At 52.5% G+C, this 56350-nt stretch carries 61 protein-coding genes and 1 other annotated feature (2 of these 62 running past the window's edge); of the genes, 20 read left to right on the top strand and 41 right to left on the bottom strand.

The window, feature by feature from the left end; translation table 11 throughout:
* A protein-coding gene (locus CGZ75_RS24380) for a hypothetical protein (RefSeq protein ID WP_141136657.1) crosses the window boundary here: on the top strand, positions 1-389 show its 3' portion. 97 nt of this gene lie to the left of the window's left edge; 389 of the gene's 486 nt are visible here — the last part of the coding sequence; its start codon lies off the left edge, out of view; its stop codon occupies positions 387-389.
* Positions 390-535: 146 nt separating this feature from the next.
* Here the strand turns inward: CGZ75_RS24380 and CGZ75_RS25055 are convergent, their stop codons facing one another.
* From CGZ75_RS25055 to CGZ75_RS03680, 11 genes are all read right to left on the bottom strand, one after another.
* On the bottom strand, positions 536-712 hold the full coding sequence (locus tag CGZ75_RS25055) for a glycine zipper family protein (RefSeq protein WP_176444665.1): 177 nt from the start codon (positions 710-712) through the stop codon (positions 536-538).
* 79 nt (positions 713-791) lie between these two features.
* Positions 792-1643, bottom strand: coding sequence for a PHP domain-containing protein (locus tag CGZ75_RS03725; protein WP_089522931.1), 852 nt, complete (start codon positions 1641-1643; stop codon positions 792-794).
* Entirely contained in the window at positions 1634-2545 is a 912-nt protein-coding gene (locus CGZ75_RS03720) for a selenium metabolism-associated LysR family transcriptional regulator (protein WP_089522930.1), read from the bottom strand. The genes CGZ75_RS03725 and CGZ75_RS03720 overlap by 10 nt, the downstream gene beginning before the upstream one ends.
* 166 nt (positions 2546-2711) lie before the next feature.
* Positions 2712-3149 (bottom strand): hypothetical protein, encoded by a 438-nt coding sequence (locus CGZ75_RS03715; RefSeq protein WP_089522929.1) that lies wholly within the window; start codon positions 3147-3149, stop codon positions 2712-2714.
* A gap of 199 nt (positions 3150-3348) precedes the next feature.
* Positions 3349-3615 (bottom strand): YlbG family protein, encoded by a 267-nt coding sequence (locus CGZ75_RS03710; protein ID WP_089522928.1) that lies wholly within the window; start codon positions 3613-3615, stop codon positions 3349-3351.
* Positions 3616-3668: 53 nt separating this feature from the next.
* Positions 3669-4130: a YlbF/YmcA family competence regulator gene (locus CGZ75_RS03705; RefSeq protein WP_089522927.1), complete on the bottom strand. Its 462-nt coding sequence runs from the start codon at positions 4128-4130 to the stop codon at positions 3669-3671.
* A gap of 109 nt (positions 4131-4239) precedes the next feature.
* Positions 4240-6339, bottom strand: coding sequence for a hypothetical protein (locus tag CGZ75_RS03700; protein WP_089522926.1), 2100 nt, complete (start codon positions 6337-6339; stop codon positions 4240-4242).
* Positions 6336-8036 carry a DNA repair helicase XPB gene (locus tag CGZ75_RS03695; protein ID WP_089522925.1) on the bottom strand — a complete coding sequence of 567 codons (1701 nt, stop codon included), beginning with the start codon at positions 8034-8036 and terminating at the stop codon, positions 6336-6338. The genes CGZ75_RS03700 and CGZ75_RS03695 overlap by 4 nt, the downstream gene beginning before the upstream one ends.
* 256 nt (positions 8037-8292) lie before the next feature.
* On the bottom strand, positions 8293-8889 hold the full coding sequence (locus CGZ75_RS03690) for a TetR/AcrR family transcriptional regulator (protein ID WP_089522924.1): 597 nt from the start codon (positions 8887-8889) through the stop codon (positions 8293-8295).
* Positions 8890-9163: 274 nt separating this feature from the next.
* Positions 9164-9607 carry a CBS domain-containing protein gene (locus CGZ75_RS03685; RefSeq protein ID WP_245850688.1) on the bottom strand — a complete coding sequence of 148 codons (444 nt, stop codon included), beginning with the start codon at positions 9605-9607 and terminating at the stop codon, positions 9164-9166.
* Positions 9608-9714: 107 nt separating this feature from the next.
* Positions 9715-10914, bottom strand: coding sequence for an amidohydrolase (locus CGZ75_RS03680; RefSeq protein WP_342745641.1), 1200 nt, complete (start codon positions 10912-10914; stop codon positions 9715-9717).
* 221 nt (positions 10915-11135) lie between these two features.
* Here CGZ75_RS03680 and CGZ75_RS03675 point away from each other — a divergent pair, with 221 nt between their 5' ends.
* Together CGZ75_RS03675 and ftsW are read left to right on the top strand one after the other, a co-directional pair.
* Entirely contained in the window at positions 11136-11483 is a 348-nt protein-coding gene (locus CGZ75_RS03675; protein ID WP_089522922.1) for a YugN family protein, read from the top strand.
* Positions 11484-11497: 14 nt separating this feature from the next.
* Positions 11498-12700 (top strand): putative lipid II flippase FtsW, encoded by a 1203-nt coding sequence (ftsW, locus tag CGZ75_RS03670; RefSeq protein ID WP_089522921.1) that lies wholly within the window; start codon positions 11498-11500, stop codon positions 12698-12700.
* A gap of 113 nt (positions 12701-12813) precedes the next feature.
* Here ftsW and CGZ75_RS03665 read toward each other — a convergent pair whose 3' ends face one another.
* Positions 12814-13206 carry an Asp23/Gls24 family envelope stress response protein gene (locus CGZ75_RS03665; protein ID WP_089522920.1) on the bottom strand — a complete coding sequence of 131 codons (393 nt, stop codon included), beginning with the start codon at positions 13204-13206 and terminating at the stop codon, positions 12814-12816.
* A gap of 261 nt (positions 13207-13467) precedes the next feature.
* On the opposite strand from CGZ75_RS03665, the gene cax reads away from it, so the two are divergent.
* Complete coding sequence (gene cax, locus CGZ75_RS03660) at positions 13468-14544, top strand: calcium/proton exchanger (protein WP_089522919.1); 1077 nt, start codon at positions 13468-13470, stop codon at positions 14542-14544.
* Positions 14545-14608: 64 nt separating this feature from the next.
* On the opposite strand, the gene CGZ75_RS03655 is transcribed toward cax, so the two are convergent.
* The 4 genes from CGZ75_RS03655 to CGZ75_RS03640 form a co-directional block, all read right to left on the bottom strand.
* Positions 14609-14905, bottom strand: a complete 297-nt coding sequence (locus CGZ75_RS03655; protein ID WP_089522918.1) for an Fpa/YlaN family protein — start codon at positions 14903-14905, stop codon at positions 14609-14611.
* A gap of 149 nt (positions 14906-15054) precedes the next feature.
* On the bottom strand, positions 15055-15297 hold the full coding sequence (locus CGZ75_RS03650; protein ID WP_089522917.1) for an HPr family phosphocarrier protein: 243 nt from the start codon (positions 15295-15297) through the stop codon (positions 15055-15057).
* Positions 15298-15424: 127 nt separating this feature from the next.
* Positions 15425-16540 (bottom strand): aminopeptidase, encoded by a 1116-nt coding sequence (locus tag CGZ75_RS03645; protein ID WP_089522916.1) that lies wholly within the window; start codon positions 16538-16540, stop codon positions 15425-15427.
* A gap of 88 nt (positions 16541-16628) precedes the next feature.
* Positions 16629-17378 carry a hypothetical protein gene (locus CGZ75_RS03640; RefSeq protein WP_089522915.1) on the bottom strand — a complete coding sequence of 250 codons (750 nt, stop codon included), beginning with the start codon at positions 17376-17378 and terminating at the stop codon, positions 16629-16631.
* 322 nt (positions 17379-17700) lie between these two features.
* Here CGZ75_RS03640 and rpsD point away from each other — a divergent pair, with 322 nt between their 5' ends.
* Complete coding sequence (gene rpsD, locus CGZ75_RS03635; protein ID WP_089522914.1) at positions 17701-18306, top strand: 30S ribosomal protein S4; 606 nt, start codon at positions 17701-17703, stop codon at positions 18304-18306.
* A 156-nt stretch (positions 18307-18462) separates the two neighbouring features.
* On the opposite strand, the gene CGZ75_RS03630 is transcribed toward rpsD, so the two are convergent.
* The 3 genes from CGZ75_RS03630 to tyrS form a co-directional block, all read right to left on the bottom strand.
* Positions 18463-20037, bottom strand: coding sequence for a flotillin lipid rafts scaffold protein FloT (locus tag CGZ75_RS03630; RefSeq protein WP_089522913.1), 1575 nt, complete (start codon positions 20035-20037; stop codon positions 18463-18465).
* Positions 20037-20576 (bottom strand): NfeD family membrane protein, encoded by a 540-nt coding sequence (locus CGZ75_RS03625; RefSeq protein WP_089522912.1) that lies wholly within the window; start codon positions 20574-20576, stop codon positions 20037-20039. The genes CGZ75_RS03630 and CGZ75_RS03625 overlap by 1 nt, the downstream gene beginning before the upstream one ends.
* Positions 20577-20665: 89 nt before the next feature.
* Positions 20666-21940 (bottom strand): tyrosine--tRNA ligase, encoded by a 1275-nt coding sequence (tyrS, locus tag CGZ75_RS03620; RefSeq protein WP_089522911.1) that lies wholly within the window; start codon positions 21938-21940, stop codon positions 20666-20668.
* Between the two features lie 52 nt (positions 21941-21992).
* Positions 21993-22251 (bottom strand) — a binding site (T-box leader).
* Between the two features lie 202 nt (positions 22252-22453).
* Between tyrS and CGZ75_RS03615 the strand changes: the two genes are divergently transcribed.
* Positions 22454-25507: a transglycosylase domain-containing protein gene (locus tag CGZ75_RS03615; RefSeq protein WP_089522910.1), complete on the top strand. Its 3054-nt coding sequence runs from the start codon at positions 22454-22456 to the stop codon at positions 25505-25507.
* 80 nt (positions 25508-25587) lie between these two features.
* Here the strand turns inward: CGZ75_RS03615 and acsA are convergent, their stop codons facing one another.
* Positions 25588-27309, bottom strand: coding sequence for an acetate--CoA ligase (gene acsA / locus CGZ75_RS03610; RefSeq protein WP_089522909.1), 1722 nt, complete (start codon positions 27307-27309; stop codon positions 25588-25590).
* Positions 27310-27586: 277 nt separating this feature from the next.
* Between acsA and CGZ75_RS03605 the strand changes: the two genes are divergently transcribed.
* Both CGZ75_RS03605 and CGZ75_RS03600 read left to right on the top strand, forming a co-directional pair.
* On the top strand, positions 27587-28219 hold the full coding sequence (locus CGZ75_RS03605; RefSeq protein WP_089522908.1) for a GNAT family N-acetyltransferase: 633 nt from the start codon (positions 27587-27589) through the stop codon (positions 28217-28219).
* A 19-nt stretch (positions 28220-28238) separates the two neighbouring features.
* Positions 28239-29420 carry an acetoin utilization protein AcuC gene (locus CGZ75_RS03600; RefSeq protein ID WP_089522907.1) on the top strand — a complete coding sequence of 394 codons (1182 nt, stop codon included), beginning with the start codon at positions 28239-28241 and terminating at the stop codon, positions 29418-29420.
* 105 nt (positions 29421-29525) lie between these two features.
* On the opposite strand, the gene CGZ75_RS03595 is transcribed toward CGZ75_RS03600, so the two are convergent.
* The 4 genes from CGZ75_RS03595 to CGZ75_RS03580 form a co-directional block, all read right to left on the bottom strand.
* Entirely contained in the window at positions 29526-30230 is a 705-nt protein-coding gene (locus CGZ75_RS03595; RefSeq protein ID WP_089522906.1) for a 5'-methylthioadenosine/adenosylhomocysteine nucleosidase, read from the bottom strand.
* Positions 30227-31237 carry a catabolite control protein A gene (gene ccpA / locus CGZ75_RS03590; RefSeq protein WP_089522905.1) on the bottom strand — a complete coding sequence of 337 codons (1011 nt, stop codon included), beginning with the start codon at positions 31235-31237 and terminating at the stop codon, positions 30227-30229. The genes CGZ75_RS03595 and ccpA overlap by 4 nt, the downstream gene beginning before the upstream one ends.
* 93 nt (positions 31238-31330) lie before the next feature.
* Positions 31331-31669 carry a bacillithiol system redox-active protein YtxJ gene (ytxJ, locus tag CGZ75_RS03585; protein ID WP_089522904.1) on the bottom strand — a complete coding sequence of 113 codons (339 nt, stop codon included), beginning with the start codon at positions 31667-31669 and terminating at the stop codon, positions 31331-31333.
* Between the two features lie 53 nt (positions 31670-31722).
* Positions 31723-32139: a hypothetical protein gene (locus CGZ75_RS03580; RefSeq protein WP_342745639.1), complete on the bottom strand. Its 417-nt coding sequence runs from the start codon at positions 32137-32139 to the stop codon at positions 31723-31725.
* A gap of 280 nt (positions 32140-32419) precedes the next feature.
* Here CGZ75_RS03580 and CGZ75_RS03575 point away from each other — a divergent pair, with 280 nt between their 5' ends.
* Positions 32420-32944: a type 1 glutamine amidotransferase domain-containing protein gene (locus tag CGZ75_RS03575; RefSeq protein WP_089522903.1), complete on the top strand. Its 525-nt coding sequence runs from the start codon at positions 32420-32422 to the stop codon at positions 32942-32944.
* Between the two features lie 150 nt (positions 32945-33094).
* Here CGZ75_RS03575 and ptsP read toward each other — a convergent pair whose 3' ends face one another.
* The 5 genes from ptsP to CGZ75_RS03550 all read right to left on the bottom strand — a co-directional run bounded on the left by ptsP (position 33095) and on the right by CGZ75_RS03550 (position 39343).
* On the bottom strand, positions 33095-34861 hold the full coding sequence (ptsP, locus tag CGZ75_RS03570) for a phosphoenolpyruvate--protein phosphotransferase (RefSeq protein WP_089522902.1): 1767 nt from the start codon (positions 34859-34861) through the stop codon (positions 33095-33097).
* Positions 34858-36753, bottom strand: a complete 1896-nt coding sequence (locus CGZ75_RS03565; RefSeq protein ID WP_089522901.1) for a glucose PTS transporter subunit IIA — start codon at positions 36751-36753, stop codon at positions 34858-34860. Before CGZ75_RS03565 ends, ptsP begins: the two co-directional genes overlap by 4 nt.
* Positions 36754-36885: 132 nt before the next feature.
* Positions 36886-37320, bottom strand: coding sequence for a CoA-binding protein (locus tag CGZ75_RS03560; RefSeq protein ID WP_089522900.1), 435 nt, complete (start codon positions 37318-37320; stop codon positions 36886-36888).
* A gap of 83 nt (positions 37321-37403) precedes the next feature.
* Positions 37404-38696 (bottom strand): 3-phosphoshikimate 1-carboxyvinyltransferase, encoded by a 1293-nt coding sequence (gene aroA, locus CGZ75_RS03555; protein ID WP_089522899.1) that lies wholly within the window; start codon positions 38694-38696, stop codon positions 37404-37406.
* A gap of 44 nt (positions 38697-38740) precedes the next feature.
* Positions 38741-39343, bottom strand: a complete 603-nt coding sequence (locus CGZ75_RS03550) for a shikimate kinase (RefSeq protein ID WP_245850687.1) — start codon at positions 39341-39343, stop codon at positions 38741-38743.
* A gap of 91 nt (positions 39344-39434) precedes the next feature.
* Between CGZ75_RS03550 and CGZ75_RS03545 the strand changes: the two genes are divergently transcribed.
* Positions 39435-39731, top strand: coding sequence for a hypothetical protein (locus CGZ75_RS03545; RefSeq protein WP_089522897.1), 297 nt, complete (start codon positions 39435-39437; stop codon positions 39729-39731).
* Here CGZ75_RS03545 and gndA read toward each other — a convergent pair.
* The 3 genes from gndA to CGZ75_RS03530 all read right to left on the bottom strand — a co-directional run bounded on the left by gndA (position 39728) and on the right by CGZ75_RS03530 (position 42420).
* Positions 39728-41149, bottom strand: coding sequence for an NADP-dependent phosphogluconate dehydrogenase (gene gndA, locus CGZ75_RS03540; protein WP_089522896.1), 1422 nt, complete (start codon positions 41147-41149; stop codon positions 39728-39730). The two genes, CGZ75_RS03545 and gndA, sit on opposite strands and share 4 nt — an antisense overlap.
* Before the next feature lie 44 nt (positions 41150-41193).
* Positions 41194-41550: a GNAT family N-acetyltransferase gene (locus CGZ75_RS03535; RefSeq protein WP_089522895.1), complete on the bottom strand. Its 357-nt coding sequence runs from the start codon at positions 41548-41550 to the stop codon at positions 41194-41196.
* A gap of 273 nt (positions 41551-41823) precedes the next feature.
* Positions 41824-42420: a hypothetical protein gene (locus CGZ75_RS03530; RefSeq protein ID WP_089522894.1), complete on the bottom strand. Its 597-nt coding sequence runs from the start codon at positions 42418-42420 to the stop codon at positions 41824-41826.
* 325 nt (positions 42421-42745) lie between these two features.
* On the opposite strand from CGZ75_RS03530, the gene CGZ75_RS03525 reads away from it, so the two are divergent.
* On the top strand, positions 42746-43438 hold the full coding sequence (locus CGZ75_RS03525; protein ID WP_089522893.1) for a YktB family protein: 693 nt from the start codon (positions 42746-42748) through the stop codon (positions 43436-43438).
* Between the two features lie 78 nt (positions 43439-43516).
* On the opposite strand, the gene CGZ75_RS03520 is transcribed toward CGZ75_RS03525, so the two are convergent.
* Complete coding sequence (locus CGZ75_RS03520; protein WP_245850686.1) at positions 43517-44767, bottom strand: MFS transporter; 1251 nt, start codon at positions 44765-44767, stop codon at positions 43517-43519.
* Between the two features lie 122 nt (positions 44768-44889).
* On the opposite strand from CGZ75_RS03520, the gene CGZ75_RS03515 reads away from it, so the two are divergent.
* A complete protein-coding gene (locus CGZ75_RS03515; protein WP_089524533.1) occupies positions 44890-46359 on the top strand; it encodes an aminotransferase class I/II-fold pyridoxal phosphate-dependent enzyme in 1470 nt (489 codons plus the stop codon).
* Positions 46360-46454: 95 nt separating this feature from the next.
* Here the strand turns inward: CGZ75_RS03515 and CGZ75_RS03510 are convergent, their stop codons facing one another.
* Complete coding sequence (locus CGZ75_RS03510) at positions 46455-47948, bottom strand: arylsulfatase (protein ID WP_089522892.1); 1494 nt, start codon at positions 47946-47948, stop codon at positions 46455-46457.
* Between the two features lie 254 nt (positions 47949-48202).
* On the opposite strand from CGZ75_RS03510, the gene CGZ75_RS03505 reads away from it, so the two are divergent.
* The 5 genes from CGZ75_RS03505 (at position 48203) to CGZ75_RS25050 (ending at position 52529) form a co-directional block, all read left to right on the top strand.
* Complete coding sequence (locus tag CGZ75_RS03505; protein WP_089522891.1) at positions 48203-48811, top strand: chromate transporter; 609 nt, start codon at positions 48203-48205, stop codon at positions 48809-48811.
* A 24-nt stretch (positions 48812-48835) separates the two neighbouring features.
* Positions 48836-49372: a chromate transporter gene (locus CGZ75_RS03500; protein ID WP_089522890.1), complete on the top strand. Its 537-nt coding sequence runs from the start codon at positions 48836-48838 to the stop codon at positions 49370-49372.
* Positions 49365-50588: an ROK family protein gene (locus CGZ75_RS03495; RefSeq protein ID WP_089522889.1), complete on the top strand. Its 1224-nt coding sequence runs from the start codon at positions 49365-49367 to the stop codon at positions 50586-50588. Before CGZ75_RS03500 ends, CGZ75_RS03495 begins: the two co-directional genes overlap by 8 nt.
* Positions 50589-50680: 92 nt before the next feature.
* On the top strand, positions 50681-51652 hold the full coding sequence (locus tag CGZ75_RS03490) for a formylglycine-generating enzyme family protein (RefSeq protein WP_089524532.1): 972 nt from the start codon (positions 50681-50683) through the stop codon (positions 51650-51652).
* A 718-nt stretch (positions 51653-52370) separates the two neighbouring features.
* A complete protein-coding gene (locus CGZ75_RS25050; RefSeq protein ID WP_176444664.1) occupies positions 52371-52529 on the top strand; it encodes a hypothetical protein in 159 nt (52 codons plus the stop codon).
* A gap of 106 nt (positions 52530-52635) precedes the next feature.
* Here the strand turns inward: CGZ75_RS25050 and CGZ75_RS03480 are convergent, their stop codons facing one another.
* The 4 genes from CGZ75_RS03480 to CGZ75_RS03465 all read right to left on the bottom strand — a co-directional run bounded on the left by CGZ75_RS03480 (position 52636) and on the right by CGZ75_RS03465 (position 54426).
* Positions 52636-52947 (bottom strand): DUF1292 domain-containing protein, encoded by a 312-nt coding sequence (locus CGZ75_RS03480; protein ID WP_089522887.1) that lies wholly within the window; start codon positions 52945-52947, stop codon positions 52636-52638.
* Between the two features lie 75 nt (positions 52948-53022).
* The gene (locus tag CGZ75_RS03475; protein ID WP_089522886.1) at positions 53023-53589 is read right to left on the bottom strand and encodes a stalk domain-containing protein; all 567 of its coding nucleotides are present in this window, start codon (positions 53587-53589) and stop codon (positions 53023-53025) included.
* 211 nt (positions 53590-53800) lie between these two features.
* Positions 53801-54016, bottom strand: coding sequence for a hypothetical protein (locus tag CGZ75_RS03470; RefSeq protein WP_089522885.1), 216 nt, complete (start codon positions 54014-54016; stop codon positions 53801-53803).
* Between the two features lie 158 nt (positions 54017-54174).
* Positions 54175-54426, bottom strand: coding sequence for a DUF3892 domain-containing protein (locus tag CGZ75_RS03465; RefSeq protein ID WP_089522884.1), 252 nt, complete (start codon positions 54424-54426; stop codon positions 54175-54177).
* 108 nt (positions 54427-54534) lie between these two features.
* Here CGZ75_RS03465 and CGZ75_RS25045 point away from each other — a divergent pair, with 108 nt between their 5' ends.
* Complete coding sequence (locus tag CGZ75_RS25045) at positions 54535-54714, top strand: hypothetical protein (RefSeq protein WP_176444622.1); 180 nt, start codon at positions 54535-54537, stop codon at positions 54712-54714.
* Positions 54715-54748: 34 nt separating this feature from the next.
* Here the strand turns inward: CGZ75_RS25045 and CGZ75_RS03460 are convergent, their stop codons facing one another.
* From CGZ75_RS03460 to CGZ75_RS03455, 3 genes are all read right to left on the bottom strand, one after another.
* Positions 54749-55015, bottom strand: a complete 267-nt coding sequence (locus CGZ75_RS03460; RefSeq protein ID WP_089522883.1) for a hypothetical protein — start codon at positions 55013-55015, stop codon at positions 54749-54751.
* Between the two features lie 68 nt (positions 55016-55083).
* Positions 55084-55260 (bottom strand): hypothetical protein, encoded by a 177-nt coding sequence (locus CGZ75_RS25040; protein WP_176444663.1) that lies wholly within the window; start codon positions 55258-55260, stop codon positions 55084-55086.
* Position 55261: 1 nt separating this feature from the next.
* Positions 55262-55552: a phage holin family protein gene (locus CGZ75_RS03455; RefSeq protein ID WP_342745638.1), complete on the bottom strand. Its 291-nt coding sequence runs from the start codon at positions 55550-55552 to the stop codon at positions 55262-55264.
* Between the two features lie 274 nt (positions 55553-55826).
* On the opposite strand from CGZ75_RS03455, the gene CGZ75_RS24375 reads away from it, so the two are divergent.
* Positions 55827-56120, top strand: coding sequence for a hypothetical protein (locus CGZ75_RS24375; RefSeq protein WP_141136655.1), 294 nt, complete (start codon positions 55827-55829; stop codon positions 56118-56120).
* 164 nt (positions 56121-56284) lie between these two features.
* Positions 56285-56350 carry the beginning of a hypothetical protein gene (locus CGZ75_RS03450; protein ID WP_089522881.1) on the top strand. 369 nt of this gene lie beyond the right edge of the window, so only the first 66 of its 435 coding nucleotides appear in the window; it begins with the start codon at positions 56285-56287; the stop codon falls past the right edge of the window.

The following is a 56350-nucleotide window of genomic DNA, read 5'->3' as shown; positions in this document are numbered from 1 at the left end:
ACTACTTGAACGCAACGTCGGAGCCGCTTCGGCCCGATTCAAGTAGCATTAACTACTTGAATGCAACGTCGGAGCCGCTTCGGCCCGATTCAAGTAACTATTACTACTTGAATGCAGCGTCGGAGCCGCTTCGGCCCGATTCAAGTAACTTTTACTACTTGAATGCAGCGTCGCAGTCACCTTGGCTCGATTCAAGTAACATTTACTACTTAAATGCAACGTCGGAGCAGCTTTGGCTCGATTCAAGTAGCTTTTACTACTTGAATGCAGCGTCGCTCTTTTCTCAGTTTGCTTGTAGGAATGCACTCATTCTTTCGACGGCATACATTTGCGGAGGCACAGCAAGTAGTTATCCAACTAGTTCATTCAATCTAGTCCATTCAATCTAGTCCATTCAATCTAGTCCATTCAATCTAGTCCCTTCAATCTAGTCAAAAAGGCCAGCTTCTTCACGCCTGTACAGGTGCATGAGAAGCTGGCTGTTTGTTTTTGTGTCCGGGGGATACCTGTTGGCCTGAACCTTATCTAGACACTACTAGTCCATTTCCACCAGTAATGCTCCTAGTACTGCTCCTAGTACTGCTCCCAGCAATGCTCCTAGTACTGCTCCTAGCACTGCTCCTAGCACTGCTCCCAGCACTGCTCCCAGCACTGCTCCCAGCACTGCTCCCAGCACTGCTCCCAGCACTGCTCCCAGCACTGCTCCTAGCATTGCTCCTAGCACTGCTCCTATTACTGCTCCTACTAATTCCCCTCCTACTTCCCCTACTCCCAGCAAGCTCTACACAAACTTACTTACTACCCCCGTTCATCCGCTCCAAAAGCAGAGCCGCATCCACAACTCTCGCCCCAACGTCTCCGTGCAGCAGTTCACTGCCCCTGCGGCCGTGATAGTCCGAGCCTCCGGTAACTAACAGTTCATAACGCTCCGCCAGAGCTGCATAACTACGCTCTTGCTCCTCACTATGATCGGGGTGCAGGGCTTCGATTCCCTTCAACAAACCTCCTGCAGCTAGCCTCTCCACCAGCTCGTCCCGGCCGTACAACCCGGGATGGGCGAGCACCGGCACGCCGCCAGCTTCGGTGATCCAGGCAATGCCTTCCTCCGGTGTAATGCGCGGCTGACTCACATAGGCCGGAGCTCCCTCGCCAAGATAGCGGTCAAAAGCATCCCTAATGCTCGAAGCGGCGCCACTCGCTACGAGCGCCGCTGCGAAATGCGGACGTCCCAGACTTACAGGCGAGCCGCCTGCCGCAGATGCTGCGGCTTCGACCTCCTGCAGCGTCAGGCCAATTCCGAGCTCGCTCAGCTTATCCAGCAGCGCCTCATTACGGCGCTGCCGGACACTGCCCTGCAGGCGCAACCTTTCCTGCCACTCGAGATCCGCTTGATTCATTCCATAACCGAGCACATGAATATCCCGTCCTTCACTAGCCGTGCTGAGCTCAATGCCAGGAATAACGATAAGACCGAACTTTTTTGCCTCCTGAACTGCCGCTTGAACTCCTTCCATCGTATCGTGGTCTGTAATTGCAATCGCCGCAAGACCTCGCTCGGCCGCAATCCGTACCACTCCGGAAGGTTCATCAACTCCGTCGGAGGCGGTGGTGTGAAGATGCAGATCTGCCGGAATCAAAGCCATTGGTTCAAATCCCTCCCACGGAGGAAATTCAAGAACGACACAGCGGGAAGCGGGAGCAGCGTTGACTTTAAAAAGATCGAGTAGAACTCCCGGCTGAAGTCCGCATCCGTAATGCGTACCGTTTCCAGCAAACCGAGCGACAATTCATGCTTGATGGAAGAAGCGGAAACAAAGGACATGCCGACCCCCGCTTCAACCGCCGACTTAATTGCCCCAGTACTGCCAAGCTCCATGACGATCTGCAAATCAGAAGGATTAATCGACTTTAAAATCATTTGATCCTCCATCACCTGACGGGTGCCGGAACCTTCCTCACGAAGGACGAGTGGATAACCGATCGCCTCCTGCAGCTGCACTTCCCCCCGTCCGGCTAGCGGATGCCGCCGTCCAACGATCAGTTGGAGCTCATCGCTCAGTACGGGCTCAGTTTGAAGATCCGGGTGAGTGACAGGTGCTTCCACGAGTCCAAAATCAAGCTGATGGTTTTGAATATGATCTATGATCTGAGTTGTATTCATAACCTTCATGCGAATCGAAATATCCGAATGCTCTTTATTGAAAGGACCGAGCAGCCTCGGAAGGATATATTCACCAATGGTCAGACTTGCTCCGAGCTGCAGCCTCCCCTTGAGACCGCTTGCATATCGGCTCATCGCGGCATCTGTATCCCGGATCAACTCTATGCTTCGCTTGGCGTAAGGCATCAGGATGCTTCCCGCATCCGTCAGTTCGATCCGTTTGGTCGAGCGGAGCAGCAGCTTCGTGCCAAGGTAATCCTCAAGCGATTGTACCTGCATCGTTACGGCAGGCTGCGTCATATGCAGTGCTTGAGCTGCGGCCGAGAAGCTGCCTTTTTCGGCAACGGTGTGAAATATATGCAGCTGATGAAAGTTAAGTGCCACCGCATTCGCCTCCTCTTTTGCGACCATTATACCGTAAATCCCAGCAATAAGGCATTCAGTATAAACAGGTCTTAAAAAACAATTAAACAAGCCTGGCGATGGGGGATCGCAGACTTGTTCTCCTATTTAAATCCATTATTTTGACAACAATTGCATTTGGCATCCATTATTTTCTCTTTCGACTGTTTTTTATGAGTGTCATCCTTCTAGAATGTCGAAGCCATGAATAGTAGGACTTTAAGTCCCTTAATTCGATCGTTTCCGACATACGTCCTAGAAAAGTGACGACAATCATCTTATGCAGCGGGATGCCGGATAGATCAAAATCCTTCTCCGAATCTGTGAATTCAGCCACAAATACCAAGTCGTCGTCGATGAGGTAAACGTCCTCCTCATTCCGATAGTACGACTCGATGCGCCCCTGCTTGAGGCATTGCCAAACATAGTCCGCAATATCCTCATAGCCGGTTTTCTGGCTCTCCACCCGGTCTGTCCAGCGCTCTCTGGCGTGGTTGGTGATGATAATATCAGCAACCCGTTTATCTCCCAGCTGCACATGAAACGTCTCGTAGGTACTCCAGCGCTCCGTCGTTCGATCCTTCACCTTGTCCACTCCTCCTTGGGAAGCAGGCCTTTATATCTATATATGAATTAGGTTTATTCTACCATGACTATTTCCAATTTCAAATATAAAATAAGGTCTCCCCATTATTGTAACATTTTGGATTATGATGAACGAAGAAAAAAGCCTTCTCTTTCCATATAGGAAAGTCGAAGGCTTGCGGAAGAATCGATAGACGGTCTTACATGCTGTAAAAGCGGGTCTTGTCCTCAGATTCCTTCGTGTACTCCGTCTTGATCTCGCTCCGAAGCGATCTCTCGATCTTCTTGACGTAAGGAAGTCGCTGAATGTTGCGGAGCGTTTCCTCCTCACGTTCAACATCTAGATAAATAACAGCGTAATGGAGTCGGCGGGAAACAAAATGCACATTCCCGTACTTCTCCAGGTTGCGTGCCGCCTTGATATCATTCACCCAAACAATATGTCCCTTGCGCTGTTCCGGAAACATGTTTACTCTCACCCGCCCTGAATAATGTAAAAAGGCCTGAGCTGCCGGCAATCTTAGCCGCAGCCACCGCTTCCGCAACCACAAGAACCACCGCTCCCGCAGCCACCAGTCGGTAACGGATTATTGCTCGGCACCTTGATTGTTTCGGACACCGACTCCGCAATCATCAAGGAAACTTCATAAAGGAGAGTGTCCAGCTCTGCCTCTGTCTCCTTGTAGCGCCGGATGCTCTCTACCTCAGACATCTCGTCCTCTACCTTCTTGATTGCATCCTTAGCGGCGTTATAGTCCGGATGGAAGCGCCCGAATCGCTGGCATTCATCGAATAGTTCCTTCGCCTTGGCGTAGACCACCTTCAGCCGAAGAGCCTCCGGATCATTTTCCGCGCGGTCCTTCCAATATAAGTAATCGGCTACGAGCGCCGACTGATTGATCGAGTCGCCAAGTTCATAGGCGCAGAGCACCAATGGCGCCATGTCTAGCGGGGCGGGCTCCAACGTTTGAAGCTCCTGCATCCGCAATCACTCCTTTCCGCAGCAACTGCCGCTTACAGCATATCATAGCATACACGCAGGGCGAACGGATAGAACGAAGTCTCGCTTTAAATGGCAGAATTCGGCTGCCTCATTGGGGCACTATCAGCCTAATCGGCTCCGAATAAGCAGAATTGAGCTCACCGGGAATACGGTCATCTGTTAACTCGCAACGGTAAAATCCCGACGCCGACCACCGAGCCCCCTCTTCGCGGTGCAACTCGGTAGGTACGAACAGCTTGCGTAACTCACCAGTGCCCAGCTCAACTGGCAGGCCCAGATTGACGGCACTTTCAATCAGCTGGCGAGAGGTGGAGCCGTGATAACTCCTTGCCGAGCCGGTCCATGCCGCTGGAAGTTTGCCAAGCTCAGCAGCTCCCTCTTCAAGTGGGGAAATAGGCGCGGCAGACGACAATAGCTCCAGCCCGAACGGGTCGACGGCTTGGCTTTTGGCCACCCTTAACACACTGCGGCCTGCAGCCGCCCCGGAATGGGCAAGTTCAGTCGTTGGAGACTCAAGTTTGTGACAGGCGGACCAGAATCGATCTCTTTTCGCCTCGGCGGCAGCAAGGATAATGGGTGGATGCTTCTGTGAAGTAAACAAGCCGCTCTCCGCCTCGCAGCTTTCCTCGACATGAGCGCCTGTCGTCGCAACTGGCAGCCACTCCTCCAGCGCAGCACTCACAGCAGCTGGCAGCTTACAGCCGCAAGCCTGCTCCAGCAGCTCGCGGACAATACTGCCTGATCCCTGGACAAGGCCAAGTCTGGCCAACGATCTGGCGGTCAAGCGATAAGAAGTGAGCTCGCGTAGCTCTCCTCTTTCGGCAATCAGTTCAAGCAGCCATAACGAGCGATACGCCGACCATGATCCGGCCCATATTTCCCCATCCGCTTGGAGCAAGAGCGGCTCCTCTTCATCTATGATTTCAATGGTCTCTTCAATAGATGGGGCAGCTGCGATCTTCTCAGCCTGTTCAGCAGCTCGAGTAACTGCGTTCTTCTCAGCTTCTTCACCAGCCTCAGCAGCTCCGATCTCCCAAGCCTCCTCTATCGCTTCGCCAGGCTTGACGGCTCCAGTGGCTCCACCAGCTTCGGTTGAAGCAGGTTCGTCATGTCCGAGCAACAGTTGGAAAACTCGGTTCCCCTCACTATCCTCGCCAAATTCACCCCAGCCGCAGACCCTCAACAACTCCAGCCACCTTTGAATCGTTACCTGCTCGGTAGTACCGCTACGCTCTTGGACAGCCGACTCAAGCGCTTCCAGGCTGTACCAGCAATCTGGCTGCATCAAAGCTGAGACGGATGCACAGGCCGCCTCCGAAGGTCCCTTGCACAATGCCCTTCCCGTCAGCCAGCGCAGCAGCCCCCGCTCGCGCTTCAGCAAAGGAAGCTCGATCCAAGCAACAAGCTGTGGCCAATCGAGCTGCCAGCCGCCTGTTGCCTCTCCCAAAAGCCCTTCACTCGCCATCCAGTCGAGCGTGATCGCCGTCGCCGGTGGATAATCTATCGTCCAGGCCGGGGCAATCCACAACAGTTGCAACCCTTCCTCCGGCAGCCGGAGCTCTGTTTCCAACTCGATGGCCATTTTGCGCCGCAGTTGTCCTTTAACAGTCAGCTGCGGGCCGCTTCGGGCGAGCTGAGCCATTATTCCCAGCAGGACACGCGACAACAGCCTTGAGCTGCTGCCCCCCGTTAACTGCCGAATACCAGGATCATCCGCTGGTGAAGCATCCAGCGTTGCAGGAAATACAGCATCCAGCCATGCTCGATAGCTAGAAGTAGGCAAATGGACCCTCTTTTCGCCCCAGAAGCGGGTGCGCAGCTCGACGGCTCCAGCACGCCATAACTCGACCAGCGCCAGCTCTGTTTCCAGTCTGGACCAAGCTCCGCTGTCCGTGGCCATCTCCAGCAGCCGCCGTTCCTCCGCACCACCAAGCCCAAAGCCATGCAGCAGCGTGCGCAACAAATAAAGCCCCGCCGAAGACAGCCTGACGCCGCTTCCCGGCCCACTTGGAACAGAGCTGCGACCTTTGACGACCGGCTCAGCACTCCATGTTTCCTGCCCTTGAACTGGCAAATGAACAGAGCTCCGTCCTTTACCGATCGGCTCGACAATCGATGTTTCCTGCTCCTGAGTCGGCAACGGAACAGGAGCTGGACGACTACGTTCCCATGGACGGCCTGTGCTCATGCCCCTTCCTCCTTGCCTCGTTCAAAGCCAGCCGCTTCGGCCTGCTCATACTGATAACCCTGTTCAACCATGAACAGCTGCCGTTTAAGGGCAAACTCCGTCTCTTTTGTCCCGGACGTCACCACCGTATAAAAAAATGCGGTATTGTCGCCCGGCTTCGGTCGCAGCAACCTGCCAATCCGCTGGGCTTCCTCCTGACGGGAGCCAAAAGTTCCGGATACCTGCACCGCGAGCGACGCCGACGGCAGATCAACCGCGAAATTAGCCACACGCGATACAACAAGCAGCGTCAGCTCACCGCTGTTAAAACGGCGAAACAGCTCCTCGCGCTCTTCGGCAGGCGTACTGCCGCATAACACCGGAGCTTCAAGCTCCGCTCCCAGAGAGCGGAGCTGATCCAGATAATGACCGATTACAAGCGCCTGCCTGCCAGGATGTCGATCGAGCACATCTCTAACCGCCTCCGCTTTGGCCGGGTTCTCAGCCGCCAGTCGCAGCCTCGTTTTCAAATCCGCCCCCTCATACGCTTCAACAACAGAGTCGCAAAGTGGAACCCTCAGTTCCAGGCAGCTCACACTGGCGATCCACCCTTGACGCTCAAGATCTCTCCAAGGAAGCTCGTATAGCTTGGGCCCGATTAGCGAGAACACATCCTCCGCACGCCCATCTTCCCTCACAAGCGTAGCAGTAAGCCCTAAGCGGCGCGTCGCTTGGAGGTCAGCCGTAAGACGAAAAACAGGGGCGGGCAGCAAATGTACCTCATCATAGATGATCAAACCCCAGTCCCGGCTGTTGAACAATCCCATATGGTCACCTGCATTATTTTTTCGAGCATTAACTTTGCCCTGGGCCAAAATCTGATAGGAAGCGATCGTAACCGGTCTAATCTGCTTCAAGTCCCCTGTGTATTCGCCGATGTCGCTCTCACTAATCGTCGTTTTGTCCAGCAACTCTCGCTTCCATTGCCGTACCGATGTCGAACCGGAGGTCAGTACAAGAGCGGCGCAGCCAAGCCGGGCGAGCGCGGCCGCACCAACAAGGGTTTTCCCGGCTCCGCAAGGCAGCACAATTACCCCGCTTCCACCTTGGCCCCCCTGCCTGCAAAAGCGTTCCACAGCTTCCTGCTGATAATCGCGAAGCCGGAAAGGACGGCCGCCCTTTAGTTCTGTCCGAAGCTCTACGCTCAGCATTTCTCCTTCTCTGTATCCCGCCTTGTCCAGCACCGGCATGCCTAAACGAACCAACTCACGCTTTAGCTCGCCGCGCCGATCAGCCGGCACAGACCAGCCTCGGTTATTCTGTATTGCGCCAAGCGAAAGCAGCCAGTCATGCGGCAGCTCCGCCACTCGACGCTCGTCTCCGGCCAGCAGCAGGCCGCCGCCATCTCCTTGCAACAGCTCCAAACCGCCGCAGCGTTCCATCCACTGTTGCAATCGTTCAACCGCTTCCGCAGGCAGGGCATAACGCCCGTTCTGGCGAAGCACTTGTAACATGTCTTCAGCCGACATTCCAAGCGAAGCCGCATTCCATACGGACAGCGGACTGATCCTATATAGATGCATCGTACCGGGGCGCTTCACTAGCTCTGCAAAGCGACTCAGCTCTACCCTCGCCTCCTCAGCCGCCGGATGAGCATCATCTAGCAGCACAGTGCCGTCTGCTTGGACGATAAGCGGACCGTTTTTTCGTTTCAGCATATGGCTGCCCTCCTGAAGAATGGTGATTTCTTTCAGTATGGGGCAGTCTTGGTATCTTTTATCCCTTCACGACTGCCATCGGCATGGTTAAGCCTATTCTATGCCACTAATCAAACCGTGCTGTCACAAGGTAATAAAAGATAAAAAAGAAACCGGACCGCTTGGGTCCAGTTTCTTTTAACTAGAGGGGATTTCTCCGCTCGGATTTAACATCTCTTAGCCAGCGGTGGATTCATCTCCTTGAGTCCTGCATCTCTTACTCAGAAGCAGATACATCCGCCCGAACCGCATCCCAGCATGAGGCAATAGCGGCACTAATCATTTCGGAGGTCAGTTCGTAATTGCAATGCAGGTTGGCTTTGAGCATGTATACGAAGGAGCCGTGATGCATCTGAACCATCAGTCTCGGGTCCATCGGCTTGAACAGCTTTTGCTCGATTGCCTCCACATACAAACGGTTCATCGGCTCGCACCAGCCTCCCCCATAAACGGCTTCTTTGACATCATCGCGGATATAGGGAGAAAACGTATACTGTTCGATGAATTGAAAGCCTTCGGGATGGTTTCGACTAAGCTCGATCACCCTCCCCCACGCCAGCTCAAACTTCTCGCGGATGGTACGGCCTCGGGAAAAAGCTTCTGAAACATACTCTCCGTTGAATGCTACGATGGCGCGGTACAGCTCGTTGACGATGTCTTCCTTACTTTTAAAATAATGATAAATGTTCCCTGTCGAGACTTGCGACTCTTTGGCAATGAGTGCCATCGAAGTCGCTTGCAGCTCCTTACGAATGATGATGCGCAGAGTCGTTTCCAGCACTGCCTGCTGCGCCTTATTGTAAGCTTCAAACATTCCGGCTCCTCCTTCCCCTTGGAATAGAACGATCATTCTATCCTATGTTTCATTCGCTTGTATGTCAAGTATACATGCCTTGCGCCCGACAGGCACTGCATTCATTCGGTTTACCCGGGCGATCCTTCGATGGCGGAAATCAGATAATATCAAATGCGCTCCCACACCCTGCGAGCAACCCCCAACATCTATAGCGCTCGAGTATGTACAATAGCTCCATGCCGACTTGCGGCATGGAGCTATTGGGATGCACCAGTCCAACTTATTCAGCTCCCTAATGGTAAAGCGCCGATCCATTCGGGGACTCGGAAATTTCGCCGAGCGCTTCTCCGGCTTCTTGGCGATAGCGGCCGTTAACGGCCAGATCGCCGATTGACAGCACACCTGCCAATTTCCCGTCACCGTCCACAACGGCCAGCCGCCTTATTTGGCGAGAGGCCATCAGCTCGGCCGCCTCCTCTGCATCAACGTCGGGGCTGACCGTTATCGGGTCCGCCGTCATCACCTCGCGCACCGCCGTCGAACCGGGATGTTTGGCTCCATAACCACGTAGAACAAGATCGCGGTCCGTCACCACTCCGATCAGCTTGTCTCCCTCAACGATAGGAACAAAGCCGATTCCGTGCTCCTTCATCAATACCGCTAGTTCATATACATTGTCTTTCAGTGTTGCGGTGTAACAAGTGCGAGTCATTAAATCTCCTACACTTCTGGACAATTTCTCCGCATCCTTTCCTGAATCGGCCTCGGCTGTACATCGCTACCACTCGGTCGCGGCATGACATGCATGACATACTGCCTATAGAATGCACCGATTGGGCGGTCTCATTCGGACCAGTGGGATACGAAGCGCTCCGCGCAGCCAATGAGCAGCAGCGCCGATTGATGCATGGAGCTCTCATCCAGATCGAATCTCGGGTGATGATGGGGATAAATGGCGTCCAGCTCGGGATTGCCGGCTCCTACGAACAGGAAACATCCCGGAATTCGCTCCAAATAATAGGCAAAATCCTCACCGGCCGTAATAAGCTCCGACTCACCAACCGCTTCCGGACCGAATAGGTCTACGGCGGCACACCGACATCGCTCGGCTTCTGCGGCATCGTTGATGACCGGCGGATAACCTTCCCGATAATTCAACCTGCCCTCCGTCCCGAATCCGGCACAGATGCTCCGCACAAGCTCCTCGATTCGGCTGCGCACACGATCCCGAACACGAAGGTCGAAGGAACGGACCGTTCCCTTGAGCCGACAATGCCCGGCGATAATGTTGCTCGCCTCTCCAGCCTGAAATGATCCTATCGTAAGCACAGCTGTATCCAGCGGGCTTACATTGCGACTGACGACGGTGTGCAAGGCTTGTACGAGAGCTGAGCCTGCTACAATCGCATCCGCAGTATCCTGCGGCATTCCCCCATGCCCGCCCCTGCCGATAATATCGATGGTGAATTCATCCACTCCAGCCATGAAGGCGCCTCCGCGTATGCTCACTTGACCGGCCGGTACCGGACTCCATAGATGCACGCCATAAATGGCATCGACCCCGTCCAGCGCGCCGTCTTTAATCATCGGCAGCGCTCCACCTGGCGTGAGCTCCTCTGCGGGCTGGAACAGCAAGCGGCGGGTGCCTTTGAACCCCCCTTGGAGCGACTGGTAGTAAGCCGCGATGCCAAGCAGAGAAGCCGTATGAGCATCATGGCCGCAAGCATGCATAACTCCTGGTATCGTGGATCGGTACTCCGATTCCTTTTCCTCCTGGATTGGCAATGCGTCCATATCCGCGCGCAGCGCGATGACCGGTCCTGGCTCAGAGCCCTTCAGCTCGACCACGACGCCATGTCCTCCTACCCCTGTGCGGACATCGACACAGCCGAGTTCCACCAGCTTGCTTAAGATCCAGCTCGATGTTTCCTTTTCTTGAAAGCTGAGCTCGGGATGGCGGTGCAGATGGCGACGATTCGCGACCATACTTGGCATCAGGCGGTCCATCGTCAGCATGGCCTCCATGCGGGTTTGCTTGTCCACTATGATCTCCTCCTTGCCTCTTACGGAGTAGTGTACCAGAAGCGCAGGGAGGCTAGATAGACGATTAGCAAAAAAAGCCCGAACCTCAAGAGTGCTCCCGCAGCCCCGCCTGACAGCCCGCAGTGAGCCTTCCCTAGGGTTTGCAGGCCTTGCGCTGGCCTTGGAAACATACTAATATGAAAGTGTGTATAGTCTTTGCCAAGCTGCTGAGGAGGATATTCATGATTATTGAAAACACCGGCCTTGACGGAATGAAGAGCGATCTGGCTCATCTCGATGGGAGTGCGGAGAGCCTCGGATTCGTCCGCTGGCAGTGGGAATATTACCGCGCTACATATGACTTGAAATTTGTCGACAACAGCACGGGCCAAGAGTACTTCCTGCGCATGAATGCTCGCGCCGTTGAAGGCAAGCTGGAAAACCCCGCCGCGGTGCTCGCGATTGAGCATGTGTACATTGGCCGTGCAACCTTCCCTCACGGGTTGGATTATGAATCCGCTGTTCCGCAGCCGATCCTGAGCGCTGCGAAGCAAAAGCTTGCCGAGCTGAAACAAAAGCTCGCTGACTAAGGTGATGGTATGAAATGAAAGCACAACCGGAACGCCGCCGCGGCAGACCGGACTTTCTGCTCCTCATCCTGACGCTGGTACTGGTCGGCTTCGGACTTGTAATGGTCTTCAGCTCCAGTTCCAGCATCGCTGAGGTTAGCAGCGAGTACGATAACGATCCGCTGCATTTTTTCAAGAAACAGCTTATGTTCGCTGTAATCGGCACGGGGTTGATGCTCTTTCTGATGAACTTTCGCTACCAGTTCTTCAAGAAGGGTTTCATCCTCTTTTTCTTTCCTGTCATGGTGTTGCTCCTGCTTGTCCCGTTCATCGGAAAAGAATTAAACGGTGCCCGCAGCTGGCTTGATATCGGACCACTCGGCATCCAGCCGACCGAATTCGCTAAGGTTGCCCTGATCCTGTATCTTGGATCGCTTATCGCCAAGAAAGGCGATAAATTCCGCAGCTTCAAAAAAGGGCTCATCCCGGTTATTGTTATCGTTGCAGTTGTGTGCGGTATGATCATGCTGCAGCCCGATTTGGGCTCCACTCTCGTCATCTGCATCTGTGCGATGATGATGATTTTTGCAGGCGGCGCCAATCTCCGGCAGTTGGTTGCAGCCAGCTTTTTCGGCACCATTGCAATTTCTTTCGTTGTGGCAATCAGCTATTTAGTAGATAGCACGAGCTGGGCGTACCGGATTAACCGTTTTACGAGCTTCCGGGATCCGCTTGCAGATGCACTTGGAGACGGTTTGCAGGTCGCTCGCTCACTCATGGCGCTAGGCCATGGAGGTTTCAACGGAGCCGGGCTCGGCCAAAGCATCCAGAAAGTGCAGTACTTGCCCTTTCCCTACAATGACTTCATTTTTGCGATTATCGGTGAAGAGCTCGGATTCATCGGCAGCGCACTCTTCATAATCGTATTTCTACTGTTCCTGTGGCGCGGCCTTCTCGTTGCCCTTCGCTGCCCCGATGTATACGGCACCGTCGTTGGAGCCGGCATCGTTTCTCTTCTGGCTGTACAGGCTTTCGTCAATATTGGTGGCGTAACCGGAGCGATTCCGCTTACCGGCGTTACGTTGCCATTCATCAGTTATGGCGGTTCCTCGCTGCTCTCCTCGATGATTGCTATGGGCGTAATGCTAAGCATATCGCGCGAAGCGAACCGCGAGACAACCGTGCCGGAGAGACATACATCCAAAACATCCACTACACCTCGACAGCTACTGCCCTGAAGCTCTGACAGCCCGCAACCTTCTGTAATGAAGGATGCGGGCTTTTTTGTGTCCACTAATCGAACGAAAAAGCCTGCTCCCAATCGAATGGGAGCAGGCCGCAATGTCATATTTTATTTGATAAGCCGTGCGCTATTGGGCGCCGATTCCTCAGCCGAGTCCTCGCGGAAGAGAACACCGTCTACTTTAACATTGACCTCCACTACATTAAGCCCCGTCATATTCTCGACTGCTTCGCGTACACTTAGCTGCAGTTGACGACATACTTCCTGAATTGGAATCCCATATTGGACGATGACCCGCAGATCGATAGCCGCTTCTAGCTGGCCGACTTCAACCGTCACGCCCTTTTGGGCATTTTTCCCGCTCAGCCGTTTGGCAAGACCTTCAGAAATACCGCCTGACATGGCAGCAATCCCCGGTGTCTCCAGTGCCGCAAGTCCTGCAATCGTTGCAACAACGTCGTCCGAAATCCGAATCATACCTGTTTCAAGATCTTCCGCCACAACGCTCAACCCCTTCGAGTAGAACCACTTTAATCCATTGTAATGGATGCGATCTCGTAAATGCAAGATAGCCGCTTGCGTTCCTTTATATAAGCTGGACTTAGAAATGTAAGGGCTAAACTCGCTGCGCGAATTAACCCTTCTACCACTTCCATCAAAGTGGCGGTTTTGTCCACCACGTTTACTTTAGTAGTAAGAATGGTTATATTAAGATACATATTTTGCCTATCAAAGCCAATTTTAAAAAGAGGTGCATGACTCTTGAACCGACGACAACTATTTTATGCTGGGCTGATTGCCTCATTTGCATTGAGCGCTCTCGCGCATTACCTTCACTGGAATCAGATGTTCCTATTCGCTGTCTCCGCGATCTCAGTCGTGTTTGTAGCCGGGTTTCTAGGCCAAGCGACCGAATCCGTTGCGCACTATGCCGGCCAGCGTCTGGGTGGCTTCCTCAATGCCACATTCGGCAATGCCGCCGAATTGATTATCGCCATTTTCCTGGTCAAGGCGGGATCATTCGAGACGGTCAAAGCGAGCCTTACTGGCTCGATCATCGGCAACCTGCTGCTGGTGCTTGGGCTTAGTATTTTTCTCGGCGGCCTCAAATTCAAAGAACAGCGCTACAATGTGCAGCTGGCCAACCACAACTCAACCTTGATGATACTAGCCATCGTTGCCCTGTTTATCCCTGCAACCTTTGTTTCGGCCGAGCATTTTACGTTCAGGAAAGATCAGATTCTTAGTATTACGGTTGCGATCATTCTCATCGTCAGCTACTTACTCTGGCTCGTATTCTCCATGATCACGCATAAAGATATGCTCTCGGATATGGAAGATAAGGCAGAAGCCCAAGCCGGTGAGCATCACGAGGAGCCGCTCTGGACTCTCAAACGTTCCGTGCTGTACCTCGTGCTTGCCACTGTCATGGTTGCTTTTGTCAGCGAGTGGCTGGTCGGAACACTGCATAGCGTATCTGCTCGTTTTGGCCTCTCTGAGCTGTTTATCGGCGCCTTTGTCGTCGCCATCGTCGGCAACGCAGCCGAACACAGTGCCGCCATCATGCTAGCCATGAAAAACAAAATAGGCGCAGCTGTTGAGATAGCGGTAGGCTCAAGCTTGCAAATTGCTCTTTTCGTCGCACCAGTGCTCGTCCTGATCAGTGGTTTCTTCGGTCCAACGATGGATATCGTATTCACGCCGATTGAGCTGGCCGCAATTGCCGTATCGGTGTTTATCGCCAAGGCTGTTGCCAGCGACGGACGCACCAACTGGTACGAGGGCTTTCTGCTGATTATGGTCTATATCATTTTAGGCTTTGCGTTTTTCCTTGTGTAAGTGGTTAGTAGCAGAACAAAGAGGCGGCACCGATTGCGGTGCCGCCTCTTTGTTCTGCCGTATCCTATAGGAGCTGGTTTTTTTGGTCCAGCGCTTCATACAATTGAGCCAGATTGCGCTCCAGGCGGCTCATGATCGCCTTGCCCGCAGCTTCCTCAATCAATCCTGCCCGAACAGCAAAGTCAACCTCTCGGGAAAAGCCATACATCTGGGTATCGAGAACCTCTTCGTAGAGAGGGCACTTGCGGGTCGCAAGATTTTCCATCTGCACTTCAATTAGTTTCTCAATCTTGTTAGCGTCATCCTGCAGCAGTTGAACCGCCTTCTGATGCAGATGGACCAGAACTTCCGGTGAAGACATAGTTTCCCCCCCTGTGCGGATGTCTCGCCGTATACCATCATAACTTTACACCGTAATACCTTTAATATTAGACGATTCCAGGTCAATACACAAGGACAAACAAAGAAGGCGCCTCCCCCCGTCCAACGGGGAGAGACGCCCTTCGCGGCTTATTCGCCGATAATGGTAATGTTGAGGTTATGCTTCTTGAAAACCTCTGCAAGCGCCTGCTTCGCTTCTTCGCTGTCCGAACCGTGGACATGAAGCTCATAAGAATGGCCGCCGACCAACGTGGTGAACAGGCCCAGGATACTCTTGACGTCGATGTACTTGCTGTCTGCCTGAAGCACGATCGACGAGCGGAACCTGCTGGCAACTTGGGAAATTTCTACGATAGCCGCATTGTTGGACATAGGTATTCCTCCCTGTTAAAAAACATAAGAAAACGTTTCCTCCATCATACTCTGAAACGATCTCCCGTTCAAGATGAACAGGTAAATATTAACCAAAAGAGCACAATTAGAATCAGCCCTTCACAGCTTATTTCAAGCCCTCTGGATTCAGCCCTTCCAGCTCCGGCAGAACGAATAGGCCATCCTTGCGAATCAGTACGTCGTCAAAGTAAACTTCTCCGCCGCCATATTCCGGACGCTGAATGAGGACGAGATCCCAGTGTACAGCGGAGCGATTGCCATTGTCTGCTTCCTCGTAGGCTTGGCCAGGAGTAAAGTGCAAGGAACCGGCAATTTTCTCATCGAACAACGTGTCGTTCATAGGGTGCAGGATGTAAGGATTGAAGCCGAGGCTGAATTCCCCGATATAACGTGCGCCTTCATCCGTATCGAGAATTTCATTGATTCGCTTCTCATCGCTGCTGGTTGCCTTGACGATGCGGCCATTTTCGAACGTGAAGGAGATATTATCAAAAGTGACCCCCGAATTCACACTCGAAGTATTGTACGTAATCGTGCCTTGAACGGAATCGCGGATTGGAGCCGTGTATAACTCACCATCCGGAATATTGCGCTCGCCAGCGCATTTGACGGAACCTATTCCCTTGATGGAGAAGCTGAGATCCGTGCCTGGACCCGTAATTCGAACTTTATCCGTCCGGTCCATAAGCTGCTTAAGCGGTGTCATCGCCTCTTCCATTCGGCTGTAATCCAGGTTACATACATTAAAGTAGAAATCCTCAAATGCTTCTGTGCTCATTTTGGCCAGCTGAGCCATGGACGCACTCGGGTAACGCAGCACAACCCATTTAGTTTGTTTAACGCGAATTTCAGAGTGAACCGGATGGGAATACAGCTGTTGATAAAGCTTCATTTTCTCTTCCGGTACATCCGACAGCTCGTTCACGTTTTCTCCCGAGCGGATCGCTATGTAACCTTGCATTTGCTTCATTCGGGCCTGATCAAGATTCGACCAGAGCTCGATCTGCTCCTTGCTGGCGTGGAGTAGCAGAGATCGCAACACGGAGCGGTCGCTTGTCTCGACAAAAGGATGCCCGCCGGCGCGCGCCACCTCTTCGACGAGGCATTTGGCTAGCTCTCTTTCGGGCCCGATCATATCAATCAGAATATTCTCGCCGGGCTTTACGCGCACGGAGTGGCGAACCAGATTAGCGGCTAATGTTTGCAGGCGTGGATCACGCATGAATGCAGCTCCTCTCGGACTGGAGTAATTTTTCCACGTTCATCCTATCATGAGTTTTCCCGCTTCTGCACGGCCCTGCGGCAATGTATTAGCGGAAAGACTGAAATTGAAACATAATCCGGCGGTTTTCCTCTGTTTGTTTGCCTTCTGCCCGATAAGCCAGCTTGGAAGTTTCTTTCAGAGAAATTGGAACCAAACGTTTTCGGTCAACGAGAAGCTCATAACTTGCCTGTGCGGCGAGGCTATTCATTCGATCGCTCCAAACGCGCTCCCCTTGCTCTAACTCTTTGCCCCAGCGGCCCTTAATCTCACGCTTCTTACTCGCATCCAAACGGCTCCAGCCGCTGCTCTGCTCCGGCTGCAGTGATCGCACGCTCTGCCACTGTCCGTCCAGCCGCTCCCGCCATATCCGAGTTGCCTCCTTTGCGTCAGGAGTGATGACGAGGCAAGCCGTCCCGGCATCGGAACGCGAAGCGTCAAGCTTCACCTCTGATTTAGCCTTCAACAGCCCATCCAGAAGAGCAGATGGGTTGTAGTTGTCGTCGCCAAGGCTGTCTCCGACTGCTGAAAGCAAGCGCGGACCGCCCGTCTGCTTGAGCTGCAGCCCATTATGCCTTTGCACAACGCCGTCAAAAGCTGTATTCATCTGTACCTTCCCCGCTTGCTCCATGCTGTTCGATTCGGCCTTGAAATGATATACCTCCCTGGCGGACAATCCAGACACCGTCAAGCTGAACAATTCCTCTGGTGAGCGACCGGAGCTACCGACAGAACAGCCATATAGAAGAAGCACCTGCAGGGAGAAAATCACGGCAAACGAACGTATGATTGCAACCATTTTCGCAGCTCCTTTAGCTTTTTGTATAGATTGTCCTTCCGTGCCTGACATTTATGCGGAGCGGATGCGGCAAAAGCGGTTTTCCCCGTTTACCAGGCTTACCAGGTTTACCTCGTTTACCTTGACATCGAATACTAGAATCCTTTAATATTAGTTGTTGAATATAGGCCAAAGGTTTTGTGACACCCTCATGGGTGCTGCAGCTGGGGGGACAGCGGCTGAACTCTCCCTTCAGGTCATGGCTCGTCCATGTTCATGCAGTACTCGGCGAAACGTTGGACCCTTTTCAAACATTCCATTTGAAGAAGGAGCTACACCCAATATGTCACGTTATACAGGTCCCAAGTTTAAACTTAGCCGTCGTCTCGGAATTTCCCTGAGCGGCACTGGCAAAGAACTCGCAAAACGCGCTTTCCCTCCAGGTCAGCACGGCCAAGCGAGCCAACGCAAAAAAGTTAGCGGCTACGGTCTGCAATTGGCTGAGAAGCAAAAACTCCGCCACATGTACGGTGTTAACGAGAAGCAATTCCGTAACCTGTTCAACAAAGCTTCCAAAATCAAAGGTATTTCCGGCGAGAACTTCATGTTCCTGCTTGAGAGCCGTCTTGACAACCTTGTTTACCGTCTTGCATTCGCCAACTCCCGTGCAGGCGCTCGTCAGCTGGTTGCCCATGGCCATATCACGGTCAATGGCAAAAAAGTCGACATCGCGTCCTACCAAGTACAGCTTGGCGATGTAATCGGCCTGCGTGAGCGCAGCCGTTCCCTGAAGCTCGTTAAGGAAGCGATCGAAGGTCGCCATCACCTGCCGAGCTACGTGGAATTCAACGAGCAAGCTATGGAAGGCAAGTTCATTCGCCTGCCTGAGCGTAGCGAGCTGAGCTCCGACATCGACGAAAAACAAATCGTCGAGTTCTACAGCCGTTAAGATTTTTCTTGCGACTGTGGTACACAACAAAAGCAGCTGTTGTCCTTCGGGACTCCAGCTGTTTTTGTTTTATGTGGATTGGTTTTGCTGCAAAAAGAGCCGCCTGCGTTTCAGCGAAAAGGCTGAATGCAAGCGGCTCTTTAAATCGTATAAGGATTAGATCGCGCCAGGCTCAGGCTTTGGCTTGTCGATTACCTCAGCTGCAGCGGCGCTAAGCGCCGCAGGAAGGCTAATCTCAGCTGCCCGTCCTTTGTTGGACGGCTCGACCTGGACGGTTGCTGAAGCCTTTTTGGAGGTCAAACTCCGCATCAGCTCGTTGACGTCGATGCCGGCTACGCTTTTCAGCATCTCGGGAGCAGTAGCCATCAATTCCGTCACATAGTTGGAAAGCTTCGCCGCTCCAGCTCCGTTACCGGTATCTACAACTGTCAGCTTATCGATAGCGCGGATCGGATCAGCTATTTTGCCGGCCAGTTCAGGCAGCATTTTGACGATAATGTCCAGTACCGCCGCCTCGCCAAACTTCTCAAATGCCTGCGCCAGCTTCTCCTTCGCTTCAGCCTCGGCCAAGCCGCGAAGCCGGATAACCTCGGCCTCAGCAGTACCTCTAGCACGCGCAGCATCGGCAAGCGCCTGACCTTCAAGGCGTTTCTGCTCCGCCATCGCATGAGCCTCCGCTTCAATGCGGTATTTCATCGCATCAGCTGCACGAAGTTGCTTTTCTTTCTCGGCTTCAGCCGCTTGCACGACAGAGTAGCGATCCGCGTCAGCTTTTTTCTTCACCTCGGAATCGTACTGCTTCTCGCGGCGCAGAATCTCCTTCGTTTCCAAGTCGATCTCCCGTTCCTTGCGGACGATCTCAACCTGCATCTGCTCCTCAACAACCTTCTGCTTAATACGCGCTTCCTGGATTGCATAAGCCTGATCGGCTTCGGCCTTGGCCGTATCCTGTACCTGCTTGAAGGCAGCAACCTTAAGCTGGTTCTCCTTGGACGCTTCTGCGATATTCGTATCGCGCAGCAGCTCCGCCTTCTGCCCTTCCTCCTCGGCCATAGCCTTCTGGATTCGGGCGTCTCTTACCGCTTGCGCCTCGGCGATCTCCGCATCCCGCTTCACAGCGGCGATACGCGGTTTACCAAGTGCGTCGAGATAACCATGTTTGTCGCGCAGATCCTTAATGGTAAAGGAAACGATCTGCAGCCCCATCTTTTTCAAGTCCCTGGCAGCCACCGACTGAACCTCTTGCGCAAAACGGTCCCGATTACGGTAAACCTCTTCCACCGTCATCGAGCCGAGAATCGCTCGCAGATGGCCTTCGAGAACTTCTTGCGCCTCACTTTTCAGGGCTTCCACCGGTTTACCCATGAACTGCTCTGCTGCCGTTGCTACATCCTCGATCGAGCCGCCGATTTTGATGATCGCCACGCCGTCTGCCATAACTGGAACGCCCTGCTCCGTATAGACCTCAGGAGTAGATACGTCAAGCTTCATGGACAGCAGCGAGAGGAACTCCGCCCGTTGAAATATCGGCAGAATGAATGCGCCGCCACCACGCACGATTTTGATTCGGCGACCGGAGTCATCCGATGCGACATTACTTGAACCAAGATAAGTACCCGTAACAATCATCGCCTCATCCGGGCTGACCGTTTTGTAACGCGCCCAAAAAGCGAGACCCAATACGATGAAAACTCCAACAACAATAACAGGAATAATAAGATAGTCCGGCATTACATTTCCCCTCTTTCATCCATAGTTGCGACCGCAAGCACATCCAACTTTACCTCGACAACAACGACACGACTGCCTGTAGGAATATCCTTACCTTCAAAGCTTTCCGCCGTATGGTTCGTGACGCCCGCTCCAATTCGGATCAGCACTTCGCCACATCCTTGCGCGGGAATGGAGGTAATCACCTCTCCGATCGCTCCTCCCAGCTCCTGCATGGAGTAGCCTGAAGTAGCTTCGGTGTTACGCATTGGCCTCACATAGAGGAAAAATACAAACATCGAGCCAGCAGCCGCGATCAACAGCGCCAGCAAGACGGTGGCCCCCTCATCAAGCGTAGCGTACCTCTCCAATAGGAGCCCCGCTCCTCCGAAGGTCGTTATGCCTCCAGCAATGGCAGCCGGCTGGAAGATACCAGGTCCATCCACGGACAGAAAATCAAGTGCCCCATCCAGGAACGAACCGAGAATATCTCCCAGCACAACGCTGACGAATGCGAAGAGGATGCCAAAGGCGAGACAAGATATATACAGCGTCTCCAATTACACACCCCCATTTTTGGAAGCGATTGTAATCGCTCGTTGTCTATACGCACTAACTGGGGAAATGTTTCACTAGTAAGACAAGTTAACTAATTTTCAAGCCTGATCCGCACAATCCGGCGCCTGCCTACTTGCAGTACGTCTCCATCTTTGACGGTAATTTCTGCTGACGCATCCTCGAGGCGCTCACTGCCAAGGCGGACTGCTCCCTGCTGTACGCTCCGCCGAGCCTCGCTGCCGGATGCAGCCAAGCCAAGCAGCGTAAGCAGTCGGGTCAGCCTAATCCGCCCATCCTCTAGTTCAGTAGTCGAAAGCAGAGCTTCATCGATCTGTTCCGGCAGCACGCGCTCCTGAAACACTTCCCGGAATCTGCCCTGAGCGGCATCAGCCGCCTCATTGCCGTGGTACTGGCGGACTAGCGTATGCGCCAATAGCTGCTTGGCCTCCATCGGGTGGAGTGTCTCTTCCTCCAACCCTTTGAGCAGCGAGGCTAGCTCGCCTGCCGGCAGATCAGTCGCCAGCGAAAAGTATTTAGGCATAAGCGCATCCGGGATACTCATTGCTTTGCCGAACATCTCGCCCGCTTCCTCATCAATACCGATGTAGTTGCCGAGACTTTTGCTCATCTTCTGGACGCCGTCCAGGCCTTCAATAATCGGCATCGTAATCGCGATCTGCTGCGATTTGCCGTATTCCTTCTGCAGATGACGACCCATTAACACATTGAACGTCTGATCCGTACCGCCGAGCTCGATATCCGTTTCCAGCACGACCGAATCGTAACCTTGCATAAGCGGGTAGAAAAACTCATGGATGCTAATCGGCTGGCCCGAGCGGAATCTCTTCGTAAAATCATCCCGCTCCATCATCCGTGCAACCGTCAGCTTGGCAGCCAGCGCCAGGATGTCATTGAACTGCAGCGGCGACAGCCATTCTGAGTTGTAGTAAAGCGTAGTCCGCTGGGGATCCAGCACTTTGAAAATCTGTTCCTGGTATGTCCGGGCGTTGCGTTGTACATCCTCTTCAGACAGTGGTTTACGCGTCTCCGATTTGCCCGTCGGATCGCCTATCCGGCCCGTGAAATCTCCGATAATTAATTGCACATGATGGCCGAAACTTTGGAACTGTCTCAGCTTTTGCAGCACGACCGTGTGCCCAATGTGGATGTCCGGCGCCGAAGGGTCCAGCCCTAGCTTAATCTTCAGTGGGCGTCCGTTCAGGATCGACTGCTTAAGCTTGGCCCGCAGCCCGTCCGCGGGAACAATTTCTGCCGCTCCTCGGGACAGCAGCGACAGCTGCCGTTCTACCTCCGCAATCTGCTCTTTTGTAAGCTCCTGTGTCCCTGTTTGATTCTGCTCTTTCATACCGCTCAGCTCCCTTTTTCAAAAAAATGAAAACAAAAAGATCCCTCTTGTCCGAAGGGACGAGAAGGATCAGCTCGCGGTACCACCCTTGTTGAAGCAGCAGCTATTCCGAGTTCGGAAAAGCGGCATGCTCCCACTTCGTTGCAGATAACGGAAAACTACTTCCGGGACCGGACTACATGCTGCAAGCAGCCTCATCCGGCCGGCTCAGGGCTGTAATTCGCCTGGACACTGCGCACCGGTTCACACCAACCACCGGCTCTCTGATCCGCTTCTACGTCCGGCTACTGGATGCCCATCCACGCCGTTCACGATATGCGCTACCTCTCACTGAAATGGAGAGTGCGATTTGTTGAAGCAAGTTATATCATGTCTAATCTGCGACTGTCAACCGACAGCATTTGCTCAATCGACAGAAAATTCCTATTTATTCCATACTAACCACTAGCTCGTGCTGATTTATGGCACATGTGGTATAATAACTCTGTTTGATTTGGAGGAGGATACGTATATATGGCTCAAGAGCAGGAACAGCCCCGCAAGCCGCGTAGCGGCTGGAGGACTTTCGGCCTTGTCGTCTGGACTACGACCAAATGGCTATTTATTTTCGGTGTCACAGGCGCCTTGTTTGCTGGTGGAATAGCTACAGGATACGTAGGCGCACTGGTCAAAGACGACCCTGTACGGCCCGGCAACGAGCTGGAGGCCAAGGTCAATGAGAACTCCCTCACCGGGTTCGTTTACTTCAATGACGGAACCACCCCGGTAGGCCAGCTAAGGACGGATGAAGACCGGCGGCTGGTTGACTTGAATAATATCCCGCAGTCTGTCATTGATGCTCTGCTTGCGACTGAGGACAGCAATTTTTATTCTCATATCGGTGTTGACTACAAGGGGCTTGGACGGGCCATTAAGCAAAAACTGCTCAATGAAGAAGTCCAGACCGGAGGAAGTACGCTCACTCAGCAGGTAGCTCGGCGCGTCTTTCTGAACTTGGACCGGACCGATAGCCGGAAGTTTAAGGAGATCCTACTGGCTGTCCGCATGGAACGTTACTTAAGTAAGGAACAGATTCTGGCTGCTTATCTGAATAAGATGCCGTTTGGCAATGGTTCATCCGGCTATAACTTGTACGGCATCAAGTCAGCTGCGATCGGCATTTTCAACATCTCCGATCTCAATAAGCTGAATCTGGCTCAATCGGCCTACCTAGCAGGTCTGCCTCAGCTTCCTTCCGCCTACTCGGCATTTAATGGCAAAGGTGAGTTTAACGCTAAAGGCTTTAATAGGGCGATGTCGCGCCAAAAGCGGGTCCTTGGCCAAATGCTCCTTACCGGCCGTATTACACAGGCTGAGCATGACGAAGCGATTGCTTTTGATGTGAAATCCTCACTAGCACCTCGTCGAGAAAAGGCATACAATACCTTCCCTTACTTAATGCTCGAAACGGAACGGGAAGCAGCCGAGATTTTGGCGCTCAAGCAAAATCCTAAGCTGAAAAAACAAGATCTCGCCAAAAGTGAAAATTCGGAAATTATGGAGAACGCCCGCGAACAGCTGCTGCGCTCTGGATACCGGATTTACACAACAATAGACAAAGTTATCTATAACAATATGCGCGAGATCGCCAACGACCCGGACAACTTTGGTCCGACGAGCAAGTCCAAGGGACCCGAACAGGCGGCTGCAATTATGATCGACCATCATACCGGCGCGATATTGGGCATGATGGAAGGTCGCGATTTCAATATTGAGCAAATGAACTATGCAACCCAAATGACTCGCCAGCCAGGCTCTGCGATGAAGCCGCTTGGCGCTTACCTGCCCGCTCTTGAAGCAGGGCTAGTCCAGCCGGCAAGCGTCATAGACGATTCGCCGATTATTCTCAAGGACGGTCAGAAGGGTTACCATATTCCGATGAATGCCAGTAAAAAGTTTTATGGACTAGTGACCGCGCGGGATGCGTTCAACCGCTCGCTTAACATCCCGGCACTCAAGTTATTCATCGACAAAGTTACCATTGACAAAGCTTGGGAGTTCACCCGTTCGCTCGGGATTACAACCCTGCAGCCAGAGGACAAAGGCGCCCAAACCGGCGTTATCGGCGGTCTCAGCAAAGGGGTAACCGTTGAGGAGCTTACCAACGCCTATGCCACCATTCCGAATGGCGGCAAATACAATGATCCATTTATGATCAGCAAAATTGTCGATGCATCTGGAAATATCGTCTACGAGCATAAACAAGCGCCAAAAAAAGTTTATTCCGAGCAAACTGCCTTCCTAATGACAGATATGATGCGTACCGTCATCTCTAGTCGCAATGGTACGGGTCGTAGTCTCTCTAGCAGCTTTAATGCCTACGGTGAAATCCCTATTGCGGGCAAAACCGGCACCACCCAAGACTATGGTGATGTCTGGTTCATGGGCTTTTCCCCTGATGTTACGCTTGGCGTATGGGTCGGCTACAAAGAGCAAAAAAATACGCTCGTCAAAGCTTCCCAATCCCGAGCACGTACGCTTTGGTCTGAAATTATGAACGAAACCGTCAAGGATCGTCGCGAGATTTTCAAAACCAAAGAATTCCCTAAACCGGATGGTCTGATCAGAGCTACCGTCTCAAGCGTCAGCGGATTGCTTCCAAGCTCCGTGGTTCGCTCGAGCGGATTGCTTACAACGGACTGGTTCAACAAAAAATTTGTTCCCGTCAAGGTGGATAACGTTCTTGGCGCAATGAGCTTCATCAAGTACAACGGCGTCAATTATATCGCTCAGGAAGGTACCCCTTCCGACTTCGTTTACACCAAAACGACGATTCGTCGTGAGAAGCCATTAGGCGAGCTGATGGAGGAAATCAAAAAAGCTCAGTCCGTTATGCCGTCTGAGTACCGCAGACCACTCTCCGCTTTTGTACCGCAGGATGCGGATGATGAAGCTCCATCCTTGCTCGACCCTCGCAGGGATGACGGAGCGGCACCAGCCGCGCCAACGAATGTCTCCCTTGAGGCGGTAGACGGAGCGTACCGCATTTCCTTCTCCGGCAGCCCACAGAACGATGTCGTCGGATATCGACTGTACCGTTCCACCGCAGGCGGTTTCGCTAAATACGGAGATTCCATCCTGAGCGGCGATTCGCTGGCGTTCGTAGATCGATCTGGCGGTTTCGGCACTTCGTATTTTGTTACAGCAGTTGATGTTGCCGGCCGCGAATCTGGTCGCAGTCAAACCGTTAGCCCAGGAGGCTGGAATGAGCTCCCTGATACTCAATTACCAGGTGGAGACTCGCCTCAGACCGACGGCGTTCCCGCTGCTCCTAGCGGCCTGAGTGCCTCCGGCACCGGTACCGGCGTCATGCTTCAGTGGAGCGGCAACGAGTCAACGGATGGCGTGACCTCCTATCAGGTCTACTACAGCGCCGGCAATGACGGTAGCTTCCAGTACATTGGAGCGACCGCCAACACGAGCTTTGAGTACGTCGCCCCAATTACAACCGGTACCTTCCGCATAACTGCGATGAATGCTACCGGAGAATCCGGTTTCTCATCCGCCGTGACATGGAGCGCAAGCTAACAATACCTTAGGAAATAAAACAGCCGCCATCCCCTGAGGGGATGGCGGCTGTTTTTGAGTTTAACTAATTATAAGAGCTATTAATCTTCAATAGTTGAAAGGTCACCTGTCGGGAGATTAAGCTCCCACGCTTTGAGCACGCGCCGCATGATCTTGCCGCTGCGTGTCTTTGGAAGTTTGTCCTTGAACTCGATCTCGCGCGGAGATGCGTGAGCGGACAGCCCTTCCTTGACGAACTTGGAGATTTCAGCCTTAAGCTCATCGGATGGCTCATAACCCTCACGGAGCGAAATAAACGCCTTAATAATCTCGCCTCGCATCGGATCTGGTTTGCCGATAACGCCTGCCTCAGCAACAGCAGGATGCTCCACAAGCTTGCTCTCCACCTCAAACGGGCCAACCCGCTCGCCAGCCGTATTGATCACATCATCGATGCGGCCCTGGAACCAGAAGTATCCGTCCTCATCTTGATAGGCAGAGTCGCCGGAAATGTACCAGCCTGGAATACGGAAATATTCCTCATACTTAGCTGGATTGTTCCATACTTTGCGCATCATGGAAGGCCATGGTGTGCGCACCGCCAAATTGCCCATCCGATATGGCGGCAGCTCATTGCCAGCATCATCGATGATTGCAGCCTGTACACCCGGTACTGGCCGCCCCATGGAGCCCGGCTTGATATCCATCGCTGGGTAGTTGCAAATCAGCTGACCTCCGGTTTCAGTCATCCACCACGTATCGTGGATGCGCTGGCCATATACTTTGGCCCCCCAGCGCACAACTTCCGGATTAAGCGGCTCGCCGACGCTAAGCACATGGCGCAGGCTGGACAGGTCGAACTGAGACACAACATCGTCTCCTGCACCCATGAGCATGCGGAATGCGGTCGGAGCGCTGTACCAGACCGTTACTCCATAACGCTGCAGCGTGCGATACCAGTCTTGCGGACTGAAACGTCCACCGCGGACAACGTTGGTCGCTCCGTTAAGCCAAGGAGCAAAAATCCCGTAAGAGGTTCCCGTTACCCAACCTGGATCTGCGGTACACCAGTAGATATCGTCTTCCTTAAGATCAAGTACAACGCGTCCCGTATGCAGATGCTGAAGCATCGCATTCTGTACATGGAAGACACCCTTCGGCTTGCCCGTCGATCCGGACGTATAGTGAATGAGCAGGCCGTCCTCGCGGTCCAGCCACTCGATCTCGGCTTCTTCCGATGCTGAGGCCATCTCGTCCTTATAAGAAATCGTGCCCTCCGGAGCCTCATCCGGGGAGACAACGATAATATGCTTGAGTTCCGGCAGCTCGTCGCGCTTGATGCGCGGCAGCAGCGCAGGCGTCGTTACGATGGCGGTGGCGGAGCTGTCAATCAACCTGTCCTTAACCGCAGTTTCCATGAAAGCTTCGAACAGCGGGCCTACGACGGCACCGATTTTGAGCGAACCTAGAAGGGCTACATACAGCTCCGGCGAACGCGGCATGAAGATGAATAGGCGCTCTCCCTTGGCCATGCCTAGCTTACGCAGTACGTTGGAGAACTGGTTCGAAAGCACGCTGAGCTGCTCATACGTATAGGACTCGTCCCGCTGCGGATCGCTGTAATGCAGAGCGACCTTCTGGCCTCGGCCCTCTGCAATATGGCGGTCGATAGCTTCGTGCGCCATATTGATTTTGCCTGTCTTATGCCATGTAAAGTGCTTCTCTACTTCGTTCCAATCGAAGGAAGCATAGGCCTCCTCATAATTCTTCATGTTTGGGGAAGCTGCAGTAACTGAAAGTCTTTCCTGGTGGTCAATCGACATGCTAATCACCTTCCATCGTCGTCGTCGTTTTGATTCGGCCAATCGAATACGCTTTCAAACAATAGGTGAAACGTCGTTCATCACTTTAGTAGTATAGCATATATGGAAATGTATGCGCCTACTTTTCTTAGATATTTACCCCCTTTTAACACAAAAGGTAGCTGCTGGATGTGACGCTTGTTCTTTTCATAAGCTGCTTTTTCTGCTATAAGTGATAAGAGGCGCAGCCCTCCGTTCGGAGAATAGGCCGCCATTAAGTGTTAGAGGAGCGATAACGTTGGAACATATCAAGCGTTACCATTCCCGTGTCATCCCTTTTGAAGAGCGAGAGCTCGTATTGGAGGGGCCGGTAGAGCCTTCCCGCCTAGCCGACTGCTCCATGCACCCTGGTCTGGACGCTTTCCGCAGACCGAAGGATCAGTTGGAGGCTCTTGTCGAAATTGCCGGTCTCGAGGAAGGCCGGATCATTATAACGCGCGATGGCGATACGATCGTCGGGTATGTAACGTTTCATTATGCCGATGAGATGGAGCGCTGGTCCGAAGGCGGCATGGTCGATCTGATCGAGCTTGGCGCGATAGAGGTAGCCGCCGAATATCGTTCGATTGGCCTTGGCAAAAAGATGATCCAGCATTCTTTTGAAGATAGCCGCCTGGAGAACTATATTGTGTTTACAACTGAATATTACTGGCACTGGGACCTCAAAGGTACCGGGCTCGGCATATGGGAATATAGGAGCATGATGGAGAAGCTTATGAAATCGGTCGGTATGGTCTGGTTTGCTACGGATGATCCCGAAATCTGCTCCCATCCCGCTAATTGTCTCATGGTTAAGATCGGCAAGGATGTCCCGCTGAGTTCGGTGGAGCAATTCGATCGAGTGCGCTTCAGACAAAGATTCATGTATTGATGGATGCAGGAGGAAGAACATGAAGGATAAAGCCGTCTATATCCAATCTTCAGGCGCAAACCTTTACAAATTCAATGAGGAGCATCCTTTCAATCCGCTGAGGCTGGAGTTGGCGCAAACGCTGCTTGAGGCTTTAAACGCCCTCCCCTCCGACGCCATTATGGAAGCACATCCGGCTTCCGAAGCCGATATTGCGCTCATTCATCGTCCCGATTACCTCGAGGCGGTCAAACAACTTAGCGAGGCCGCTCCCGCGCCAGAAGCGCTGCGGCTCGCCGGAAGATACGGACTGACAACGGAGGAAACACCTTTTTTTAAAGGCATGCATGAGGCGGGGGCAGCTATTACAGGCGGCTCAATCGCCGCTGCGGAAGCTGTTATGTCGGGGCAGGCGCAACATGCGTATCATATGGGGGGAGGCTTGCATCATGCTTTCCCGGGGCATGGCTCCGGGTTCTGCGTGTATAACGATGCCGCCATCGCGATCGCTGCCGTGCGCCGCAAGTATGGGGCTCGCATCCTTTATATCGATACAGATGTGCACCATGGAGATGGCGTGCAATATGCCTTTTATGAAGATCCTGATGTGTTCACATACTCCATCCACGAGACCGGCAAATATCTCTTTCCAGGCACAGGCTTCACGCATGAAAAGGGACTGGACAAAGGTTTTGGTTCTTGCTGTAACATCCCTGTCCAGCCGTACACCGAGGATGAATCCTGGTTAGAATGCTTCACGGAATCCGTCACCAAGGTCGCACGCGCCTTCAAGCCGGATCTGATCGTCAGTCAGCATGGCTGCGACGCCCATGCTTTTGATCCTCTGTCCCATATCCAGTGCAGTATGCAAATCTACCTCGAGATGCCCCGCATCATCCACGATCTCGCACATGAGCTGTGCGGCGGACGCTGGGTCGCCCTCGGCGGCGGAGGTTATGACCTATGGCGGGTCGTGCCGCGTGCCTGGTCGCTCGTCTGGCTCGTCATGTCGGAGCATCCACTCGTCTCCCACCTCACTGCGCCGTCAGGCCACAAATCAGAGCTCCCAGGTCTCTGGCTGGATCACTGGCAGCCTCGCTCTCCTGAGCCGCTGCCTGGCCTCTGGCTGGACGATACCGGAAGCTGGGAGCCGATGCCACGTCGCGAGGAAATTACCCGTCAGAACCGTCATATGTGGGAAACATCCGCTCAGGACTTTTAAGTCTCTCGATGCCAATTCAGAAGTATGCCGACCTTTGTCCGGGTATAACAAAACAGCCGCCAATTCCTTCACAGGAAATGGCGGCTGTTGGAAAGCCTGTAAGGTCTATTTTTGCAAGCTGCGAATCATATCTTCAATAACGGCGAAGGATTGGTTCGCTGCCAGCACGGTGAACTCGGCGAAGTTCATATGCGCGCTGCCGTCAGCCTGGTCAGACATGGACCGGATGACAACATACGGAATGCCATTCATATGGCAAACTTGCGCAACTGCAGCGCCTTCCATCTCGGCGCAAGCTCCATGGAATCCTTCTCTCAAGCTCTGTACCTTCTCCCGGCTCGCAATGAACTGATCGCCCGAAAGCACGATGCCGCGGATGGCCTTGCCTTTGGCCGCTCTCGCACCGGCTCCCGCCGCAAGCTCGACAAGCTCTGGATCAGCAGGGAAAGTCGAGATCTCTTGATAAGGAATGACGCCTGGCTGGAAGCCTAGCGGCGTAACGTCCATATCATGCTGTATGCTAGCGGTAGATACGACGATATCCCCGATTTGCAGCTCTGGATCAATTGCGCCGGCTACACCTGTGAACAGTACACAATCCGCCCCAAGATCAATCAAAGCTTGCGTACATACAGCGGCGTTGACCTTGCCGACGCCTGACTGGACGGCAATTATAGGCTGCCCATGCAGCACGCCCCGACGAAAGCTCATACCCGCCTTGACCGTCTCAGACTCCATCCCAGCGCTGCTGTACAGCAGTTCAAGCTCTTCTTTCATTGCACCGATAATTCCAACCGTGGCGTACTTCATCCTTGTATTGTTCCTACGGATTGACGCTTGACCACTTCATGAGGAAGAATAACTTTGATCTCTTCAACTTGTTCCTTTTTCATGAGCTTAGTGAGCAGGCGCATGGATACCGCACCAATATCATACATCGGCTGTGCAACGGCAGACAGCTGCGGACGGACCATGGAGGCCATGCGGCTGTTGTCTACGCTGATAACCGAAATATCCTCTGGTACACGAAGTCCTTTGTCCTGAATGGCATGGATCGCTCCAATTGCCATCTCATCCGTTGCTGCAAATACAGCGGTAGGGTGCTTGTCCTGGTCTAAGAAGTAATTCATAGCTTCTACACCGGACTCATAACGGTAGTTGCCTACCCGTACGAACTCTTCGCGCTCAGGAATGCCAGCCTCCTCCATCGCTCTCTTAAACCCGTAGTAACGAGCATAACCGTTGGATGGATCCTGCAGCGTACCGCTGATCATCGCGATATCTTTATGGCCTTGGCTCAGCAGCACATTAACTGCATCATAAGCCGCTTCCTCATGGTTGATGTCGACCGAAGGGATCTTGTTCTCCTCATCCGTCGTTGCACACAGGACTACAGGTACATTGGCTGTCTTGAACGCCTGCACATGCTCCTCCGTCACAGCTCCGCCCATGAACAGTAAGCCGTCAACTTGCTTCTCCAGAAGCGTGTTGATGACGCGGATCTCTTTGTCCTTACGCTTGTCCGCATTGCAAAGAATGATATTGTAATGGTACATATTCGCAATATCCTCGATGCCGCGAGCAACCTCTGCAAAGTTGGAGTTGGAAATATCCGGGATTACGACTCCGACCGTAGTCGTTTTTTTGCTAGCCAGACCACGGGCAACGGCATTAGGCCGGTAGCCTAATCTTTCAATAGCTTCATAAACCTTTTTACGGGTTTGAGGTTTAACATTCGGGTTATTGTTGACGACGCGGGAGACTGTAGCCATAGACACTCCCGCTTCTCTTGCAACATCATAAATGGTTACAGTCACGGTTCCTTCTCTCCAATTGTAATGAAATTTATAGGCAGCATTATGCCCTTTATATTAGGGTAATCATACGATAATTAAAGGGCTTATGCAATGTCAGCGCACATTGTCGACAAGCGCTGTTTCCGTAATATTCCAATGGGACGTATGCCATTCAGCCTTACCGCCGCGGACCAAAATCGCTTGCGGAGACGCATGCTTGACACCTAGCTGCTCTTCGATCGCGTTTGACACAGGGCGTTCCTCCACTACACGAACCATCGCGGTATCAACCGCTTCGCCTTTGGATTTTTCAATCCAGTGCAGCCAAGCTTCATGCGCCTCCGCGCTTACCGAGCAACGAGTGCTATGCTTGAACACAAGCACCGGCTTCTCATGGGATTGCTCCAATATTTTATTCCAGTCTTCTATCTTCTCCAGGGAAATATAGCTCATTTCATCCCACTCTCCTTATGAAAAATAACCATCTGTGTTAGGATGTCGCCTGTTTATGTATTCAACGTGCAGCGACTTAGCTGTGACAGCCTCTTCTCAATTTCAAGCCTCCAGGCTTCATCGCCAACTGAGCTTGCCAGGAGCAGCAGTTCCAGCAAGGAATCAATACGCTCATCAATAATTTGCTGAACAGCAGTCAAATCAGGCGTTCTTCGCTTCGAGCAGGCCTCTACCAATAAATCTGCCCATTCATTGAGCTCATTAAACAAAAGAGTCTGTTTGGCAGGCTCTTCGCCCAGTTGCCCGATCAATCCGGTCAGATCCGGCTTCACTTCAGGCAACACTTCGCTGCGGCTGCAAGAAGGGCAAGAATAAATAGGCACATTGTCGATCTCGACCTTGCCCGAATAGATGACCGTTCGCAGCTTCATGTTCATCGCGTGGCCGCAAGTACAGGTTTTATGCATCATTGGTCCACTCCTTCATCATCAACAAGGCGTCGCGCCCTTCAGTAACATCAACGATGCTACGTAAAGTTGGAAATGATTCCGTCGATTATCCGCGACGCTGATACAGCCGTTCAGCGTTTCATCTAACAGCCTCTCCCTTACTTCGACCTTTTTCGCGATAATTCCTGCTGGTCGCTTGCAAGCATTTTCTGTAAATGCAGCCTATTTGACACAGCTTGACACGGTTTGATTTTATCCTTGCTCCTCCCGTACAATAGCCCAAAGAGGAGGAATGACTAGAATGACTCTACAAGGTAAACGTGTCATATGCTTGCTTGACGATGAATTCGAGGATCTTGAGCTCTGGTATCCTGTTTATCGGGTACGGGAGGAAGGTGCAATTGTTGAATTCGCGGGTCCGCAAAAGGGCAAAACTCACATCGGTAAATATGGTGTTCCCGCCACAGCCGATCTTTCCTATGAGGAGATGGATGCTTCCTCCATCGATGGCTTGCTCGTGCCGGGCGGCTGGGCGCCGGATAAAATCCGCCGCTATCCTGAGGTACTGCGCCTCGTCCAGGAGATGGACCGCAGCGGCAAGCCAATTGGCCAGATCTGCCATGCTGGCTGGGTACTGGTCTCTGCTAAAATTTTGCAAGGACGCAAGGTAACCTCGACTCCTGGCATCCGGGACGATATGGAAAATGCCGGAGCGACCTGGTTCGATGAAGCCGTCGTCGTGGATGGAAACCTGATCTCGGCACGCCGTCCGCCCGATCTTCCACCTTACGCCAAAGCGTTTGTTGATGCGCTGAAAAATCGTTAATTGGCTCCCTGCGCCCGGTCATCATGCTACGGGTCCAGCCTATATTAAGAGCCTTGCCTGTTATTCGGCAAGGCTCTTTTGGTGCAATTCAACAACGGAACTCGCTGCTCGAACCAACTTACGTAGCGTCATCTGCAGGGAGAACTCTCTTTAACTGCGAAGAGGGTCGCCAACTCCGGCTTGCTCCTCTTGCGAATCAACTTCACCCTGGAACTCCCGCAATAGCCGTTTGATTTCGGCTGATGTACTGCTAGCCATAACATGCTGGAGTACAGCCTTGCTTTCCTCCTGCTGCGTGCGCAGCAGTCTCTCCTTGACCTGCAGAATGGAATGCGAGGACATGCTGAGTCCATCTACATTGAGGCCGAGCCAAATCGGCAGAGCAGCCGGATCTCCAGCCAGCTCTCCACATACACCGACCGATATGCCTTGTCGGCGGCCTGCCTCTACTGTTATCCGCAGCATGCGCAGCACAGCGGGATGGAACGGCTCATAGAGGTGAGAAATTTTGTCGTTCATACGGTCCACTGCAAGCGTGAACTGGACGAGATCATTGGTTCCGATGCTGAAAAAGTCCACCTCGCGAGCGAGCAGCTCTGCAATCATCACCGCTGCAGGCAGCTCAATCATGACGCCGGTTTCCATCGACCGATTGTACGGCTTGCCTTCCCGATCAAGCTCCTCCATCGCTTCCCGCAGCACCCCATTCGCTTCGCGAACCTCCTCTACGGAGGAGATGAGCGGGTACATGACCTTCACATCTCCGTAATGAGAGGCTCGCAGAATCGCTTTAAGCTGTGTACGGAAAAGGTCCCTACGGTCAAGGCTGATCCGGATCGCGCGATAACCGAGAAACGGGTTCTCCTCCTCCGGCAGCTCAAAATAATCGAGATGTTTGTCGCCACCGATGTCGAGCGTACGGATGACTAGAGGCCCACCCTCAAGCTTTTCGGCTACGCTGCGATAGACTTCGAACTGCTCTTCTTCCTTAGGAAACCGAGTCCTGTCCATATAAAGAAATTCCGTGCGGAACAGCCCAACTCCATAAGCCCCGCTGGAAAGCGCAATCTCCAGCTCCTTGAGCGAGCTGATGTTGGCCGACAGGCGCAGCGTTTTTCCGTCAGGGGTCGACGGGTCAAAATGGGCCAGACCTCGCAGCCGATTATGCTCTTCTTCCTGTTGCTGCTTCAGCTTCGTATAGGCGCGGATCTGCTCCACAGTGGGCTTGAGCTCAACGATGCCGCTGCTACCGTCGATGATCAGCAAATCCCCCGTCACCACCGTCTCCTCCAGCTCGCTTTCCACAGCGACTACAAGCGGGATACCGAGAGCTCTAGCCATAATGGCCGAGTGGGATGTGGTGCTCCCTACGAATGTAGCGATGCCCAAAACATTGCTTGGATTGAGGTGCGCAAGCTGGGAAGGTGAAAGCTCCTTGGCTACCAAAATATAAGGCTGCGTATCCGAAGGCAAAGTAATCTCCGGCGCTCCCAGCAGATGTTTAAGCAGGCGATTGCCGACATCACGAATGTCCAGCGCACGCTCCTTCATATATTCATCATCTAGTAGATCAAACATCGTCACGAAGTGGTCGATCGCTTCCTTGACCGCCACCTCGGCTGCTTTATATTGGCGCTCGATCATGCCCTGAATCTCGTTCATAAAAACCGGATCCTCAAGAATCGCAAGATGAGCGTCGAAAATGCTTCTCTCCTCGGGCCCGACGACCTCGCTGAGCTCATCCTTCATCTGCTCGATTTCTACCTTCGAGGTCCGGATGCCTTCATAGAGACGCTCGAACTCCCTTGCCAGATCCGCGACGTCGATTTTTTGCTCCGGCAGGTCCCACTCCCAATTCGGAAGCACAAAACATTTGCCGATCGCGATACCTGTAGAAGCTCCTATTCCCTGAATCATGAGCGTTTCCCTCCAACATTACTGTGCTCGTGCTCGCGCAACGTGACGGACATAACGGCCGTCTGACCGCGTTTCACCGGCTTGAAAGGTCCATAGCCCCACGAACGTACGAGCTGGGGATTCGTAATGACCATCGGCGTTGCCAACGACTTTCCGGTTTTGCGCAGACGCTGAACATCAAATGATATAAGCAGTTGCCCAGGGGTAACTTCATCCCCTTCTTTGACCGCCGCGTGAAAATAATCCTCATCCTTGAGCGTTGAAGTATCGATGCCGATATGCATCAACACTTCCAGCCCTTCTTCTGTGCGCAAACCGATGGCATGCATCGTGGGATAAAGCAAGATGACCTCGCCTTTCACCGGCGCAACCAGCTCCCCCCGATCAGGCAGGAACGCCACACCATCACCGACAAGTTTGCCGGAGAAAATAGGGTCAGGCACTTCGTCCAACGGAATCATCTTGCCCTGTACAGGCGAGCTGAACAGTACCCTTGCATGGTCGCGCTGCATCGTTTTGACCATTTCCTCGCGAATCAGCTCGGAGAAGGTGCCAAACACAACTTGCACATTGCCGCCGCCAAGCCGAATGACGCCAGCAGCACCTAGATCACGTAAAGCGGCGTTATCCATCAGCCGTTCATTGCGAACTTTAATGCGCAATCGAGTGATGCAGGCTTCCAATGTTTCCAGGTTCTCTTTGCCACCCATGGCCTGCAAAATGAGCGGAGCGCGATAAGGAATATCGCTCGCCCAGTCGTCCAACGCCGAACCTTCCTCGCGGCCGGGAGTCGGGATCTGGAATCGCCGAATCGCCCATCGGAAAAGGACATAATACAAGATAAACACGACGATGCCTAGTGGAAGAAGCAGCCAACCCTTGGTCGCTAAATGCATATTGAGTACATAATCAATCGCGCCGGCTGAGAACGAGAAGCCATGCAGGATGCCAAGTTCGTATGTAACCCACATAATGATGCCTGAAAGAAAAGCATGGATGACAAAAAGATACGGCGCAACAAACAGGAAGGCGAACTCCACGGGCTCCGACACACCTGTCAAGAAAGAAGCCAGCGCCGCAGTGAGAAAAGTGCGCTTAATCTTCGGTTTAAGATCCTCCCTGGCTTCTTGTATAATCGCGATCGCGATTGCCGGCAAGGCGAACATCATCGTCGGGTATAAGCCTGCCATGAACACTCCAGCCGTGGGATCACCTGCGAAAAACCGCGGCAGATCACCATACACCATGTTGCCATCGTCCATTTTAAAGCCGCCGACCTGGAACCAGAACACATGATTCAATAGATGATGCAGCCCGAATACGACGAGAATCCTATGCAGGAAGCCATAGAGAAACACGCCAAAGCCTCCAGCGGAAGAAACGACGTCGCCTAGCAATACGAGCCCTCTGCTGAGAGAAGGAGCGATGCCGACCATCAGCATGGAGAAAAGCACACAGACGAAACTGACGAACAAAGGGACAAAACGAGGTCCCCCAAAAAATTGTATGTACTCTGGCAGCCGGATAGATTTAAAACGTTCGTAACTGTACCCGGAGAGCATACCGATCAGAGCGCCGATAAGAACAGTTGGTTGAATCTCATAATGACTAAATTGTACGATCCCGGTATAAATGAACATGCCCGCAAGCGCCGATAACGCAGCTGCGCCGCCATTGCTGGACGTTCCCCAAGCTACTCCTACAGCGAATAAGTAGGGCAAAAATACAAACAGCGATTTACCCGCGACGGATAAATAGTCGGATAACATGGGAAGGCCCAGCACATCCCATGGAAGCATGCTTAAGCTTAAGCAGATTGCCGCTGCGGGCAGAATAATCGTCGGCAGCATGACGGCACGGCCGAGCTGCTGAAGATTGCCCATGAAGTTCATGCTGTTCCTCCTTTTCTGCCACAGTGATAGTTACCGGAATTATCGTAAGCGACAGACTCCCCTTTGTCAAAAGAAAGAAGGCAGGCCGCAAAATGGCCTGCCTGAATCGCTATCCCGCTGCCGCTGAAGGTCTCAGATGCGCCGGATGTCCGGACGCAGAATTGAATCCTCCACCTTGATGCAGCGGTCCATGATGACGGTCAACCCGCCCTCCTGGGCGATTGCCGCTGCTTCCTCGCTGTAAACGCCGAGCTGGAGCCAGAGAATCTTGGCTCCGATCGCGACTGCTTCACGCGCGATAGCAGGCGTGAACTCGCTGCGCCGGAACACATTGACGATGCCGATTGGCTCCGGCACGCTGCCGAGGTCAGGGTAGCTTTTTTCCCCGAGGATGTCCCCTGCTGCTGCAGGATTAACCGGAATGATTCGATATCCCCGCTGCTGCATCGCTTGCGACACACTGTGGGAGGTACGCTCTGGGTTGTCGGACAATCCGACGACTGCGATCGTCGTATTCCCCTCCAGAAGCCCCTTGATTTCTTCCCGTTCAGGATTGACGAATGCCATAGTCGATTCCCCCTTGTGCATGATGACAATGGTGACAACTTGTACTACTTTGCCCCGCGGACTGCTGCTTTACGCTATTCCAGCTATTCCTGCCACTCCACATTTGCTCCGAGCGCCTGAAGATGATCGAAGAAAATCGGGTAAGACTTCGCCACATGATGCGCATCACGGATAAGCAGGGGTTTGCGGCAACGCAGGCCAACTACGGTCAGAGCCATAATGACGCGGTGATCGTAGTGAGCGTTGATTTCTACTCCGCCCTCTAGCCCTTCCGGCTTACCGTGGACAATGATCTCGTCGCGCTTCTCCTCTACCTCAGCACCGGCCTTACGAAGCTCAGCGAGATAGTCGGTAATGCGGTCGCATTCTTTGTAGCGCAGATTCTCCACATTATAAAACCGGGACGTACCTTCTGCATACACAGCAGCGGCTACCATCGCCAGTACGGCATCCGTAGCGGCGTCGCCGTCAAACTCTACCGCCTTGAGGCGCCCGTCGCCACGCACCGTGACGTCATCCCCGTCATAAACCAGCGGAGTTCCCATCATGCGCAGTACGTCTACGACAGCACGTTCTCCCTGCTTGCTCTTTTCTGGCAATCCGTGGATCGTAATGTCTGACTTCGTGACGGCAGCCGCCGCCAGCACCGCCGCAGAGCCAGGATAGTCTCCTTGCACCCGATATGTGCGCGCCTGATAAGTTTGGCGTCCAGGTACGCGGTAAAACATCAGATCCTCAGAAGCTTCGATGACGATGCCTGCCTGCTCCAATACTTCCAGCGTCTGACCAACAACGACCTTGGATTTCAGATCATCCAGCACTTCAATTTCACTATCCCCCTGCAAAAGCGGCGTCAGGAACAGCAGAGCGCTGAGGAACTGGGAGCTTACATTGCCCGAAACGGTGATTTTGCCACCCTTCGGCGCCCCGCCGCGAATCGTGATCGGCAGTCTACCTTCATTGTCATCCACTTCCACGCCGAGCTGGCGCAGCGAGACAATCAAGTCATCATGCGGCCGCTTACCGAGCGAATCGGGATAAGTATTAACAAACGTCACATCCGGGCTAAGAGCCGCTATCGCCATGAGGAAGCGCAGAACCGCTCCAGCGTTGCCCACATTCAGCTCACGTACGTCGCGCGGATGACTGCCAAAACCTTTGATGACAATCTTCTCCCCATCTTCCGTCAGCTCAGCTCCGAGATCGCGGATACAGCGGCGCATCGCGTCGCTGTCCTCGCTATGGGCAGGATAATAAATCGTGCTTGTACCTTCCGCAAGGGCGGCCACAAGCAGATAGCGTGTTGTATAGTTTTTGGAAGAGAGCGCCTGAATGCTGCCCTTCAGTTCCGGTGTCGGCGTTACTAATACGTCCATATTTCATCGTTCCCCTTCTATGTGTCTAAATTCATGAGATAACGCTACGAGTCGGAAGCGCGGTAAAGCCCTGAAGCAAGATGATATGCATTTGCAATTGCCTCAGCCGCTTCATCGGGGGTTAAACTGTCGGTCATGACTTGCAGATGGGCAAAATCATAAGCCCCTTCGCGAGTTTTCAACAGCTCGCGCACTTTAAGCGACGGATCGCCTGCCAACAGTGGCCGGCCCTTGTCATAGCGCACCCGCTCCACAATAATCGCTTCCGAAGCTTGCAAAGCGGCCACAAAAGCTCCACCGATCATTATCCTCCGGTTGCCTTCACGCAGTACTGCTCCGCCTCCTGTCGCAATGACAAGCGGCTCATCCGTCTCTAGCAGCTTGGCTAGCACTTCGGTCTCTGCGTCGCGAAAATACGACTCACCCCGCCGCTCGAATAACTCCGCAATGGAGCAGCCTTGCTCGGCTACGACCTCGGAGTCGGTGTCTGTCCATCTCCAGCCGAGTTTTGCGGCAAGCTTGGCTCCTACCGTCGATTTTCCTGTCCCCATAAAGCCGATCAACATAATTTTTTCATGTATCGATTCAGACGGGCGCATAGTCTCTTCGTCACACCCTTTTTTAATCGTTTTACTTTCGGTTATCATATCATTTTTTGCTAGACAGAGGGTATAAAAATCTCAATATTCCATAAGGATAGTATAAACGAATCAATACCAGCGAAAGGAGGCTGCAGCCGTGGACAAGAGCAGCTACGCCGGATCTCCAGCCGATAAGCGGCTGCGGCGGATTCTCGATTCCAATGTTGGGCTATGCCGGGAAGACGCCATTTGGGCGCTCGATTATATCCGAAAAAAAGTGGCTGACGGAGCCCCTGCCATGCAGGGGCTGCCGCAGCCACGTTTGATGAAAAACTACCAGAGCTTCGCTGAAGCGGCCATGAGCCTACTCTTGTCGCAACGAAGCGGCCCGATGGAAGCGGAGCGCCTGCGCAAAATGCTGCGTGAGGCACTCCATGGGCTTATCCCGGATTAATTTTTGCTGGAATCCATCCACTCAAAGTGGAACGATCCTTCTTTATCGGTACGCTCGAACGTATGCGCGCCGAAGTAGTCGCGTTGCGCCTGCAGCAGGTTGGCTGGAAGACGCTCCGTACGGTAGCTGTCGAAGTAAGCCAGTGCGCTGGAGAAGCCTGGAACCGGAATTCCGCTTGCCACGGCAGCTGTAACAACTTCACGCCATGCGCCTTGGTAGGACTCAACGACATTTTTGAAGTAGTCGTCCAGCAGCAGGTTTTTCAGCTCGGAGTCACGATCGTAAGCATCCTTGATGTTCTGCAGGAAGCGAGCACGGATGATGCAGCCGCCGCGGAAGATCATAGCGATATCGCCGTAGCGCAGGTTCCAGTCGAACTCGTCGGATGCCGCACGCATTTGAGCGAAGCCTTGTGCATAGGAGCAAATTTTGCTCGCGAACAGCGCTTTACGCACCGCTTCAATGAAAACAGCTTTGTCGCCGGTGTAAGGAACAAGTTTCGGACCGTTCAGTACTTTGCTGGCGTGAACGCGCTCTTCCTTCATCGCGGACAGGAAGCGCGAGAAGACAGATTGAGTAATGATGGACAGCGGTACGCCGAGATCAAGCGCGCTTTGGCTCGTCCATTTGCCGGTACCCTTTTGGCCTGCGGAGTCGAGGATAACGTCGACCATTGCCTTGCCGGTTTCCGGATCCTTTTTGGAGAAGATGTCAGCTGTAATCTCAATCAGGTAGCTGTCCAGCTCGCCCTTGTTCCACTCGGTGAAGATCTCATGCAGCTCGTCCGTAGACAGACCAAGCACGGAGCTCAGCAGATGGTAAGCTTCTGTAATCAGCTGCATGTCGCCATACTCGATGCCGTTATGGACCATCTTAACGTAGTGGCCAGCGCCGCCAGGACCGATGTACGTGCAGCAAGGGTCGCCGTTCACTTTAGCAGAGATGCCCGTCAGAATCGGCTCAACAAGTTTATAAGCGGATTCTGGACCGCCAGGCATGATAGCCGGGCCTTTCAGCGCGCCTTCCTCGCCGCCGGATACGCCTGCTCCAACGAAGCGGAAACCTTTGGCTTCGAGGTCCTTGCTGCGGCGCTCGGTATCAGGGAAGTAGGCGTTGCCGCCATCGATGATGATATCGCCCTGCTCCAGATGTGGTACCAGTTCATTGATAACTGCGTCCGTAGGACCGCCAGCTTTGACCATGATCAGAATTTTGCGCGGCACTTCCAGGGAAGCGACGAATTCTTCGATCGTGTAGGCCGGGAACAGGTTTTTGCCAGACGATTCCGCAAGGATCTCGTCTGTTTTTTCGCGTGAGCGGTTATACACCGATACGGTGAAACCTTTGCTTTCAATGTTAAGCGCGAGGTTTTTGCCCATAACGGCCAGACCAACAACGCCGATTTGTTGTTTCGACATAAATTACCATCCCTTTACTAAGTTTATACCGATGCATACTGTTCCTAGTGTACCCATTTTGACCGGATATGCAAATAATTGTACCATGAACGATTCCTACTGCGGAATGTCAGGTACATGAATATTGCATGAACGCGACGTAGTCCTATCCCCCACTCGGCATTGCTTATCGGACCTGCGCCGCTCTTCTCATCGTATTGTCTGAATCCGTTATGAACCCGAATTGCTCGTACAATCCATCTCCCTGACATGGTTTGAAAATGGGGAGCTTGAACAATCCATTCAACGAGTTTTTTGCCGATACCCTCGCCCCGGTACTCTTCATCTACATAGACATCGCATAGATAGAAAAAGGTAACATCGTCCGTAATCACTCTCCAGATTAATTCTCGATTTGTCATCGCTCATTAAGTAGCCTCTATAGACTGTCTCCATTTCCCGCACCTCCACAATCAGTATATAACAGCGCAACTCGCTTGTTTCTTTAGTTCAACAACAACAAGACCCGCCCCACGTATGCTGGGACAGGTCTTGGAGTGTGTAAAGCGAGATGAAGAGCTTGCGGCATAATTGCACAAACATTCGAAAGCTGAATAAGATAGGCATAAGTCCAGAAAATGGGCGCCACATCTCTTGGACGCGTAGCCTTGCCCGACAATCTCGGGCATGTATTGCTACATCTCTAACTGAAGCATTTCCCCCCGCATAACCGCGAGGCGTTCACGGCTCTCATCCGCAGCTTTGTTATCGCTCGCTTGAAGGGCGTCATACAGAACACATAGCTCATAATCCAGCTCGTAACGGAGGACGGCGGCACGCTCTTCAGCGCGAGTCGATTGAAACGCCTTCGTAATCTCTTCCAGGGTGACGACCGGCTTTTTCTGATAAATTATGCGGTGCTCCATCCCCGACACCTCCACGAGTCTGATGATTTCGCCAAACATAATATTTTCAATGACGATCTGACGGTCTTTCATCCGTTTTACGACCGCATGGCCCCGTGTATCACCAATCAGCTTCTCAATCAGCTCGGACAGCTTCTCGTCTTTAATGATATAATCGCCAACAATCTTGTAGCGGTTTTTCATTTTTTGGAATCGGAGCTTCACCAGCTTCCTGCCTGTTCGGATAGAAATAAGGAACTGCGCTTCCGTCTCGCTCCAATAGAGGGAATAACCTTCATGGATCAAATCGCGGATGAGATTCTGGATTTGCCGGCGGTCAAATCGCAGCTCCAAATTGCAATATTCCACTTCGTAGCTCTTGTTCACGGCAATCCCTCCCCTGCTTCATTATTGTTGACTAAATGTTCTGATAATTTGTTCTTACCTGTAGTTTATACTCCATCTTATGTGATGGCAACTTGGTTTATTGACTAATTTTGAAGAAAAGGGCAGATGCCTCACTGGAATGATAGCGTTTCCAAATGGACATCCTTCCGCTAGTCCACTCAGCCCAGCATCCATCGCCCTTGTCCGGCTCAGCTTATCCAGTCCTTTTCCCTCCTGTGTTATACTATATGGACAAGTTTTGCTCCTCATTACCTCCATATCGCTTATAGGAGGTTAAATTTCTAGCCGGAAAGGATGCCCCCATATGACAAAAACCGCATTAGCCGAAGATAAAGTCCCCACCTTGGAGGAACAGCCAAACCACTGCTCTTTTCCCGGTTTTAACTCTTCCGACTTCGACGTCTTCGCCATTCCCGGCCTCGAGGCGCGCATGGAAGCTCTTATCGCTGGAATCAGGCCCAAGCTTGAACAGCTGGGCAATAGGCTGTCGCCGGAGCTCACCATTCTGTCGGGCACCGAATTTTATCCACATGTCGCCAAACATGCCCGCCGCACGGTGAATCCGCCTAAGGACACTTGGGTAGCTTTCTCCCCGAACAAACGCGGTTACAAAGCCCATCCGCATTTTCAAATTGGAATGTGGGGCACTCATGCGTTCATTCAATTCGCTGTCATCTATGAAGCGGATGGCAAAGCCGAGTTCGCGGCCCGCGCACTGGACAAACTCGACGAGATCCGCTCGCTCGTACCGCAAGGCGCCAGCTATATGTGGTCAGGCGACCATATGCAGCCAGGGGCTGTCCCTCATGATGAGATGAGCCGTGATGAGCTGGTCACGTTATTCGAGCGACTGCGCACGGTGAAAGCAGCCGAGCTGTTATGCGGAATTCATCTGGATCGCAATGATCCGCTGCTACAGGATGGCGAAGCCTTTGTCGCCAAAGTCGAATCCGTCTTTCAGACACTGATGCCTCTGTACCAGCTGGCAGCCCGCTAATACCGTCATTACATCAAAAATCCCCGCTTCCAGCTCTGCCGTTGCAGCAGAGAGGAAGCGGGGATTTTTTTGTGGGGGCTAGGCCAGAGAGATTCGTCCACGACGAATAATCAACAGATGAAGCACGAACAGCACGAGCAAAGAAGCTCCACTGATCAGGAAAGGCACATGTGAGCCGAAGCTGTCCCACAGCCGACCGGACATAATAGAACCGATAACCATGCCAAGCCCCTCGATCGTCAGGAAGAATCCCCATATTGCGCCGCGTTCTTCCTTGGGGATCGCTTTGGCGATGAGCGCATTCCAGGCTGGAATGATGCAGGCATAACCCAGGCCGACAAAAGCGACGACGATAAACACAAGCGGCAAACTGCGCATGTAACCGAGCAGCGGCAAGGCGATTGCCGCAAGCAGGAAGCCCGCGTGCAGGAACCAGCGAGTGCCGTAACGGTCCACGCCGCGACCGATCGGGATGAGACCGAGCACGGTAATTGCGCCGCCGGCGAGCAGGAAATAGCTGTACTGCTGCGGCGACAGATGCAGCACTGTTCTCGCATACTGCGTAAGGACTGGCGTCAGCAGGCCAAGCGCGAAGTTCTGAATGAACATTGCCGGATACAGCAGGCGGCTTGCATGGAGGGATTGTCCGACCTTTTGAAAATAGAGCCGAGCTCTCTTGAGCAGCGGTCCTCGCTTAGCTTGCGGCGCTTCCTCCACTGTCCTACCTTCGAGCTCGCGGGAAGCCTTACGCCCTGGCAGTGTAAACGTCACAGTGACAATCGCAACCATGATCACTCCCATCAGCCAAAACGCTGGTTCATAACGGTTGATGATGAAAAAGTTGATCACAATCGGTCCCATGCCAACACCGACGAGCCAGCTCATATAGATGACGCTCATGATGCTGCCGCCCGCTTCGTTGCCAGACACAGCCGTCGCGCCGGTAATGACACAGGGCCAGAGCGGCGAGGTGCCGATGCCAAGCAACACGCATGCTGTGATGATCCAGCCAGTCTGGTCCGTAAACGCGATGATCAATACCGATAGGCTTGTGAAAAGCACACCGAGTAGCATGACCGTGCGGTAACCAATCCGGTCAATAATCCAGCCGAGCGGACTGCGGAAGGCATTGTCCCCGATATACTGACTTGCCAGCGCCCAACCGACGGCATAAGCCGTCAAGCCGAGCTCATCACGCATATACACCGGCAGCACGGATACGAGCATAGCGCCTTTTACAAATTCAACACCGAACATAATAACCAATAACTTGATGACAAAGGGCGATCTCAAAATCTTATTGCTGTTCTTGGGCATGCTCAGCTTCAAGCGAAAACGAACCCCTTTCTTCGTATGCGGCGGGGCGGTGTCGCAGGCTTGCAATCCCCCCCGTACATGCTATACTCAACCTTGTTTGTATACCTGAAATTGAAAGGCTGTGGATGAATACGGTGGACCATAATCGTACCCCTCTCTTCAGCGCGCTCCGCCGCCATGCGGAGAACAACCCGCTGCAGTTCCATATTCCCGGGCACAAGAAAGGTGTAGGCACGGATAGCGAATTCCGGAACTTTATCGGCGACAATGCTTTGTCGATCGATTTGATCAATATAGCTCCGCTGGATGATCTCCATCAGCCTACAGGCGTCATCGAAGAATCCCAGAAATTGGCTGCCGATGCATTTGGAGCCGATTATACCTTTTTTTCCGTACAAGGTACAAGCGGCGCCATCATGACGATGATTATGTCGGTCTGCGCGCCAGGCGACAAAATCATCGTGCCGCGGAATGTTCATAAGTCCATCATGTCCGCGATTATTTTCGCAGGCGCGCGTCCGGTGTTCATTTCCCCGGCTCGCGACTCCAATCTGGGCATCGACCATGGCATCACGACACGCTCCGTAAGGCGTGCTCTGGAACGCCATCCCGACGCCAAGGCCGTGTTAGTGATCAACCCGACCTACTTCGGCATCTGCGCCAACTTGAAGGAAATCGTCGACCTGGTTCACAGCTACGACATTCCAGTTCTTGTTGACGAAGCGCATGGCGTGCTGATCCATTTCAATGACGAACTGCCGATGAGCGCCATGCAGGCAGGCGCCGACTTAGCAGCGACAAGCGTGCACAAGCTGGGCGGCTCCATGACGCAGAGCTCGGTGCTCAACTTGAAAGCCGGACGTGTCAACCCGCAACGTGTACAGACAATCATCAGTATGTTGACCACTACGTCGACTTCTTACATTCTACTTGCTTCGCTCGATACTTCCCGCCGCAACTTGGCAGTCAACGGACACGCGATTGCAGAGAAAGCGATTGGACTGGCTCAACATGCTCGCGAGGAGATCAACGCGATTCCAGGATTGTATTGCTTCGGCAAGGAAATTCTCGGCGGCGAGGCGACCTTTGATTATGACCCGACCAAGCTGACCATTCATGTGCGCCATCTTGGCATTACCGGCTACGAGGCAGAAAACTGGTTGCGTGACAACATCAATCTTGAGGTCGAGCTGTCGGATATGTACAATATCCTCTGCCTTATTACCCCAGGAGATACGGAAGATAGCATAAGCCAACTGCTCGGCGCACTACGTGCGATGGTCGAACATTATCCGCAGGTTGAAGAGGTTCAGGAGCTTGTTGTAAAAATTCCCGAGATCCCTCAGCTGTCGCTCACGCCGCGCGAGGCGTTCTACGGTGAGACGGAAGTGCTTCCGTTCAAGGAATCTGCTGGACGGATCATCGCAGAGTTTATATATGTGTACCCGCCTGGCATCCCGATCCTGCTACCGGGCGAAGTTATCTCGCAATCTAACATCGACTATATCGTCGATCACGTGGAGGTCGGCCTTCCGGTCAAAGGACCTGAGGATCGCAGCATCCAGTTTGTGAAAGTGATTGTAGAAGAATCTGCTATTTTCTAACCTATAGTTTCGCTCAATATGAAAAAAAGGTACAGTTCCTCGGAAAACCGAGATGCTGTACCTTTTTTGTATTTCGTTCGCTCCTCTGAACTCTACTAAATCCGGATATGGGACAGTACCGCAGTCTGCTCTCTGCCAGTGATTAGCTGCATTCCGTCCGTATAACCTTCCTCACGACCTGCCAGCTCCTGGATGAGAATCGAACGCCAGTAACGAATGCGTTCCTGACGATCCTCATCAGCAATTGCATTATGCAGCTCCTGTGGATCATCCGTTAGATCAAAAAATTGCTCTTCCCCCGTTTGGGAATACCAAATGAATTTCTCCTTGCCGTCCGTCACCCAATGGGTGGACAGTATGCCGGATGTATGCTCGCCATGAAGATGGCTGCGCCAGGCCGGAGGGGCTCCACCGTTTTCATTTTGGGCGGATGCGAGTTTCCAGATGCTATCTCCTTCCACCGCCTTCGGAACAGGAACGCCAGCTACCTCAAGCACCGACGGCATAATATCCCTCAGCTCCACGACTTGGTCTGCAACCATGCCGCGCTTCAGGCCGAGTCGATTTCCCGGGTCGTTTACGATAAACGGCACATGGGCGCTTCCCTCATACGGAAGGGATTTTCCAAACAAGTTGTGATCCCCAAGCAGCTCACCATGATCGGAAGTGAACATGATGACCGTATTGTTCTGTTCTCCATATTCATTCAAAGCCTGTAGGAAACGGCCGATCTGGTGATCAAGATGGGTAATCAAAGCATAATAGGCAGCGATCGCTTTGCTCAGGCGGCGTTTTGGCACTAGCCCCCGCCTCGTCGTCGGTGACAACCCAGCCCCATCAGGATCACTCGTTTCCGCCCAATCTCCAACGATCGACTCTGGAATGTCAGCTTCATCATACAGATCCATATAAGCCTGAGGGGGGTCAAATGGTGGATGCGGCCGAACAAAAGACATCCAAAGAAAGAATGGCTTACCGGGGTCCCGGCGCCGCAGAAAATCGATTGACTGTGTCACGACCCAATTCGTCGGGTGATACTTTTCCGCCAAATGCCATGGGCGAGCGACTGTTGATGCGTTGCAATCAAGGCCGAGATCGAGTAAATCTGCACCAGGTACTCGCTCTCGCAGCCACTGCAAATAATCATCAACTTGATCGTAATGCTCCCGCATCGGAATGTTGTGGTTGTTGCGGTTATGATGCAAGTAACCGTCATGAAGCATCACATTATGGAACCCCATTAGATTGCGCGCTGGGTACACATGCATTTTACCGATGCATTGCGTGTGATAACCGGCCTTAGCCAGTTCTCCCGGCAGCGTTTCCTTATAATTCCATGGTACACAATCTTGATATCCAACACGGCCATGTGTTCGCTGCGATTGCCCCGTAAAGATAGCCGCCCTTGCAGGCACACAGCTCGGGGTAGCGGTATAAGCATTGCTGAATCGCACGCCGGATCGGACAAGCTCGTCCAAATTAGGCGTCTCGACCACAGGGTGGCCGGCAATGCTGAGACAGTCAAAACGCATCTGATCTACTGTAATCAGTAAAACATTGGGCTGTTCTTGACTCTTGGGCGAACTCATCGAATTCCTCCTCGGCTATGAGCGAAAACGTCAATCCATTTTAAATCAAACTATTCCAATCCATTTAAACATCCATATTGATATAAAGTCAACGAACATCTCGCTATATCCGATCAAACAACTGCGAAAAAAGGACTATAAAAAGACCTTTTATAGAAAATTCTCGGTACTTTATTCCAAAAAGAAAATAAGTGGAGTATAATGAGTCTAAAGAACCCACTACGGAGCAGAATTAGGAAAGAAGGACGCCTACTATGACCTGGGCAACCGCCTCCCGTCAAATTAACCTATGTTTTAAATTAATGATTTCCTTTATTAAAATCGGTCCGACCACCTTCGGAGGAGGTTATGCCATCCTGCCTGCAATTGAGCAGGAAGTCACCGAACGCCGCAAATGGCTCAGTTCAACCGAAATGAGTGAGATTACAGCGATTTCCGGCGCAGCACCAGGAGGCATCGGAGTGAATGTGGCTGCCTTTGTCGGTTACCGTATAGCCGGAATTCCGGGACTGGTGAGCGCAGTCATTGGCGTATCGCTCCCAACCGTGCTCATCATGCTGCTGCTTTGCGCCACCATCGCCTCTGAGCTAGGCGACAATCCGATCGTTCAATCCGCCCTTAAAGGCATCAAACCTACTATTATAGCGCTCATTGCCTACGCCGCTCTGCGGATGGGTAAGCAATCCTTGACCCGCCCTTTGGCCTGGGTTATCACCTCGGTTTGCCTGCTGCTGCTCCTTTTTCTGCCGATTCATCCAATCGTGGTACTCGGCATCGGCACCGCAATATGGCTTATCCATGAAACGGCTTTCCCTTCCACTGGGTTGAAGTTGCAACTTCCGGGTGATGATTATTCGATTTAAATTTACTGAATGGAGTTGCTACCAATGCTGATGAATCTGTTCTGGACTTTTTTCAAAATTGGATTCATGTCTTTCGGCGGAGGTTACGCCATGCTCCCCGTGATCGGTCAGGCCGCCCTAACCAATGGCTGGATGGATGCGCAAGAGTATTCTGAAGCCATTGCTATTGCTGGCATGGCCCCTGGTCCTGTAGCAATGAATGCCGCGGTCTATGTCGGTTATTCTACCGCCGGTTGGCCTGGCAGCATCTTCGCTTCACTTGGAATGATCCTTCCCTCCGCCATCATCATATTCCTGGTTGCCACCTGTTTTTACCGTATGTATGATAATCATTGGGTACAAGCGACGCTCGGCGGCATGAAACCTGCCGTAATAGCGTTGATTGCCTATGCAGCCTACACGATGACCATCAACTCCAACATCAAGTTGGCAGCATCCGTGGGCACTTTTGCTAGCGTTGCCATCTTTGTCGCGGCGCTTGTGGCCATGATAAAGTTCCGTGTGCATCCGCTGGCAATCATTCTCGGTTCAGGAATAGTGGGGATATGGATCTATGCATGAATCAAGTGAACAACGAGTCAAGGTGAGTGAGCGTATACCTTCAGCGAAAGCCAAGGAGTTATTTTATGATATTAGGCGGAAGCAGGAAATTGCTAAAAATGACCTGCTGACGGCAAGCGGTCTGACGACTAGCACGCTGACCCGTGTCCTCGACGAATTGGTTTCAATTGGCGTTATTTCCGAGAGCGGTCTCGGAACCTCCACAGGAGGCAGACGTCCAATCCTCTATCAGGTCAGAGCGGATTATGGTTATGCTTTTGGCCTAGATATATCCCGGTTTGAATCCAGGCTAATTCTGCTCGATCTGGCCGGTCAAATTATTGAATCAGTCGAATGGCAGATGGGCGCCGAGACGACACCGGACCAGTTGCTCGGACAAGTCGTCAGTCAGGCAAACATTTGGATTGCGGGGCATCAGATTCCTTTTGCTAAAATAATCGGAATGGGCATTGGCGCCGTCGGGCCACTTGACCGAGCGACCGGGATCATCGAAGAAACCGAGTGGTTCCCCGCTCCCGGCTGGCAAAATGTCGAGATCGTACGGCTGCTGGAGGAGCAGCTGAACATTCCGATTCTGCTTGATAATGGTGCAAATACGGCCATCATCGCCGAGGCATGGGCCAACAGGGCAAAGGATTTTCGTCATATGCTGTATGTTCACGGTGGTACAGGCTTACGCCTGTCCATGATGTCTGACAGTAAGCCGATTTATGGCGCGGCCGATATGGAAGGCTCGTTTGGTCAGATGATTATCCAAGCGGACGGCATCCCTTATCGCACGACAAAAGGCAATTACGGAAGCCTTGACTCCTACGCCTCGGTTTATGCGATCGAGCGGGAGGTCAATTCTAGACTGCGTACTGGCAGAAGCAGTCAGCTGCAGCAAATGCTTCAGCCCGGTGAACGGGCTAAATTCAGCCATATTATGCAGGCGCTCAAACTTCTCGATCCCATGGTCACGGAAGTTGTAACGCAGGCCGCGACTTATTTTGGAATCGGTCTAGCCAATTTGCTGAACATTCTGTATCCCGAGAAGGTCGTTCTCGGCGGCCCGCTGATGACGGATTCGAATTTGTTCTTTTACACAGCTACTCAGACCGCCATCCGCAAAACCTATCATTATCCCAAATACCAGGTTGTCTTCAGTAAAGGCAGCTATGGCGAGGAAGCCATTGCTGTGGGAGCTGCCCTGCTCATGCTTAACCAGTTGACCTAAATCTTCAGCCTTCCCAGGAAAGGAGCAAGAGCCCTATGACAAACAAGATTAAACTCACAACTTCGCTGCAAAAGGCAAAGGAAACAGCAGTTATGCAACCTTCCTCCTGTTGCTCGGCGGGAAGGGCTGCTTTAACTCCAACTGAAGCTGTTACCAGCGATGCGTCTGCGTTGGAACAGAATCAAGTCGACCTTCCGACTCTGCCTGACACTGCTTCATGGCCTATCATTCCCGAGGGTATCTACATCCTGGGTACTGACGACAAAGAAGGCTTCGCAGCCGATGCCGAAGGCCCTGCCCGTCCTGTGAAAGTATCCGCGTTTCGGATGGCTCCCTACGCTGTTACGAATGCGGAATACGCCGCTTTTGTGGAGGCAACCGGATATGTGACCGAGGCCGAGCGATTCGGCTGGTCGTATGTATTCCATTTGCTCATTGAGGATCCTCAGCAGCAGAAAATAATCGGTTCCCCGCCACAGACGCCTTGGTGGCTTGGTGTAGAAGGAGCCTCATGGCGACAGCCAGAAGGTCCCGACAGCTCAATCGAAGAGCGTCTGGATCATCCGGTCGTTCATGTCTCCTGGAATGACGCGTCAGCCTACTGTACATGGGCAGGAGTCCGATTGCCTACCGAAATCGAGTGGGAAGCCGCTGCACGCGGCGGGCTCGAACGCAAGCGCTATCCTTGGGGAGATGTGCTTCGGCCCGGAGGAGAGCACTACTGCAACATCTGGCAGGGCGTTTTCCCTACCAAAAATCATGCCAGTGACGGTTATTTGGGCACCGGCCCCGTAAATGCTTTTCTTCCTAACGGCTACGGCTTGTACAATATATCAGGGAATGTGTGGGAATGGTGCTCGGACTGGTTTACAGCCGACCCGAACAAGCGTGGCTCTTCAGATGAGCCGCAGGGACCTTCACAGGGAGCGTCACGCCTGATGAAGGGCGGCTCTTATTTATGCCACCAGTCTTACTGTAACCGGTATCGTGTTGCTGCTCGCAGCAGCAATACTCCGGACAGCTCAACGGGAAATATTGGTTTTCGGGTAGTAGCTGAGGTGTGATGGTGGTTCGAGTCGCGAAAAGAGGGATTCGTGTAGCGAAGCCTGAAGATAGCTCAGACAGCGAAGCCTGAAGCTCGGGATTCTCACAGCGCTCAGGAACTCCGTTCCAGGAGCCGATCTCTTCTCCGATCCCTCTGGAAGTAGGATGCCCGGATTGTCCAACACACCGAGATGTGGCCATCCGTCTTCCAAGAGGACCGCTGCCGCTTCTCCGAAGAGATTCGCCTTCCGCAATCCCGGAAGGCAGCAGCTTCAAGAGGAAAATCAGCCTAAAACCGGCAGGCTACACACCTAAATGCAGGCTAACATGCTGCAAGCTTGTTCTGGTTAACGGCAAGCCAACGTGCGACAGGGAGTTGCTTAGTTAACGGCGCGGACATTCGGCAGGACTTGCCTGGTTAACGGAACGGCATACGGCAGACTAGCCTGCTGGACGGCAAACCGACGTGCGGTATGCAGCTTGATAGACTTGCTCAGTTGCAAAGGTTACCGAGCAAAACACAATAATTAGTGCTGCTAATTATTAACTCCCTGCCTCCCTGATTGAGCTATGTCCTTGCCGCTCCAAGAGCAAGCTCAAGCTTCTTCAAAAGCAATCTCTTGTAGCAAAGGCAAAGCAAAGCTTTTGCCCCTCCTCCAGGCAGGGCCTGGAGAACGGCGCAACGCCGTAAGCGAAGCTGGAGTTGAGCCGCCCCCTATAAAAAAAGGGGGCGGCTCCGTGTTTTTACGGGACCGGGAAGCGGAGCGGACGGAACCGTCCTGGAGAAGCGGCAGCGGTTCTCTTGGAGGCCGGATTCCTACCCCGTTAGGGTTTGAAATCAAAGGAATCTGGGCTCCAGTGAATCGGAAGGAGGGTCCGTTCCGCGAAGCGCCATAGGTCCCGTAAAGGTATGGGTCCGTTCCCCCGTTACAAGTACGGGTCCGTTATCCCCTAAAGTGACAGCAAAAAGCCCGGCCATAGGCCGGGCATCTTGCGATACGAATTAGTTGTTCTTTTCGTTCTCCAAACGGGCGAATTCCTCGTAGATCGCAGTAACGCGCTCCCACTCCGCGTCATCCTCGATACCAACCAGGAAAGCCTCGTCGTTCTCTTCCTCAACGCGCAGGATCAGTCCGTCCTCTTCTGGATTGTTACGGTCCAGAAGCACGGCGTAAGCCTGGTTTTCGGATTCGAATTGGTAAACCATAACCATTTCATGCTCTACGCCTTCTTCATCGGATACAACAAAGACCGGCTCTTCGTGATCGTGGTCATGCCCACAACCGCAGTTTTCGTCATGTTGATGCTCGCTCATCTATACCCCTACTTTCATTTCGCTCTGAATTAACTATGGTATCGTATCATGTGCCGCTTTACGGGTCAAATCGAATTATTTCGCAATCAAATTCTTCTCGGAAACGACGCTCCACTCATCACTCGCCGACAGGCGCATGAAGAACCGCACCGAATACGTTCCTGGGCTGTCGAAGCTATATTTGATCTCCTCGGTCAAGAACCAGAAGTTATCTTTACGCGCCTTCATCGTATCTTGCTGAATCAGCGTTTCCTTGCCGGATGGATCGATAATCGAGATCTTGAACGAGTTGATTTCTGACGTGAGCGTGTCCACTTGCGCGAATACGCTAAAATTAACTTTCTTACCTGCGTCGACTCCGCCGAAGGTGGATTTATCACTTTTAAAAAGAAACATATGCACGTTGGGCTTCGTAATGGTTGCTTTTCTGGCACCCTCATCCCAAACGACAAGAGCCTGCATCTGACTCGCCAGCTGGCGGAGCGGAAGGTAACTCTTCCCGTCGCTCATCACGCCGCCTTCTGACAGTTCGCTGCCGTTCACCAAGACCCGGATCGCCTGCGTTGCCGAATCCGCAAAAATCATCGTCCCGCCCCATAGCGTCATCGCTAGTGTAAGCAGCAGAACCTTCTTCCCTTTCATTAATATCCCCTCTTCCAGAACCAGTTGTACAATTATACTCCTTGATCGCGTCAAAGTTGCGCCGTCCCTGTGGAACATGTAAAAGCGCGAGGAATGTAAATTTCAGGCTGAATGAAAGGCAAAAAAACCGCAATCCCCGACACCGGCTACTTCACCGGATTTTGTCGGAAGATGCGGTTTTATGCGCTTGCCCGGGAAATAGATCCGACTATTACCCGAAGGTGCGCGTAAGGACGCAAGGAACCCCTTTGCCGAGTGCCCCTGACTGGCGCATACGAGCCAAATAGCTCATGCCACGGCTACATGGCGTTTTGCAAACGGCACATGTATCGGACAGGACAAGTTTCATATGAACCTGACGACGGTCAGAAGTCGGCGCTTTTTTCTTGGCTTTCTTAGATTTGGATGATGAGCCGCCTTTACTCATAATTGTCATTCTCCTTCCGGGCGTCCTGCTGCGGACGCTTTCGAGCTATCCTATGCAGAAGCCCGGACGATGGCGATGAATGGAGACGGCTCTAGACAAAAAAAGGATCAGACCCGGAGTTACCGGATCTGATCCGCAAGCAAGCATTCCAGATATCCCTAGAACATGGGAAGCTGATCGAGATTGTTCGTTGGATCGCCGTCCGCGTCCCCCCGCAAATAATGGCCTCCGTCTTTGCCTTTGAAAACATTTACTCCTGACAAAAGCCCTTGTTCTGCTTCAGCAATTGCCTGATCGTATGCCAACACGCGACCACTCTCGGTCTTGAATGAGGTCAAATCTCCATCACCATTTTTTTGTACTGCCACTATGCGTTCCCGCGACTGGGCCTGGTTGTTTTCCGTTTCCATCGAATATCATCCTTCCTTATTTGGGTCGAAGGCATGAACTGCCTCCTGCTAGTCTCCCCATCTATGACTTGCTTTATAAACAGGTGGCCCAAATCTCCCGGATGCGATATGATAAAGAGAATGTTGCTGGGCTTGCCATACTGGATGGCAACGCAGTCCGAAATCGAGGTGAAGCTCGTGGGTATGGGCGCCGTCTTTTTTCTATCCGCCATAATGGTTGTTCTGATGATAGTGCTGCTGCTTGTCGTCACCAAGAAGGCTTACTCCAAAAAATGGGATGAGGAATAAACTCCTCATCCCATTTATAGTTAATATCATAAAATCAATACGGCTGCTTCCACTCCCGACCGCGGTCATGCTTGCGCTGAGGCCCCAATCCTCTACGGTCTTCCGTTTCACCGTATAGTGCAGCCCTTACCGACCTCGGGTAAAGCGCGTTTCGTACCGTTGGGGTCTCGTTATCCGCCTCGCTCTCTACTTCTCCATTCACTTGTACAGGAGTTGCGGGTACAAAAGGCCACAGCGCACCTTGGCAGCCTCCGGCCAGCAGTAGAATCGATATGGCCAAACTCATCTTCCCTTTGTTCATCCTTCTTTGAGACTCCCTTCAACGACGCATATTCATCATGAGTCAAGTATGAGCCGCTAGAAGGGTGTTTATTCCTTTTTATCGCTATGGTCGGCTGCATCGAATCGATAATTCACCCATACATGCTCCCTATCATAATTGAACGAATCGTACTGAACTAACCCCGATAGCGGATACACCGCCAAGCCAATCAAACCTGCAAGTCCGATCAGCCAAACCGCCAGCTCAGCCGTCCATGCCGCCATATCAGGATTCCCCCTTGTCTGTGTTGGTGCGTATCGCTTCTCTCGACTGCTTGATAACTTGATGGCCATACACGGATACGGCGCCGCACAGCAGACCTTGCAGGCCCACTTTAAGCGTAAACCCTTGAAGCGCCATAGCGAGCAGAATAGCAACGGCCGTGACGATATACACGATGGTCCAATTCGCAATTTGGGGCGTTCCTTTCAAAATCATGCCGATGACCCAGCAAGCAGCGACCACGATACTGAGCTCAGGATCAATCAGCTCGGATAACGCTTCAACCGACATCATCCTCCACCCCCTTCATAGTTCGGCAAACTAGTATATGAGCGCATAAAGCGGGATATGACAAGCAGTCCTAAACATTAACAGAATCGACACGCCGCTCTCAGACCCGGTTGAATAATCTTTTTCAGCATGTTAAAAAGGCCCCTTACCACAGCTCTAGCTGCAGAAGGAGTCCTTTGGCTGAAGATGGCAACTACAAAATTGACGTGAAAGCCCGAACAATACTACCCACATCTCATAAAATATCTTACTAATTGAATGATAGGGAGGATTTTTCATGAATCTAGGGGTGGTCCTAGTTTTGTTCATTTTACTGGTCATTGTTACAAGTGTTTTTGCTCCAAAATGCGCTCTTAACGATGAAAATCCTATTGGAATTTCAGGCACTCTAGGCTTTGACGTCGCTAACTACAGCAGTACTCCTCTTTCTTGTGCTTCTGTCTCAGGAGATTCAGGATTCCCCACTCCATCTGCTTATCTTCCAGCTTATGACGGTCACAATCATTTCGAGCTGACTATAAGATCTATGCTCCAACTCTTATCTTCGCTGCCAGATCAGAAGTATGTTTAGCCCGCAAAAAAAGCGCTTTTCCCCCGATTGCTTCTAAGAAGTTGATGGGGACCAGAGCGCCAATTGTGGGCATTTTTGTGTGTCAGCAGCAATAGGCATGGAAGCCCGAACTATTCTACCAATGCCTCATATGATGTTCATATACGACATAGGGAGGATTTTACATGAAAATAGGAATTATATTAGTTTTGTTTATTTTGTTAGTCATAGTTGTCCAAACCTTTTATTGG

This window comes from Paenibacillus herberti, assembly GCF_002233675.1.
Taxonomy (GTDB): Bacteria; Bacillota; Bacilli; order Paenibacillales; family Paenibacillaceae; genus Paenibacillus_O; species Paenibacillus_O herberti.
This window is presented reverse-complemented; position numbering and strand designations above follow the sequence as displayed.

Bases quoted from the DNA above. Each gene is read 5' to 3' on its own strand.
- CGZ75_RS03560 (WP_089522900.1), bottom strand. From the start codon at position 37,320: ATGGCATTCGTCAATCCTGAACGGGAAGAAATCAAGGGGCTTCTGGAG.
- CGZ75_RS25055 (WP_176444665.1), bottom strand. From the start codon at position 712: ATGCTAGGAGCAGTGCTGGGAGCAGTGCTGGGAGCAGTGCTGGGAGCA.
- CGZ75_RS03470 (WP_089522885.1), bottom strand. From the start codon at position 54,016: ATGAGTAAAGGCGGCTCATCATCCAAATCTAAGAAAGCCAAGAAAAAA.
- CGZ75_RS03695 (WP_089522925.1), bottom strand. From the start codon at position 8,036: ATGCTGAAACGAAAAAACGGTCCGCTTATCGTCCAAGCAGACGGCACT.
- CGZ75_RS03710 (WP_089522928.1), bottom strand. From the start codon at position 3,615: ATGTTTCCGGAACAGCGCAAGGGACATATTGTTTGGGTGAATGATATC.
- CGZ75_RS03595 (WP_089522906.1), bottom strand. From the start codon at position 30,230: ATGAAGTACGCCACGGTTGGAATTATCGGTGCAATGAAAGAAGAGCTT.
- CGZ75_RS03455 (WP_342745638.1), bottom strand. From the start codon at position 55,552: ATGATGTCGGTTGAAGCGTTATCCGAGCTGATTGATCCTGAGCTCAGT.
- CGZ75_RS03500 (WP_089522890.1), top strand. From the start codon at position 48,836: ATGCTGATGAATCTGTTCTGGACTTTTTTCAAAATTGGATTCATGTCT.
- CGZ75_RS03575 (WP_089522903.1), top strand. From the start codon at position 32,420: ATGACTCTACAAGGTAAACGTGTCATATGCTTGCTTGACGATGAATTC.
- CGZ75_RS03650 (WP_089522917.1), bottom strand. From the start codon at position 15,297: ATGTCCAACAATGCGGCTATCGTAGAAATTTCCCAAGTTGCCAGCAGG.
- CGZ75_RS03700 (WP_089522926.1), bottom strand. From the start codon at position 6,339: ATGAGCACAGGCCGTCCATGGGAACGTAGTCGTCCAGCTCCTGTTCCG.
- ptsP (WP_089522902.1), bottom strand. From the start codon at position 34,861: ATGATTCAGGGAATAGGAGCTTCTACAGGTATCGCGATCGGCAAATGT.
- CGZ75_RS03645 (WP_089522916.1), bottom strand. From the start codon at position 16,540: ATGCGTGATCCACGCCTGCAAACATTAGCCGCTAATCTGGTTCGCCAC.
- CGZ75_RS03675 (WP_089522922.1), top strand. From the start codon at position 11,136: ATGATTATTGAAAACACCGGCCTTGACGGAATGAAGAGCGATCTGGCT.
- CGZ75_RS03525 (WP_089522893.1), top strand. From the start codon at position 42,746: ATGACAAAAACCGCATTAGCCGAAGATAAAGTCCCCACCTTGGAGGAA.
- CGZ75_RS03690 (WP_089522924.1), bottom strand. From the start codon at position 8,889: ATGTTTGAAGCTTACAATAAGGCGCAGCAGGCAGTGCTGGAAACGACT.
- CGZ75_RS03580 (WP_342745639.1), bottom strand. From the start codon at position 32,139: ATGATGCATAAAACCTGTACTTGCGGCCACGCGATGAACATGAAGCTG.
- tyrS (WP_089522911.1), bottom strand. From the start codon at position 21,940: ATGAAAGAGCAGAATCAAACAGGGACACAGGAGCTTACAAAAGAGCAG.
- CGZ75_RS03490 (WP_089524532.1), top strand. From the start codon at position 50,681: ATGCAACCTTCCTCCTGTTGCTCGGCGGGAAGGGCTGCTTTAACTCCA.
- CGZ75_RS03640 (WP_089522915.1), bottom strand. From the start codon at position 17,378: ATGGTTGCAATCATACGTTCGTTTGCCGTGATTTTCTCCCTGCAGGTG.
- aroA (WP_089522899.1), bottom strand. From the start codon at position 38,696: ATGGACGTATTAGTAACGCCGACACCGGAACTGAAGGGCAGCATTCAG.
- CGZ75_RS25045 (WP_176444622.1), top strand. From the start codon at position 54,535: ATGATAAAGAGAATGTTGCTGGGCTTGCCATACTGGATGGCAACGCAG.
- ytxJ (WP_089522904.1), bottom strand. From the start codon at position 31,669: ATGAGCTATATTTCCCTGGAGAAGATAGAAGACTGGAATAAAATATTG.
- acsA (WP_089522909.1), bottom strand. From the start codon at position 27,309: ATGTCGATTGACCACCAGGAAAGACTTTCAGTTACTGCAGCTTCCCCA.
- CGZ75_RS03565 (WP_089522901.1), bottom strand. From the start codon at position 36,753: ATGAACTTCATGGGCAATCTTCAGCAGCTCGGCCGTGCCGTCATGCTG.
- CGZ75_RS03510 (WP_089522892.1), bottom strand. From the start codon at position 47,948: ATGAGTTCGCCCAAGAGTCAAGAACAGCCCAATGTTTTACTGATTACA.
- CGZ75_RS03655 (WP_089522918.1), bottom strand. From the start codon at position 14,905: ATGTCTTCACCGGAAGTTCTGGTCCATCTGCATCAGAAGGCGGTTCAA.
- CGZ75_RS03600 (WP_089522907.1), top strand. From the start codon at position 28,239: ATGAAGGATAAAGCCGTCTATATCCAATCTTCAGGCGCAAACCTTTAC.
- CGZ75_RS03615 (WP_089522910.1), top strand. From the start codon at position 22,454: ATGGCTCAAGAGCAGGAACAGCCCCGCAAGCCGCGTAGCGGCTGGAGG.
- rpsD (WP_089522914.1), top strand. From the start codon at position 17,701: ATGTCACGTTATACAGGTCCCAAGTTTAAACTTAGCCGTCGTCTCGGA.
- CGZ75_RS03550 (WP_245850687.1), bottom strand. From the start codon at position 39,343: ATGATAACCGAAAGTAAAACGATTAAAAAAGGGTGTGACGAAGAGACT.
- CGZ75_RS03505 (WP_089522891.1), top strand. From the start codon at position 48,203: ATGACCTGGGCAACCGCCTCCCGTCAAATTAACCTATGTTTTAAATTA.
- CGZ75_RS25040 (WP_176444663.1), bottom strand. From the start codon at position 55,260: ATGGCGGCATGGACGGCTGAGCTGGCGGTTTGGCTGATCGGACTTGCA.
- ftsW (WP_089522921.1), top strand. From the start codon at position 11,498: ATGAAAGCACAACCGGAACGCCGCCGCGGCAGACCGGACTTTCTGCTC.
- CGZ75_RS24375 (WP_141136655.1), top strand. From the start codon at position 55,827: ATGAATCTAGGGGTGGTCCTAGTTTTGTTCATTTTACTGGTCATTGTT.
- CGZ75_RS03480 (WP_089522887.1), bottom strand. From the start codon at position 52,947: ATGAGCGAGCATCAACATGACGAAAACTGCGGTTGTGGGCATGACCAC.
- CGZ75_RS03475 (WP_089522886.1), bottom strand. From the start codon at position 53,589: ATGAAAGGGAAGAAGGTTCTGCTGCTTACACTAGCGATGACGCTATGG.
- CGZ75_RS03725 (WP_089522931.1), bottom strand. From the start codon at position 1,643: ATGGCTTTGATTCCGGCAGATCTGCATCTTCACACCACCGCCTCCGAC.
- CGZ75_RS03630 (WP_089522913.1), bottom strand. From the start codon at position 20,037: ATGCCGGACTATCTTATTATTCCTGTTATTGTTGTTGGAGTTTTCATC.
- CGZ75_RS03535 (WP_089522895.1), bottom strand. From the start codon at position 41,550: ATGACAAATCGAGAATTAATCTGGAGAGTGATTACGGACGATGTTACC.
- CGZ75_RS03495 (WP_089522889.1), top strand. From the start codon at position 49,365: ATGCATGAATCAAGTGAACAACGAGTCAAGGTGAGTGAGCGTATACCT.
- CGZ75_RS03460 (WP_089522883.1), bottom strand. From the start codon at position 55,015: ATGAACAAAGGGAAGATGAGTTTGGCCATATCGATTCTACTGCTGGCC.
- gndA (WP_089522896.1), bottom strand. From the start codon at position 41,149: ATGTCGAAACAACAAATCGGCGTTGTTGGTCTGGCCGTTATGGGCAAA.
- CGZ75_RS03705 (WP_089522927.1), bottom strand. From the start codon at position 4,130: ATGCAGGAGCTTCAAACGTTGGAGCCCGCCCCGCTAGACATGGCGCCA.
- CGZ75_RS03465 (WP_089522884.1), bottom strand. From the start codon at position 54,426: ATGGAAACGGAAAACAACCAGGCCCAGTCGCGGGAACGCATAGTGGCA.